Origin of the sequence: Portibacter lacus (genome assembly GCF_021533215.1) — a bacterium.
In the GTDB taxonomy this organism is placed as follows: domain Bacteria; phylum Bacteroidota; class Bacteroidia; order Chitinophagales; family Saprospiraceae; genus Portibacter; species Portibacter lacus.
In genome coordinates this window covers 1-57,671 of sequence record NZ_JAJNKA010000014.1, presented here as the reverse complement: position 1 = coordinate 57,671, position 57,671 = coordinate 1, and the positions used below count along the sequence as shown (strand labels likewise).

General features: G+C 36.4%; 50 protein-coding genes and 1 pseudogene (1 of these 51 running past the window's edge). 30 read left to right on the top strand and 21 right to left on the bottom strand.

Going from position 1 to position 57,671, the window contains the following annotated elements; all coding sequences use genetic code 11:
• From L2586_RS19940 to L2586_RS19875, 14 genes are all read right to left on the bottom strand, one after another.
• Window positions 1-186, bottom strand: the beginning of a protein-coding gene (locus L2586_RS19940) for a response regulator (protein ID WP_235294715.1). 459 nt of this gene lie to the left of the window's left edge; 186 of the gene's 645 nt are visible here — the first part of the coding sequence; it begins with the start codon at window positions 184-186; its stop codon lies beyond the left edge, outside the window.
• Between the two features lie 9 nt (window positions 187-195).
• Window positions 196-816: an outer membrane beta-barrel protein gene (locus L2586_RS19935; RefSeq protein WP_235294714.1), complete on the bottom strand. Its 621-nt coding sequence runs from the start codon at window positions 814-816 to the stop codon at window positions 196-198.
• A 9-nt stretch (window positions 817-825) separates the two neighbouring features.
• Window positions 826-2,625: a serine/threonine-protein kinase gene (locus L2586_RS19930; RefSeq protein ID WP_235294713.1), complete on the bottom strand. Its 1,800-nt coding sequence runs from the start codon at window positions 2,623-2,625 to the stop codon at window positions 826-828.
• Between the two features lie 2 nt (window positions 2,626-2,627).
• Window positions 2,628-3,479: a Stp1/IreP family PP2C-type Ser/Thr phosphatase gene (locus tag L2586_RS19925; protein WP_235294712.1), complete on the bottom strand. Its 852-nt coding sequence runs from the start codon at window positions 3,477-3,479 to the stop codon at window positions 2,628-2,630.
• A 23-nt stretch (window positions 3,480-3,502) separates the two neighbouring features.
• The gene (locus tag L2586_RS19920) at window positions 3,503-5,140 is read right to left on the bottom strand and encodes a trypsin-like peptidase domain-containing protein (RefSeq protein ID WP_235294711.1); all 1,638 of its coding nucleotides are present in this window, start codon (window positions 5,138-5,140) and stop codon (window positions 3,503-3,505) included.
• A 211-nt stretch (window positions 5,141-5,351) separates the two neighbouring features.
• A complete protein-coding gene (locus tag L2586_RS19915) occupies window positions 5,352-6,845 on the bottom strand; it encodes an SLC13 family permease (RefSeq protein WP_235294710.1) in 1,494 nt (497 codons plus the stop codon).
• A 9-nt stretch (window positions 6,846-6,854) separates the two neighbouring features.
• Window positions 6,855-8,546 carry a Na/Pi cotransporter family protein gene (locus tag L2586_RS19910; RefSeq protein WP_235294709.1) on the bottom strand — a complete coding sequence of 564 codons (1,692 nt, stop codon included), beginning with the start codon at window positions 8,544-8,546 and terminating at the stop codon, window positions 6,855-6,857.
• 126 nt (window positions 8,547-8,672) lie between these two features.
• Window positions 8,673-9,800: a chromate efflux transporter gene (gene chrA, locus L2586_RS19905; RefSeq protein WP_235294708.1), complete on the bottom strand. Its 1,128-nt coding sequence runs from the start codon at window positions 9,798-9,800 to the stop codon at window positions 8,673-8,675.
• A gap of 59 nt (window positions 9,801-9,859) precedes the next feature.
• A complete protein-coding gene (locus L2586_RS19900) occupies window positions 9,860-10,876 on the bottom strand; it encodes a hypothetical protein (protein ID WP_235294707.1) in 1,017 nt (338 codons plus the stop codon).
• 6 nt (window positions 10,877-10,882) lie between these two features.
• Complete coding sequence (locus L2586_RS19895; RefSeq protein ID WP_235294706.1) at window positions 10,883-11,434, bottom strand: hypothetical protein; 552 nt, start codon at window positions 11,432-11,434, stop codon at window positions 10,883-10,885.
• 31 nt (window positions 11,435-11,465) lie between these two features.
• Window positions 11,466-12,500: an NAD(P)H-dependent glycerol-3-phosphate dehydrogenase gene (locus L2586_RS19890; protein ID WP_235294705.1), complete on the bottom strand. Its 1,035-nt coding sequence runs from the start codon at window positions 12,498-12,500 to the stop codon at window positions 11,466-11,468.
• A gap of 7 nt (window positions 12,501-12,507) precedes the next feature.
• On the bottom strand, window positions 12,508-13,116 hold the full coding sequence (locus tag L2586_RS19885; protein WP_235294704.1) for a DUF6438 domain-containing protein: 609 nt from the start codon (window positions 13,114-13,116) through the stop codon (window positions 12,508-12,510).
• Window positions 13,116-15,002, bottom strand: a complete 1,887-nt coding sequence (yidC, locus tag L2586_RS19880; RefSeq protein WP_235294703.1) for a membrane protein insertase YidC — start codon at window positions 15,000-15,002, stop codon at window positions 13,116-13,118. The genes L2586_RS19885 and yidC overlap by 1 nt, the downstream gene beginning before the upstream one ends.
• Window positions 15,003-15,135: 133 nt before the next feature.
• Window positions 15,136-15,486, bottom strand: coding sequence for a gamma-glutamylcyclotransferase family protein (locus L2586_RS19875; protein WP_235294702.1), 351 nt, complete (start codon window positions 15,484-15,486; stop codon window positions 15,136-15,138).
• 623 nt (window positions 15,487-16,109) lie between these two features.
• On the opposite strand from L2586_RS19875, the gene kdsA reads away from it, so the two are divergent.
• The 3 genes from kdsA to L2586_RS19860 are packed head-to-tail and all read left to right on the top strand — an operon-like array spanning window position 16,110 to window position 18,935.
• Window positions 16,110-16,928: a 3-deoxy-8-phosphooctulonate synthase gene (gene kdsA / locus L2586_RS19870; protein WP_235294701.1), complete on the top strand. Its 819-nt coding sequence runs from the start codon at window positions 16,110-16,112 to the stop codon at window positions 16,926-16,928.
• The gene (locus L2586_RS19865; protein ID WP_235294700.1) at window positions 16,921-18,474 is read left to right on the top strand and encodes an NAD(P)/FAD-dependent oxidoreductase; all 1,554 of its coding nucleotides are present in this window, start codon (window positions 16,921-16,923) and stop codon (window positions 18,472-18,474) included. Before kdsA ends, L2586_RS19865 begins: the two co-directional genes overlap by 8 nt.
• Window positions 18,475-18,518: 44 nt before the next feature.
• The gene (locus L2586_RS19860; protein WP_235294699.1) at window positions 18,519-18,935 is read left to right on the top strand and encodes a DoxX family protein; all 417 of its coding nucleotides are present in this window, start codon (window positions 18,519-18,521) and stop codon (window positions 18,933-18,935) included.
• 207 nt (window positions 18,936-19,142) lie between these two features.
• Here the strand turns inward: L2586_RS19860 and L2586_RS19855 are convergent, their stop codons facing one another.
• A complete protein-coding gene (locus tag L2586_RS19855) occupies window positions 19,143-20,780 on the bottom strand; it encodes an ABC-F family ATP-binding cassette domain-containing protein (protein WP_235294698.1) in 1,638 nt (545 codons plus the stop codon).
• 255 nt (window positions 20,781-21,035) lie between these two features.
• On the opposite strand from L2586_RS19855, the gene L2586_RS19850 reads away from it, so the two are divergent.
• From L2586_RS19850 to L2586_RS19820, 7 genes are all read left to right on the top strand, one after another.
• Window positions 21,036-23,204 (top strand): tail fiber domain-containing protein, encoded by a 2,169-nt coding sequence (locus tag L2586_RS19850; RefSeq protein WP_235294697.1) that lies wholly within the window; start codon window positions 21,036-21,038, stop codon window positions 23,202-23,204.
• Window positions 23,205-23,335: 131 nt separating this feature from the next.
• Window positions 23,336-25,486 (top strand): sensor histidine kinase, encoded by a 2,151-nt coding sequence (locus L2586_RS19845; protein ID WP_235294696.1) that lies wholly within the window; start codon window positions 23,336-23,338, stop codon window positions 25,484-25,486.
• 3 nt (window positions 25,487-25,489) lie between these two features.
• Window positions 25,490-26,242: a LytR/AlgR family response regulator transcription factor gene (locus L2586_RS19840; RefSeq protein ID WP_235294695.1), complete on the top strand. Its 753-nt coding sequence runs from the start codon at window positions 25,490-25,492 to the stop codon at window positions 26,240-26,242.
• 300 nt (window positions 26,243-26,542) lie between these two features.
• Complete coding sequence (locus tag L2586_RS19835) at window positions 26,543-26,770, top strand: VF530 family DNA-binding protein (protein ID WP_235294694.1); 228 nt, start codon at window positions 26,543-26,545, stop codon at window positions 26,768-26,770.
• Between the two features lie 130 nt (window positions 26,771-26,900).
• On the top strand, window positions 26,901-27,635 hold the full coding sequence (gene fabG / locus L2586_RS19830) for a 3-oxoacyl-ACP reductase FabG (protein ID WP_235294693.1): 735 nt from the start codon (window positions 26,901-26,903) through the stop codon (window positions 27,633-27,635).
• Between the two features lie 18 nt (window positions 27,636-27,653).
• The gene (locus L2586_RS19825) at window positions 27,654-28,118 is read left to right on the top strand and encodes a MaoC family dehydratase (protein WP_235294692.1); all 465 of its coding nucleotides are present in this window, start codon (window positions 27,654-27,656) and stop codon (window positions 28,116-28,118) included.
• 151 nt (window positions 28,119-28,269) lie between these two features.
• Window positions 28,270-28,461, top strand: a complete 192-nt coding sequence (locus tag L2586_RS19820; protein WP_235294691.1) for a cold-shock protein — start codon at window positions 28,270-28,272, stop codon at window positions 28,459-28,461.
• Between the two features lie 208 nt (window positions 28,462-28,669).
• Here L2586_RS19820 and L2586_RS19815 read toward each other — a convergent pair whose 3' ends face one another.
• On the bottom strand, window positions 28,670-29,626 hold the full coding sequence (locus L2586_RS19815) for an NAD(P)-dependent alcohol dehydrogenase (protein ID WP_235294690.1): 957 nt from the start codon (window positions 29,624-29,626) through the stop codon (window positions 28,670-28,672).
• A 270-nt stretch (window positions 29,627-29,896) separates the two neighbouring features.
• On the opposite strand from L2586_RS19815, the gene L2586_RS19810 reads away from it, so the two are divergent.
• The 4 genes from L2586_RS19810 to L2586_RS19795 all read left to right on the top strand — a co-directional run bounded on the left by L2586_RS19810 (window position 29,897) and on the right by L2586_RS19795 (window position 32,654).
• A complete protein-coding gene (locus tag L2586_RS19810) occupies window positions 29,897-30,316 on the top strand; it encodes a DUF3010 family protein (protein WP_235294689.1) in 420 nt (139 codons plus the stop codon).
• A 215-nt stretch (window positions 30,317-30,531) separates the two neighbouring features.
• A complete protein-coding gene (locus L2586_RS19805) occupies window positions 30,532-30,978 on the top strand; it encodes an Hsp20/alpha crystallin family protein (RefSeq protein WP_235294688.1) in 447 nt (148 codons plus the stop codon).
• A gap of 57 nt (window positions 30,979-31,035) precedes the next feature.
• Complete coding sequence (locus L2586_RS19800) at window positions 31,036-32,493, top strand: Do family serine endopeptidase (RefSeq protein ID WP_235294687.1); 1,458 nt, start codon at window positions 31,036-31,038, stop codon at window positions 32,491-32,493.
• Window positions 32,494-32,510: 17 nt separating this feature from the next.
• On the top strand, window positions 32,511-32,654 hold the full coding sequence (locus L2586_RS19795; RefSeq protein ID WP_235294686.1) for a hypothetical protein: 144 nt from the start codon (window positions 32,511-32,513) through the stop codon (window positions 32,652-32,654).
• Window positions 32,655-32,750: 96 nt separating this feature from the next.
• Here the strand turns inward: L2586_RS19795 and L2586_RS19790 are convergent, their stop codons facing one another.
• The 5 genes from L2586_RS19790 to L2586_RS19770 form a co-directional block, all read right to left on the bottom strand.
• On the bottom strand, window positions 32,751-34,946 hold the full coding sequence (locus L2586_RS19790) for a PepSY domain-containing protein (protein ID WP_235294685.1): 2,196 nt from the start codon (window positions 34,944-34,946) through the stop codon (window positions 32,751-32,753).
• A 26-nt stretch (window positions 34,947-34,972) separates the two neighbouring features.
• Window positions 34,973-35,467 (bottom strand): DUF2271 domain-containing protein, encoded by a 495-nt coding sequence (locus L2586_RS19785; RefSeq protein WP_235294684.1) that lies wholly within the window; start codon window positions 35,465-35,467, stop codon window positions 34,973-34,975.
• 27 nt (window positions 35,468-35,494) lie between these two features.
• On the bottom strand, window positions 35,495-36,994 hold the full coding sequence (locus tag L2586_RS19780; protein WP_235294683.1) for an ankyrin repeat domain-containing protein: 1,500 nt from the start codon (window positions 36,992-36,994) through the stop codon (window positions 35,495-35,497).
• 136 nt (window positions 36,995-37,130) lie between these two features.
• The gene (locus tag L2586_RS19775) at window positions 37,131-38,441 is read right to left on the bottom strand and encodes a hypothetical protein (protein WP_235294682.1); all 1,311 of its coding nucleotides are present in this window, start codon (window positions 38,439-38,441) and stop codon (window positions 37,131-37,133) included.
• A gap of 53 nt (window positions 38,442-38,494) precedes the next feature.
• Window positions 38,495-40,900, bottom strand: coding sequence for a TonB-dependent receptor (locus L2586_RS19770; protein WP_235294681.1), 2,406 nt, complete (start codon window positions 40,898-40,900; stop codon window positions 38,495-38,497).
• A 294-nt stretch (window positions 40,901-41,194) separates the two neighbouring features.
• On the opposite strand from L2586_RS19770, the gene L2586_RS19765 reads away from it, so the two are divergent.
• From L2586_RS19765 to L2586_RS19695, 16 genes and pseudogenes are all read left to right on the top strand, one after another.
• Complete coding sequence (locus L2586_RS19765) at window positions 41,195-43,345, top strand: B12-binding domain-containing radical SAM protein (RefSeq protein ID WP_235294680.1); 2,151 nt, start codon at window positions 41,195-41,197, stop codon at window positions 43,343-43,345.
• A gap of 85 nt (window positions 43,346-43,430) precedes the next feature.
• Window positions 43,431-43,631: a DUF4177 domain-containing protein gene (locus L2586_RS19760; RefSeq protein ID WP_235294679.1), complete on the top strand. Its 201-nt coding sequence runs from the start codon at window positions 43,431-43,433 to the stop codon at window positions 43,629-43,631.
• Window positions 43,628-44,839 (top strand): BaiN/RdsA family NAD(P)/FAD-dependent oxidoreductase, encoded by a 1,212-nt coding sequence (locus L2586_RS19755; RefSeq protein WP_235294678.1) that lies wholly within the window; start codon window positions 43,628-43,630, stop codon window positions 44,837-44,839. Before L2586_RS19760 ends, L2586_RS19755 begins: the two co-directional genes overlap by 4 nt.
• 469 nt (window positions 44,840-45,308) lie before the next feature.
• Window positions 45,309-46,217: a 23S rRNA (adenine(1618)-N(6))-methyltransferase RlmF gene (gene rlmF / locus L2586_RS19750; protein ID WP_235294677.1), complete on the top strand. Its 909-nt coding sequence runs from the start codon at window positions 45,309-45,311 to the stop codon at window positions 46,215-46,217.
• A gap of 57 nt (window positions 46,218-46,274) precedes the next feature.
• Entirely contained in the window at window positions 46,275-46,961 is a 687-nt protein-coding gene (locus tag L2586_RS19745) for an NUDIX hydrolase (RefSeq protein ID WP_235294676.1), read from the top strand.
• Between the two features lie 69 nt (window positions 46,962-47,030).
• Window positions 47,031-47,858, top strand: a complete 828-nt coding sequence (prs, locus tag L2586_RS19740) for a ribose-phosphate diphosphokinase (RefSeq protein WP_235294675.1) — start codon at window positions 47,031-47,033, stop codon at window positions 47,856-47,858.
• 49 nt (window positions 47,859-47,907) lie between these two features.
• On the top strand, window positions 47,908-48,360 hold the full coding sequence (locus L2586_RS19735) for a nucleoside 2-deoxyribosyltransferase domain-containing protein (protein WP_235294674.1): 453 nt from the start codon (window positions 47,908-47,910) through the stop codon (window positions 48,358-48,360).
• 52 nt (window positions 48,361-48,412) lie between these two features.
• The gene (locus tag L2586_RS19730) at window positions 48,413-49,864 is read left to right on the top strand and encodes a nicotinate phosphoribosyltransferase (RefSeq protein WP_235294673.1); all 1,452 of its coding nucleotides are present in this window, start codon (window positions 48,413-48,415) and stop codon (window positions 49,862-49,864) included.
• A 61-nt stretch (window positions 49,865-49,925) separates the two neighbouring features.
• Window positions 49,926-50,210 (top strand): annotated as a pseudogene (locus tag L2586_RS24870) (helix-turn-helix domain-containing protein).
• Window positions 50,211-50,361: 151 nt separating this feature from the next.
• Window positions 50,362-51,357 carry a BtrH N-terminal domain-containing protein gene (locus L2586_RS19725; protein ID WP_348535536.1) on the top strand — a complete coding sequence of 332 codons (996 nt, stop codon included), beginning with the start codon at window positions 50,362-50,364 and terminating at the stop codon, window positions 51,355-51,357.
• A gap of 87 nt (window positions 51,358-51,444) precedes the next feature.
• Window positions 51,445-52,185: a hypothetical protein gene (locus L2586_RS19720; protein WP_235294671.1), complete on the top strand. Its 741-nt coding sequence runs from the start codon at window positions 51,445-51,447 to the stop codon at window positions 52,183-52,185.
• Window positions 52,186-52,275: 90 nt separating this feature from the next.
• A complete protein-coding gene (locus L2586_RS19715) occupies window positions 52,276-53,145 on the top strand; it encodes a hypothetical protein (protein WP_235294670.1) in 870 nt (289 codons plus the stop codon).
• 294 nt (window positions 53,146-53,439) lie between these two features.
• Window positions 53,440-54,744 (top strand): DUF2254 domain-containing protein, encoded by a 1,305-nt coding sequence (locus L2586_RS19710; RefSeq protein ID WP_235294669.1) that lies wholly within the window; start codon window positions 53,440-53,442, stop codon window positions 54,742-54,744.
• A gap of 84 nt (window positions 54,745-54,828) precedes the next feature.
• Window positions 54,829-55,560, top strand: coding sequence for a subclass B1 metallo-beta-lactamase (bla, locus tag L2586_RS19705; protein WP_235294668.1), 732 nt, complete (start codon window positions 54,829-54,831; stop codon window positions 55,558-55,560).
• 141 nt (window positions 55,561-55,701) lie between these two features.
• The gene (locus tag L2586_RS19700; protein WP_235294667.1) at window positions 55,702-56,622 is read left to right on the top strand and encodes a hypothetical protein; all 921 of its coding nucleotides are present in this window, start codon (window positions 55,702-55,704) and stop codon (window positions 56,620-56,622) included.
• Window positions 56,623-56,748: 126 nt separating this feature from the next.
• Entirely contained in the window at window positions 56,749-57,573 is an 825-nt protein-coding gene (locus L2586_RS19695; RefSeq protein WP_235294666.1) for a DUF3667 domain-containing protein, read from the top strand.
• The last annotated feature ends 98 nt before the right edge of the window (window positions 57,574-57,671 follow it).

Below are 57,671 nucleotides of genomic sequence, written 5' to 3'. Positions count from 1 at the left end.
GTCTAAGGAAGGCATGGAAAGATCCGTGATCAATACATCGATTTTTAATTCTTTGATTTCATCGATGACAAGTCTGGAATCATAACATGTTCCGACAATTTCAAAATTCTCGATCATGCCTAGCAACATACTGAGGCTATCTAAAATTATTTTATGATCATCTACTAGAAATATTCTTATGGGCATGGTTCAAATTTATTGTAAAAAGTAAGACATTCCTAGGCCGACATTAAAAAATGTATAATCTAGATTTTCATCAAATTCATTTCTCTGGCCTGAAATTTCTGCACTACTGAAATTACCAAAAGCAAATGCGATATTCAAATGAGCAGCCAAATTTGGAGTAATAAAGTAATTGATGCCACCTCCTGGAGCAATTCCTATTCCGCTTAGGTCTAATTCATAAGGACCTTCTATATCTATATAAATCGGATCCATTAAAAATTTATTATTGGTAATGCCTACCTCAATATAAGGTCTCATTCGTTTCAACGTCGCTCCAAAATGTAGTCTAGCTCCTACTTTAATGTTGTTATTAATAAAGCGATCCCATTCATCACTAATATTGTAATTCATAGTGGTGTAAGCTGCAAAAACTTCGATCCGCTCTCGAAATCCATATCCGATTTTAAATTGTAATCCACCTCCGATTGGCTCCAATTCTGCTAAGTTCCCAAGGAAAAAGCTAGAAGTATGCCATTCACCATAGGAAAGGTCAAGTTCTGCTGAAAAGCCAGAAACACTAGACCTTACATCTTGGGCTTGCAGATTAATAGATATTGTAATAAATAATAATATGTAAAATGCTGATTTCATGTTTTATATTTAAATATTTATGTTTAGTCTCGATGATTGGACCGTGACATTATTAACGATCCTGCCTTTTTCGAAGATGACTTCATCTTTCTGAATGTCTGTATATTCTGGATATTTAAGTGTGATCCATTTGCCATTAACGGCTTGGACTTCCTTGAATACAATTCCGAATTTTACCTTCCCATTATTACCAGCTCTCTTCTTTCTCACCACAGCTTTAACAGGTGCATTTTTAGCAATGACAATATGACCATCGATAATGATATTTTCATTCGTTTGTAGCATACAGATCTGACCGAGTTCTGAAGATTTACTGCTGATAGACTGATTAAAAAGTAAGCTGATTTTTTGCTCACGGAGCATAACTGAAACGGATTCTGTTTTGCTTTTTTCAACTCTTTCTTTAGGTTGGGAAGGTGAAGGTTCTGGAGGACTAAGCTTTTCAGTTTTTTCTTCTATTTCTGGTGTTGCTGGAACTGTAGTTCTTTTGATTTCTTCTTCAGGCTGTTTATCGGCGTCTGGGGAATTTGTTGGTTTCTTTACTGGTTCTACAGATTCTGTGACCACTTTTTTGGTCTCTAATTCTGAATCTTTTGTTTTTTTAGATTTACTCGGGGAAAGATTGTTTTTTTCAATTTCTAAGTCATTCTTATGAGAAGGATCAGGATCTAAATACACGATTGGTTCAGGTTCATAGATATTCTGTTGTACACTATTATTTGGGTAAAGCGACACTCCTGAATCCACTTCTAATTTAGAGATTTGTTTAGAAGGTTTTGGTTTAGAAAAGGAAGCAATTAAAATGATCACTGTACTAAGAAGAAGACAAGCGATGAGTAGACGTTTGTTTACAAATTTGAATAAGTCAAATTTGGGAGCAGGATTATTAGATATTTTAACAACGTTATCTAATTTGAGGAAGTTAGTTTTAGATCTAAGCTTGTTTTTTATTCTGAGAAATACAGGGTTAAGATCTGGAAGTTTAATAGGGCTAACCACTGGGTCTTTTGCTAGCTTTTTTTCTAGGTCAATAATTACATCACTTGTGTGTTCATAACGTTTTTTAATATTCTTGTGGACTAGTTTACTCACGACAGATTCAAGACTTTTCTTAGCTGGCTTGAGGTCTATTTTTGGGTTGTTATGCAGGATTTGATACATTAATGATGCTTCACTATCTGCCTGAAACAATGATTTACCAGTTAACATTTCGAATAACATAATGCCTACTGCATAGAGATCAGAGCCGGTGGTCGGTAAAGATCCTGAGAATAATTCTGGCGCCATGTATTCTATGGTTCCGATGACCTTATTTTGAGTAGTTAGCCTAGTCGTATTCTCCATTAGCGCTATGCCGAAGTCCATAATTTTTACAAAGCCATGTTTGTCGATCATGATGTTAGCAGGCTTCAAGTCTCGATGAAGGATGTTTAAGCGGTGTGCAGCTGAAAGTCCTTTTAAAATCTGGATGGTGATATCCACGCATTGTTTTTTATTAAGTGCACCTTTTTCATCTAGTAAAGCTTCCAGTGTCTTTCCATCTACATATTCCATGATAATGTAGGCTTTATTATCTGCTTCTATAAAATTAAAGAGCGTGGCTACATTAGGGTGATTCATCTGAGCAGATATTTCTGCCTCATTTTTGAATCGCTTGTAATTGTTATCCTTTTTTAAGAGGTTTTGATTTAGAACTTTCACGGCTACGAATCTCTTCAGATTAATATCACGAGCTTTATACACCGTTCCCATTCCGCCTGATCCAAGTTCTTCTACAATTTGAAAATTTGCTATTCTACTGCCAATCATGACTATTTCATTTCTTGAGTTACGCTTAATAAATTTTCGTTTTCAGGTGCTGATTGCTTTATGATTAGAACACTTATGTTATCATGACCGCCTCTGGTTTTAGCTACTTGAATCATTTGTTCAGCTGCATCAAAAATGGAGTTATTGAGTACATATTCTTGGATTTCAGGTTCTTTGATGTATTCATATAAACCGTCAGAGCATAGAAAAATGAGATCGTCTTCATGAAGGATATTTTCAAATTTTAAAATATCTGGAATAAGAGTTTTCTGAGTGCCCATGGATTTTGTGATTACATTTCTTTCTGGATGATTACTCATTTGGGATTCATTGATAACACCGTTATCAAGAAGGAATTGCACGTAAGTATGATCTGTAGAAAGTTTTTTCACACTATTTTTATTGACTAAATATGCTCGGCTATCACCTGCATGTGCGAGGTATAAATCCCTTTGGTGAAGGACTACAGCAGTGCATGTTGTTCCCATACCTTTTTGATTTTCATTCTTAGCAGCTTTCTTAAATATCTTCTGATTAGCGGAAATAAAGGACATTTCTAGCGCTTCTAATATTTCTAATTTCGATTGATAGTATTGCTTAGAAATTACATCTACAGCAATCTGCGATGCGATCTCTCCGCAATTATGACCACCCATTCCATCGGCAACAATTCCTAACATCCCTTTTTGCTGTAGCACATCTTTGTCGTAGGGTTTGATAAAGAGCACTTTATCCTCATTGTTTTCTCTAACTGATCCAACGTCTGAAGAAGCGACAGCCGAATATGATACTGGATTACAATTGGTGTTTTGGGCGTTATGAGTGTTGTTTTTCCGAAAGAATGAGAAGATCATAATAGATGATTTGATGAAGTATATTATTTAATGACTTTGCGATTACCCATTAATTCGAGCCCGTATTTGATCGGAATTGCAAAGGTGATTTTGGTGCCTTGGTAATCCATCATCATCGAAGAGAAGATACCTACGACTTGGCCATCTTTGTTAAATACTGGTCCACCACTATTTCCAGCACCTGTTTCAGAAATGTTAAGTTGATAATGTTCTCCATAGAAGCTGTAATAGTCTTTAGAATCTAAGCTTGCATTATCTGCATTTCTGATAACCTTACTAACTAAACCATCTGTTAATGTTGGATCAGGAACCATCGATACTCTGTTTTCATACATCGGATTATCAGACTGAGAAACAATAACCCCATTCGGCGAAAGTCCTGGGTATCCCATAACTGCTACCTTTTGGCCTAAGACTAATTCTTCACTTGACGAAGGTAGAAGGACTTTTTCTAGATCACCGATCATGTCTACTTTTAGTAATGCCACATCATGTACTTCACTGACTCTAGATATCTTAGCAGGGGTTCTCTGCTCAGACTTTGCAAACGTGACGTCTAGATATGAATGTTCTCCGGTTAATAATTTACCACTCACTGGCTTGCGACCAAAGAAAGTAGTGTTAGCAGGAATCCATCTTTGTGGCGCTCGAACTTCTCTGGTAAGTTGCCATTCATTGTCCACGAATTCGATTAACATCCCAGTCTGAGCTTCTTGTGGGAAAGTATAAGTTGACGTCCAAGGTGCTGCTACATGCTTATTCGTCATAATGAATCCATCTTCATCTACCACAAAACCTGAACCTGAAATTCCTGCTTGAGCAATAGGGGCGCCTATTGGAGTATTTTTCTTAAGTCCTAGAAGTGGTTCTAACTCTCCCTGATTATTCTGTATGTAGACTGCAACTGTTGAAACTTGTTTTGTTTTCGGGTCCTCTATCTGCATATATTGGTGATAAACCATATCAGAAGTTCCCGTATGTATTAAGTTGTAACCTAATTCTATGAACATAACCTTGTCCATATTATTAGCTGCGATGACATCAGGCCTCCACTCTTCTTTTTCTATAATATTAGTGGTAGTTGTGTGTTCAGTCTTGAATATTTTATCCTTAAATGTGAACCCAAGAATAGCACATAAACATACTAATACGACCATGGAATTAACCAGTGTTTTTGTTGATTTCTTTCTTTCAGTAGTGATGGCTCTTTCGAAAGTTTCTTTACCGATCCCTACTTTTTGAACTGGTTCGTGAGCAGGAGCAACTTCATAGGCTTCTGTGGCTGCTGGAACGGACATCAATTCTGTTGCTTTCTGATATACAGGTCTGGGATTTAGATCAAATACAAATTTAGGACCCTTGAAACCCAGTTGAATGATGTCATCAACAAAGATTTCTTGCTTACCGCTTATCTTAACTCCATTGACAATAACCCCGTTAAGACTGTTAAGGTCTTCTATGAAAAATTGTCCGTCTGTACTTCCTTTGCTAATGACTGCATGATTTCTGCTTACACCGCCTTCTTCATCATTAGCAAATTTTAATTGGGCATCGTCTGCTCGCCCTATCTTTATTTCTTTAGTTGAGTTATAATCGAATGATTCATTTTGATTAGCTCTTGAGCCAGAGGTATGTTTTAAAATTATTTGTGATGTTTTCATAATATAATTATTTGTTTTTTGATATCACAAATATGGAGGGATGGCAGGCAATATTAAATAGATATAAACCTGTAATCTTGAAAAGAAAACTGATATTTCACTCTATAGGTTTACCTATAGAAAAGGGTAGGGAAGTGGTGAGGGAAGTGAGTGGGACCGTTAAGTACTAGAGCTTAATCGTGAAGAGATAGGAAGGCGAATAGTAATGATTTTAGTTTTTTATCCAGTCTAAAGGAAAGACTAATGGATCAAAATCCCAAAGCACTGGAAGTAAGAAATAGGTAACGATTGTTATGATTAAAATAGAAATGATATTCATCAAGAATCCAGCCTTAAGCATATCGATGATTTTGATATAACCAGAGCCAAATACAACAGCATTTGGCGGTGTAGCGACTGGAAGCATAAATGCACAGGAAGCAGCTAAGGTCGTTCCGATCATTAGAATATAAGGATGCACATTTAGTCCAAGTGCTAAAGGAGCTAGAATAGGTAGCATCATTGCCGTAGTTGCTAAATTTGAAGTAATCTCCGTTAAGAAATTAATAGCTGCTATTAAAATAATAAGCAAAAAGATAAGAGAGAAACCTTCTAATAGCGTTAGTTGAGCACCGATCCATTCTGCTAAGCCAGTTTCTTTGAAACCAGTTGCAATAGCTAGGCCGCCACCGAATAATAGCAGAATACCCCACGGAATCCGAACTGCTTCTTCCCAGAGCAAGATCCGTCGATTTTTTACCTTTGAAGCAGGTAGGATGAAAAGAACAATCGCTGCAGCAATGGCAATGATGGTGTCGTCTATTCCTGGAATAAATTTCTGAAGGAGAAAAGATCTCGATATCCATGCGAATGCGGTTGAGGCGAAAACAATTAGAACCATTTTTTCTTCGTAGGTAATTTTCCCTAGTGTACTAATCTGTCGTTGTATTTCACTTTTGCCACCAGGAAACTCTTTCTTGTTTATTTTAAATGCAAACTCTGTTAAATATTTCCAACAGATCATTAATAAGATAATTGATATTGGTAAGCCAATAATAATCCACTGTGTAAAAGTTATTTCGATGCCATATAAGTTGTCTAGAATTCCAGCCAGCACTAAGTTTGGTGGTGTGCCAATTAACGTAGAAATTCCGCCGATGGAGGCGCTGTAGGCAATAGAGAGCATCAGTGCTTTACCAAAGATTAAATTTTCATTGGCAATGGTGTTAGGATTATCTTTGAGTTGAGTAATGATGGCCAGCCCGATAGGCAGCATCATAATAGAAGTAGCAGTGTTACTGATCCACATGGATAAGAATGCCGTTGCGACCATAAATCCGAGGATAATGAGTTTTACATTTGTACCTATAAATTTGATGATGGTTAAGGCAATTCTCTTATGCAGATTCCACTTTTCGATGGCAATCGCTAGAATGAATCCACCGATATAAAGGAAGACATATTTATGTCCATAGCTTTGCGTGGTTTCAGCAATAGTAACAGCATTTGTAAGTGGAAACAAAATAATAGGAAGCAAAGAAGTAACGGCTATAGGCAATGCTTCCGTAATCCACCATATGGCAATCCAGGCTGTACTCGCTAGAACGGCTACACCGCTTGAACTCAGTCCTTCTGGTTTTACAAATAGCAATATGCATATAAAAGAAAGTGGACCTAAAATAATTCCAATAGTCTTTCCGAGTGCTATCTTTTTAATGCTTACCATTTATATGAGCTATACTTCTCCTATGATCGATTCATTGATTCCCATGATATGATCACCAATTTTCTCTAACGAAGAGAAAATATTGTTATAAATCATAGCAGCTTCGACCGTATATCCTATGGTTCCTAAATTAGACTGATTTTCCTTTCTTAGTTTATTTCTAAACTTATTGATATCCTTTTCGATCTGAGTAGCACCTGAAATATCCACCTTATCAAAGTGATCGTTATTAAGGTTTTTATTCATTTCTTCGAAGGCAGTGTCCACTAAATCTATCATCTGATTTAATTTATTCCGTTGCTCTGGGAGGAAGTAATTCTTATTCTCGTTTTTCAGTTCGATCGTCTTAGATATCTGGTAGTAGATGTCTCCGATTCTTTCTAGATCATTACAAACATTTAATATACTTCGCAATTTCTGACCTGTTCGAGGTGTAATTTCTTGATTGGTTAATTTAGTAATGTATTCCGTAATTTCAATTTCCATGCGATCCGTAATCTTTTCATATTTACGGAGTTTTTTATATAATTTTTTCTGGACACTCGCCTCTGTGGTATTGATTAATTCTTTCGTGAATGTAGACATTCTACTCGTCACCTCTCCAAAGTGAACCGTTTCTTTCTGCAATTCCACTATAGCAAGTTCAGGCGTTCTGATCCCTGCACTGATAAATTTCAATCGGTATTCTCCATCTTCTTCATCCTTGTCTGGTACGCTCCAGATAGCCACGCGGACGAGCGTATTAACAAATCCAACCATAACAATCACATTAATTAAGTTAAAGGCAGTGTGAAATGCAGAGAGTCCCACAGGCATATCGCTTGCATTAGTATATGGATCAGAAATCCCTAAATAAGTCTGAGCTAAGTTAGATAACACAGGTAAGAAATAGGGGAGTAAAATGACCATCCAAGTGACACCTATTATATTAAACATAGAGTGAATTCTTGCCGATCGTTTTGCATTTGTATTCCCAACTAATGAGGCAACTTCGGCCGTAATGGTGGTTCCAATGTTTTCTCCTAATATCATGGCGGCGGCTACTTCGAATGGAAGCCAGCCCTGTGCACACATGGTCAAAGTTATGGCCATTGCTGCTGATGAAGATTGCACAACAACGGTAACCAATGTTCCGATGGCTACAAATAATATTCTGGATAAGATACCCCAATTAGTGAAATTTGCAAGGAAATCAAGCACTTCGGGATTCCCTTTTAGATCAGGTACAGCTTCTTTTAAGTAACTTAAACCAAGAAACAATATCGCAAACCCTATTAAAAATTCTCCCCAATATTTGAGCTTGGTTCTTCCCGAAAATAACATTGGAACGCCTAGTGCGAATAGGGGAATAGAGTAAGCACTTAGCTTTATTTTAAATCCTAATATAGAAACAATCCATCCTGTAATCGTCGTACCGATATTAGCACCCATCATAATTCCTGCGGATTCGGTAAGTGTAAGTAATCCTGCATTGACAAAGGAAACAGTCATGACTGTTGTGGCAGAAGAAGACTGAACAAGCGCGGTCGTAAGGAAACCAGTTCCTACACCTAGGAATCTGTTTTTGGTCATCGTTCGAAGAATATTCCTTAATTGAGAACCTGCTGCTCTCTGGATACCGTCGCTCATCATTTTCATCCCATACACAAAAAAGCAGAGCGCTCCGACCACTTGTAAAATACCCCAAAATCCAAAATCCATTAAAATCGCTTTACGAAGATTAAAATAAGTTAGCCATGACCTAGCTCTCTCTTATCCTTAACAAGTAGAAATACTAGGTTTCCTGCAAATGTAATTTATTTAATTTTAACTCGTTAACCTTCATTGCTAAATCTGTGTTAACAAATAACCTAAGATTGAACCTCCTAAAACTAGAAAAATAACGTTCACTTTTTTCAGACCAAAAACAAGGATGAAACTCAATGTTCCTATTATTAAAGTTCTCCAGTCTGAAATGGATTCTAAGCCCATTTTATAAAGTACAGAACACATTATTCCTACGGCTGCCACATTGACCACGTCTAGGAAATAACTTAAGAGTTTAGACTGCCTCATTTTGGGAACATAAGGATTGAGAATCCAGACAAGTATAAACGATGGAAGAAAAATACCTAACGTTGCCAATACTGCTCCAGAGAAACCTCCTAATTGATATCCAATAAAGGTAGCAGTAGATAACACAGGACCAGGAGTGAATTGGCCTATGGCAATCGCATCGATGAGTTCTGATCTGCTAAGAAAACCATTCAGTACTAATTCGGAATCTAAGTAGGCAAATAACACGTAACCACTTCCGTAGAGAATAGCGCCGATTTTTAAAAAAGTAAAGAATATTTTACTGGTTGAGATTAAACCCGAAGCTGATTTAAACAAGAAAACGGGAATGAAGATAGAGTTAAGTGTTTGATTTTTAAGTCTATCTTTAACCATGAAATAGATGGTTCCAAAGACACCAATAGCTAATAATGCGAGCACTTCGCTAATCCCTGCAAGACTAATTCCGATGGTTAATAATCCTAAAATGGCAAGAGTCGTATTTTTTATGGCTTTCTTGCCTAACTTGAAAATTGCTCCTGCTATAATGGCTAGTACAGCAGGTTTAATTCCATAAATAAAAGGCTGAATTTCAGGAAGTGTACCATATTCTACATAGAAGTGAGCTAAGATTCCGGTAAGGATAACTGCTGGTAGAATAAAACAAGCTCCAGCTATAAAAAGACCCGCAATACCGCCTCTCTCATGACCACAATGCATGGTCATTTCAGTACTATTAGGTCCTGGTATCAAATTAGTTGCACCGATAAGATCTAAGAAGTGTTCTGGCGTAATCCACTTCCTTTTTTCTACAATTTCTGCTTCCATCATTGCGATGTGAGCAGCTGGGCCACCGAAAGCCACGAGTCCTAACTTCAGGAAGACAAGTGCAATTTCTTTTAAATTTGATGCTTTTTTCATGAAATAAAAAAAGCTACTGTTATTTAAAACAGTAGCCTATATCTATATTTTATATTATTTTAGTCAAAGAGGCCTTCATAATCAGAATTTGAACTACCAGCTCTGTATTGTTCTTCAGGAATTCCTAAATCTAATACATCGTCATCTAGCTGCTCATTTCCTCCCATTAAAAGTAGAGAACTTTGCTTTTCATACTCCTCTAACATTTTCAGTCCGTTATCTTCGAAAACTCCGTTCTGAAGGTCTACTGAATCCATGAAAGTAGAAGACATCTCCATGAATCTTTCCATTTCACCTACTTTATTAGCTACATCATCAGCGATGTGTTCCATTGCTTGATCGAACATTGCTCTTTTATCTGAATCCCCAGAAATGATGCTCATTGCAGATTTCATTGCACCGTGAGATGCTCTAATAGCCTTTCTTTCTTGCTCTTTCATCTTAACCTGATCCTTGGTATCTTCGAGAAGGATCTCAGAATTAGCATACATCTTAGTGAGCACTCTATGTAGAATGGTCATTTTGGAGTGTAATGCACCATATTTTTGGTTAGATTCTTTAAGTCTTGCTGCTTTTCTTGCAGATAAGGTAAGCTGCTGCTGATTTCCAACTTCTTTAGCCTTTCTTGCAAGTGCCATGTTTTGCTCGATTTCCTTTGAATTGTCTTGCATCAAAGTTTTTATCTTTCTCATCTGACCACGAAGACCTCCGATCTGCTTGCTCATCTTGCTTAAGTTGTCTTGCAAGTCGTCTACATAGTTCTTAAGTATTCCGATAGGATCAATTGTTACAAACATGCCAGTAATTTTTCTCATGACACTTTTATACATATAACCTACTAAAGCTCTCATCTTAGGATCTAATACCATATAGATGATAGCTCCTAGAACTAATAAGGTTACTACAAGTCCTAAAACAGTAGAAACGAAAGCCATTATTGCTGATAAATTCGTGGCAAGAATAAAACCGATACCAGCAATTGCGGCGATTAAAAATAACGCACCCGTTACGCCTTCAGGTTTTTTCCAGAATCCTTTTGGCTTTCCGGAATTTTCAAATGGATTAGTTGTCGCCATATTTTCTTAAAGTAAGTTATTTATTGAATCAATATCGTGATCTAATACTTCCGCAAAATGCTCAAAAGAGCTCACGAAATTATTTTTAATGGTTTCTATTTTTTCTTTTTCTTTTTCAATTGCACTATCAGCTCCAGCAATTTTTTTCTGATAAATGGCAATTTCCTTATTCATCTGCTTCATCTTCTCCTCATATTCGAGAATCTTGTTTTTCAGAATTTCTACTTCTTCTAGTTTTCCTGAAATCTTCTCACTCCTCTGATTTTTCAATGCATCAGCAAAATGTTCTCGTTCTTTATTTAGAACAATTTTGTAATGATTAGCAGTCTTCAGCAACTTCTCTTTTGTTAACCCTATCGTCTGTGCTGTAGCAAATGCGGACTTGTAGCTGGTATCAACATCCATATTCATCTCCTGCATAGATTTCACAGAGTGCATAAATTTTAAATAATCAAATTCTTTAATAGCATTGTTTTTTATCGCTCTTAGCAATGCATCAACGAATTTTTTATCTAGTTCGCTTGAAGTATTGAAAATTTTATTTAAATCTATGTTCATTTAACAAATATAATTAATCATAATAAAGTTCCTATAAAAAATCAACATCTGGTGCGTTTGGATAACGCATTAGGTGTGAAATTGCCTTGTCAATATTTAAATCTTTGAAAACTATTTCATAAATCAACTCGCATATTGGTGCATGAAGATTGTACTTAGTCAGTATATATTTAACAATTTTCAATGTCCGAACTCCTTCTGCAACTTCATCTTCAGAAGCTCTAATTTGTTCTATCGTATCACCCTCTGCTAATCTTCTTCCGAAATTATAATTTCTAGAAGTTTCACTCGTCGCCGTCGCAATTAAGTCTCCTAGTCCCGCTGTTCCTAAAAACGCTTTTCCTTCTGCTCCTAAAGCGATTCCTATATGAATTATTTCTCTTAACCCTCTTGTTATTAATAAGGCTTGCATGTTTTTTCCTAAATGCTTTCCTCCGATTATACCAGATCCGATTGCAATGATGTTCTTAAAGGCTCCAGCTAACTCTGCAGTTAGCAATTGGTGCGAACCAAAAACAAAAAATCTTGAACTACTGAGCGCAATCTGACCTTGGTCGATTACTTCTTGGAATTCACTTGCAATCACAGCGGCTGTAGGGTAGGATAAATTTATTTCCTTTGATAAATTAGGCCCAGATATACAACCGACCCTTAAGGTACTACATTCTTCTGTAATGACTTGACTCATGGTCCTTATGATATCTTTGTCGAAGGTCTTATTTCCTAAGTCTTCGATATCAGCTTCGACGATGTCTAACCCTTTCGTTGCATGAATTATAATATGCAAGGGCGTAATATAAGGAGCAATTTGCTTAATCACTTTTCGGAATGCACCCGCTGGAATAACTGGAAATATCAAGTTACACGATTCCGCTAAATATTTTAAATCGCCTGTAGCAGTCACATTTTTAGCAAAAGTTATCCCTTTGTGCTCTTTTCCTTGGTTGATGTTGTCTATTTCAAATTGATTTCGCGAGTAAATCAATACACTTTTATTCTCCGATATCAGAGAAGCAATAGTACTTCCAAAACTTCCAGCTCCGATAACACCTACCGGTTTTTCCATGTTTTATCTATATTTGAACCCAACTTAAATCCTTTATAAGTTGGTTTAAATATACTTCAATATTTGTTAATTCCTGAGGCTGATCATAACTAATCACAGTTGGAAATTTAAGAACTCCATCTGACAAAACCATTTTGGTAATAGCTACATCTTTGCTCATAGTAATTCCACGAGGGTATTTACTATACATTCGAGGTAAGTCTATGGCATCAATTAAACTTCTAGCCTTCTCTTGCTGCTCTTTCTTTAATTTACTTTCGTAAATTCCAACTAAGTCAACATTCTTAACGCCTTCATACTTAACAATTCCATTGTTGAATATCGTTATTCTGAAAACTGGACATTTGCCTAAACAAGCGCCTTTCTGCATATAGAGCATCGTATCTTTTGCAATTTTTTCTGCAAATTTCTGATCTGATGACTTCAAACTTTCATAGTAATCAGGCACCAGTCGATCATACGAACTATTTACATTCTCAACGTGAACTTTTTTAATTCCAAAGTCGTATGACTCCATCACTTGCTTAACAGCTTTCGTCGTCCCACAAGATGTTAGGATTAAAACAGAACCAATTAAAAGTGTCCATTTCGATATGAATGAATTCAGTATACCCATTATTTTTTCTTCTTTTTACGCTCTTCTTGTAAAGCCTGAGATTGCTTCATTGCTGATTGCATTCTCTCTTGAAATTTATTTGTTTTCTTAGGCTTGTCTTTGTTCTTCAATAATTCTGCTCGAATTTTATCTTCATTGAAAACGAACTTCTTAGTGACTACAGTTTGTCCTACATTAAATAAATTACTAAAAAACATATAGCAAGTTAATCCTGAAGCATAACTATTAAAGAAGAATAAGAACATTAGCGGCATGAAATACTGTACATACTTCATTGCTGGATTCGCACTCATGTCCATATGCTTCGTATTATAGTACGTGTATGCTATCGTACTAATAGCCCAAAGAATAGTGAACAAACTAATGTGTGCTCCATATGCAGGAATTTCGAACGGAAGATATGCGATAACATCATATGATGATAAGTCATTCGCCCACAAGAAACTTTCTTGTCTAAAATCTATAGAAGCGGGGAAGAACCTGAATAGCGCATACCATATCGGCATTTGTATAACCATCGGCATACAACCACCAAGCGGACTCACACCGTATTCCCGATAGAGCTTCATGTTCTCCATCTGGGCGGCCTGTGGATCATCCTTGTTTTTATCTTTTATCTTATTGATCTCTGGTTTTAATGCTCCCATTCTCGCTTGAGACTTCAGCATCTTGTAATTCAATGGGTATAAAATCATTTTAACCAAAAAGATCATTATGATGATGGCAATTCCTTTATTCCCAATGATATTGTCTAAGAAGTGGAAAAACGGTCTAATAACCCATCGGTTAATCGTTCCGAATATACTTCTACCATATGGAATAATCTCTTCAAGTCCAATGTCGTACGATTTTAAAATGTTAAAATCATTCGGTCCTAGATATATAGACATATCGAAAGAGTAATCAGATCCTCCTGAATATGGTATTTCTATATTAGAAGAAAGTAGTTTTAGATCTTCACTATCATCTTCCTGCATTTCTGTTTCCATAACAGCACCTGCGAAGGGTGTGGACTTAGCAACTAGGGTAGAATTGAAAAACTGATTTGAATTAGAAACCCAGTGAAGTGGCTTCCCCTCGAAATCTTCTTCATCATCTTTTCTACAATTACAGTAGTCAGAATCTTCACCTACTTCTTTGAAATAAATAGTTGAGTAGAATTTCTCAAACTTGAAATTCTGTTCTAATTTATCGATATGATTAACCCAATTAAGGTTAATTTCTTTCTTTCCTGACGCAATCTGTCTGTCTAAACCAACCAGTGAAATAGAGTAATCCAAGTCATATTTTCCAGGCTGTATAGTATAACGCTGTTCAAAATAAGATCCATTTCCAGCGGGTGCTCTAAATACAACAGTATTTCCATCTTTTGTACCTTGATAGGTAAGTTCATCAGTTCGTACTATTTCACCAGGTACTCCCGAAATAGGTAGTTCGTAACTGAATTTGTTCTTACTATTCTTTAAGAGATAAAGTGGAACTTGCTTGTCTGAATTGTCTTCTTGTCTTTCTAGTTTGTAATGGTTTTTCACTAAAACATCTTTAATGAATCCACCTTTATTACTTAGATTGACTTGAATTAGATCATTTTCAAGGGTTAGAACTTCTTCTTCACCACCTATTGCACTAGCAAATCCTCCATATTGGTACGCTAATTTAGCGTTAGCCAAAGAGTCATTAGCAATAGGTACAGGTATATTAGTAGTAGAAGTTGTATTGGTAATATTAGCTGTGGTTTCTTCTGGAGCAGGTTGATTCGCTAGTGCTATAGAATCTTGAATCCGCTGTTCTGCTTCGATCTCTGCTCTACTTTTGCCATTCATTAGTGACCAAGTATAAAATAGACCGAAAATAAGAAGTAAACCTATTAATTGTTTCTTATCCATTAATTGTCATCGTTAAAATAAGCCGCAAAGGTAACATTTTGTTTTTGCTGTTCTAAGAACTCAATTAATATTAATTACATTTCGTTCCATGGAATTGGTTTTTAGATCAATTTATTCTACCAATTAAAAAGATTTATCGATGGGAATTCTCATAAGGCAACCATTCCTCAGAACTTATTAATTCAGTATTCCCTACAAATAGATAGGTATCAATGCTATAATCATCAACTTTCATCGTTATCCTTTCGAATTCCTCTCCTTCGTATTCGTCTAACCTAATGAGGTCATCTAATTCGATGTCTAGATAGAGTAATCCTTTAACTTGATGACCTTCTTCTCGCAGAATGCCGGGGTATTCTTTCCCAATCAATTTTTTTCTAGAAAAATTGTACAAGGTAAATGGCTTAGACTTGTAATCTTTAGCTACAATTGAATTCCAAACTTTAGAATTCATTAGTGTTCCATAAGTAAAAAGATGCTTCATAATCTCAATTAAAAACGGTTGTTACCTTTTTTTGCAAATATTTTCTTTCAGTGTAAGCTCTTTTAGTTTAAAATTGTTTAGCAAAATTTCAAAATAGAAGGATCAAATACATCTCAATCTTTCATGAATTGATTATTGTATAGTGCATAAGTTTTATAGTAGGCCTTCATTAGAGGCGAATGCAGTATACTCAAATTTTCTTACTACTCACGCTCCTGATGAAATATACACTACTAAATTATAAAATTCGTTCTCATTTCGGGCAAAATATGCAAATCAATTCTTGATATTCAGGATTATAATTATTCAGGTACTTGACCATAAATTGTAATATGTTTAAGATTAGGATTGTGTGGGTGAATGCTCATCAAGTGGTAGGTGCAAAAATCATTGATGGAACATTTATTTTGCTTTCTAAATAAAAAGAATTCGGAAGCCGAAATGTCGTCTTTTTTGCATTTGTATTTTATTTTGATGATTAATAAAAGATTCAAAACTTTTAGTTGATTGTAAATTAACCCCGAGAATACATCACTCTAAGTACATTTAATTCTAAGAAGGGTAGCGGAATTTCAAAAGACCATAAATCTTAACTACTTTTACCGCTTAATCTAATAACGAAAATGGCAATTAAAGTAGAATCACTATTGAATCAAACGCCAGATAACTTTTTCTTGATTGCTGGTCCTTGTGTAGTTGAATCAGAAGATCTTTGCATGGAGGTTGCAACGAAAGTAAAAGCGCTTTGTGAAGATTTTAAAATACCATATGTTTTTAAAGCATCTTACAGAAAAGCTAATAGAAGTAGAAGAGATTCATTTACTGGAATAGGAGATGAAACGGCCTTGAATATTATAAAAAAAGTAGGAAAGCAATTAAATTTGCCGACTACCACAGATATACACACGGATGAAGAAGCTGGATTGGCAGCGCAATACGTCGATATTCTTCAGATTCCGGCATTCTTATGTCGACAAACTTCCTTATTAGAGGCAGCGGCAGATACAGGTAAGATAGTCAATATTAAAAAAGGACAATTCTTAAATCATGCTTCCATAAGGCATGCGATGAATAAAGTAATCGAGGCTGGAAATCCAAATGTTATTTTGACAGAAAGAGGAAATAGTTTCGGATATCAAGATCTGGTCGTGGATTTTATGGGCGTGAAAGAAATGCAATCCATATGTGACGCAGTTGTAGTGGACTGCACGCACTCGCTCCAGCGACCGAACCAAGGCTCTGGAGTTACAGGAGGAAAGCCTGAATATATTGGTACGATGGCTAGTTGTGCAATTGCAGCTGGAGCCAATGGACTATTTATAGAAACACACCCAGATCCTTCTAAGGCATTGTCTGATGGAGCGAATATGTTAGCACTTGATAAACTGGAAAGTTTATTAGAGAAACTTGTAAGAATTAGAAGAGCGGTAATTAATGATTAAACAAATAGAAATAAAAATACTTCCCGAAGAGATTCAAGAAGAGGATAAACTTTACAAAATAGTAGCATCTAAAGTAAAGGTTGAATTTTCAAGAATACAAGCGATTGTGTTGGATCGAAAATCCATAGATGCGAGGGGAAGAAGACCTAAGTATGTGCTGAGGTACAATGTTTTCATCGATGAAAAACCACCAGAAGAAACTTCATTTTTAGGTTCATTAGGAAGTGTGAAGTCTAAGAAGACGGCCATCATTGTAGGTGCTGGTCCTGCTGGATATTTTGCAGCATTGGAAATGATTGCTTTAGGTATTAAGCCTATTGTGATAGAACGTGGAAAAGATGCACAAGCAAGAAGGAGAGATCTGAAAGCCATTCAGCAAGATGGTATTGTTAATCCCGATTCTAATTATTGTTTCGGTGAGGGTGGGGCAGGAACCTATTCAGATGGGAAACTGTATACCAGATCATTGAAAAGAGGGAATTATTTTAATGTCCTCAAAATTTTAGTGGAACATGGAGCAAGTCCAGAAATTCTACTCGATGCTCATCCACACATAGGATCTAATAAATTACCAAGGATCGTTGCAGAGTTAAGAGAAACGATAGAAACTTTTGGTGGAGAAATTCTCTTCGAAACTAAAGTCGTTGATTTTATCATCAAGGATGGCAAGATGAAAGGAGTGGTAGATCACAACGGCAAAGAATATGAAGCCAATGCAACAGTACTTGCAACTGGTCATTCCGCTCGTGATATTTACTATCTACTTCATCAGAAAGGTGTAAAAATTGAACCTAAAGATTATGCGATAGGTGTAAGGATAGAGCATCCTCAGGAACTAATAGATGAAATCCAATATGGATCTAAAGTTAGGCATGAAAACTTGCCAGCTTCTTCTTATAAGTTAGTTTGCCAAATTAAGGAGAAAGGTGTTTTCTCATTCTGCATGTGTCCAGGTGGATTAATTGTGCCAGCATCCACGGCTCCCGGCGAATTAGTGGTTAATGGGATGTCTCTTTCTAGAAGAGATTCGCCATTTGCAAATTCTGGATTTGTTACCTCAGTAACTAAAGATGATTTCTTTGACAAAACGGATAATGTATTCGCAGGCCTGGAGTTTCAACAGCAGATAGAAAAGACCTTTTTTAATGCAGGTGATGGAAGTCAGAAAGCTCCAGCTCAGCGGATGACAGATTTTGTAAATAGAAGAGAATCCATTGACCTAAATCCAACTTCTTATATTCCAGGAATTTATAGCGCTTCACTTCATAAGTTGCTACCAATTCATATATACGATCGACTTGCACAAGCTATCGAAGTATTCAAGTATAAACTTAATGGTTATTATACTGCAGAGGCTAATCTGGTAGGATTAGAATCGCGAACCAGTTCTCCGATTAGGATTCCAAGAAATAGAGAAACCTATATGCATGAGACTACTGAAGGCTTATTTCCATGTGGTGAAGGTGCTGGCTATGCAGGCGGTATACTTTCTGCAGCAATGGATGGTCAAAATGTAGCTCGAAAAATAGCTGAATATTATCAATAATTGTTTTATTTGCAACAATAACCTGCCACGTAAAAAAAGGAAATATGAAAGATGTCGCTGATTTAATCGGAAGAATATTCCTGTCCATGATCTTCTTTTTCGAAGCTTATGATTCTATAGCATTTTTTAAGCAAACAAAAAATACAATGACCGCGTATGGTCTAACATGGAATCAAGACATGTTGTTGTATGCTGTTATTTTTGTACTCGTTTTAGGCGCAACATTAGTCCTTATAGGTTATTACGCAAACTTGGGAGCCATACTGATTCTGCTGTATTGGATACCGATAACCTTTATTATTTTCTCTTTTTGGAATGATCCAGTAGAAGTGAGACGGATTCAGTCGATCATGTTTATGAAAAACATTGCAATCGTAGGAGGGTTGCTCTTACTCATTGTCAATGGGTCTGGAAAGTACAGTGTGAAACGATTAATATATCGACTGAAACTGCCTAAGTGATTTCATTGGAAGTCAGGAGTCTGAAGTCAGGAGTCTGAAGTCATTAGTCTGGAGTCAGGAGTCTGAAGTCATTAGTTTGGAGTCTATAATCTGTAGCTTGAAGTCTGGAGTCTGAAGTCATTAGTCAGGAGTCATTAGTCTCTAGTCTCAGGACTTAGGACTTAGGACTTAGAACACACGACCCAAGACTCACGACTCACGACTAAACTAAGCCATTAGGTCAATTTGTTTTAAGTTCTCAATTCTGTTCCTTGCCAAGAAATCATCGATTGTTTCAAAGTGTTCGATCACTCTTTTTTCTTTAAATTCGAATACCTTCTCAGATAATCCGGTTAAGAAATCCCGATCATGAGAAACCAAGATCAATGTGCCATCAAATTCTTTCAACGCCTCTTTAAGGATGTCTTTTGATTTGATATCCAGGTGGTTAGTCGGCTCATCGAGAATAAGGACATTAACAGGTTCAAGTAAAAGTTTAACCATGGCGAGTCTGGTTTTCTCTCCTCCAGATAGCACACTTACTTTTTTGTCAATGTCTTCCCCACTAAACATGAATCGACCTAGAATATTTTTAATTTGAGTTCTGATATCTCCCTTAGCCACCTCATCCACAGTCTGAAAAACCGTTAAATCAGGGTCTAACAATGAAGCTTGATTCTGTGCAAAGTATCCTACTTCCGCATTATGACCTAGCCCACATTCTCCTTCGAATTCTATTTCGCCCATTATGGCTTTGATCATGGTAGATTTTCCTTCACCATTTCTTCCTACAAATGAAACTTTTTGGCCTCTTTCGATGGACATATTAGCATCTTTAAATACCACGTGGTCACCGTATGATTTGGTAAGTCCTTTAGCTATAACTGGATAATCACCAGATCTTCGGGACGGCGGGAATCTCAATTTTAAAGAGCTATTATCAACTTCGTCTACTTCTATGATTTCAAGTTTTTCTAACATTCGCTCGACGGAAGATACTTGATTGGTTTTCGAATAGGTGCCTTTGAATCGTTCTACAAACCTTTCTTGTTCCGCAATAAATTTCTGCTGTTCTTTGAAAGCTTTAAGTTGATGCTGTCGGCGATCTTCTCTTAATTGTAAGTAATGTGAATAATTAGCCTTGTAATCGTAGATCTTACCCATCGTCACTTCGATGGTTCTGTTCGTAATATTATCAACGAAAGCTCTATCATGCGAAATCACAACCACCGCTTTTGCTTTATTAATCAAGAAATCCTCTAACCAGATTACGGATTCTATGTCAATGTGGTTCGTCGGCTCATCGAGTAAGATCAGGTCAGGTTTCTGAAGCAGAATTTTCGCTAGCTCTATTCTCATTCTCCATCCTCCACTGAATTCACTGGTCTGTCTGGTGAAATCAGTTCGCTTGAATCCAAGTCCCAGAAGTGCTTTTTCCACTTCTTTATCGTAGTTTACTTCTTCCATGGAATAGAACTTTTCTCCCAGGTCAGAAGCTTTCTCAATGATTTTCATGTAGTCTTCAGAGTCATAATCAGTTCTTGTAGACAATTGCTGATTTAGCGCTTCTAGCTCTGTTTTCATAGAGAAATAACCTCTGAAAGCCTTCATGGTTTCTTCGAAAACAGTACAGTCATCTTCCGTTAGTAGGTGTTGCGGAAGATAAGCGATGACGGCATCTTTAGGTGCATTGATTCTTCCACGAGTTGGTTTTTGTTCGCCAGCGATGATCTTCATCATCGTTGATTTTCCTGCACCATTTTTACCCATTAAAGCAATCTTGTCATTTTCGTTAATGACGAAAGCGACGTCACTAAAAAGTACTTGACCACTAAATTCGACTGCTATATTATCTACTGAAATCATATTGAAATATTTGAAGGTGCAAAAGTAGGAATTCTATTAGTTTATTCAACTTAAATAGGTTGATAAGTTTTGCTTGTCACTTTCTTAGTTCTAAGGAGTGTATTCATCTAAATGGTGAAATATGTTATGTTTTTAGAGAGCGTTTTTGATAGGAAAATCATTCAAAGCAATGAATTATCTTCTATAGGGCATTGAATACTCACTGGCTATATCATTTGAATCAAATGACGATTACATTTGCGCAAAATAATAAGGATGTGCAGGAATATATTTTTAGGCGTCATTTTACTTTTTTCCATTTTTAAATTAGGAGCTCAAAGTGTAGGAATCGGAATTGTTAACCCAGATGAGTCAGCAGCACTTCATATAAGTTCTGAAAACAAAGGGATTTTAATTCCCACCATGACTACAGCAGAAATGGATGAAATTGAATTCCCAGCAGATGGATTGTTAATATATAACACTACTACTTTATCATTTTGGTATAAGAGGAGTTTTATTGGATGGAAAGAAGTGAATCCAGTTTATGAAGATCACTTAGTTGATGATGATTTCGATACCGCAATTTCAGTAGATAGCAGTGGAGCAGATACAGATGTAATCAAGTTTAGACTAAGTAATAAAAATATAAATATTCGAAAGAATGTTTCAAATTTTTTGTCGTTGGAGTGGGAAGGGAATAATGAAAATATATTAATTGGTAAAAGTGCTGGTTCAGGTATTAATTTTGGTATTTCGAATGTGTATATAGGATCTAAAGTTGCATCCCGAAACTCAAGTGGAAGCCGAAATGTGATAATTGGTAATTTTGCAGGAGTTTCAGGATGGACAAATTATAATAATGTCATGGTAGGGGATTCTGCTGGACATGTTAATGAAGGAAACTACAATACATTTATTGGAAGATCATCAGGGATTAAAAATAGATCTGGTCTGTACAATACATTTTTAGGAAATCAAACAGGAATTAACAATGTAAATGGCGATAATAATGTATTTCTAGGATCCAGGGCTGGTTTCAGTAATGCTACTTCTGGAAATGTTTTTATTGGCACTGATTCTGGAAATAGAAATACAACTGGGAAAAAAAATATAAGCATTGGTACGAGTGCAGGTTATAGCAACCTGACGGGATATAACAATGTGATGTTAGGAGACTCGGCAGGATATCAAAACACAAGTTACAACAACACATATATAGGTGCAAATGCGGGTAAAAATTCAGCAAGTGGTTTCGGAAATACCATGGTTGGGTCCCTTGCTGGTGAGAAAAATGAGGAAGGCATATACAATACTGCTCTAGGACTTCATGCCTCTAATAAAAATCAATTTGGAAATAGAAACACAAATATTGGAGCTTTTGCAGGAGAATTTAATGAAACTGGACATTCGAATGTAAATGTAGGATACAATGCTGGTGTCCAAAATTCAGGAATAGGTCTAAATACTAATGTAGGAGCTTATTCTGGAAGATTTAATACTGATGGAGATAAAAATGTAAACATTGGTTATGAATCTGGAAGAGATAATTTAATTGGCTCTACAAATACAAATTTAGGTTACAGATCTGGAATGGAAAATCACGGCTCCACTAATGTATTCATAGGAGGAAATTCAGGACGTGATAATAATGGTGGAAGCGATAATGTTTTTATAGGATATGGGTCAGGATTCAATACTAAAGGCTCTAGGAATATCTTAATAGGTTTTGAAGCTGGAAAAAATGAACAAGGTTCAAATAAACTAATTATTGATAATTCAGATACTGCTACACCCTTAATCTATGGAGATTTTGATAGTAATGTCGTAGAACTAAATGTCAATGATAGCGATGGTGTAACTGGTGGTTTCCAAATTAAAAGCTCGAATCAAACCATGTTGTTTGATGGAAATGAAATTGATGTTGCAGAAGCCAACCTTCTTATGAATATGAATGTAGCCCATCATATTGTCACGGTGCAAGGTGGTGGGAATTTTGGCATCGGCAGAACACCAAGTACCAACAGGCTTGAAGTACATGGTAATGCTTCTAAAAGTTCTGCTGGCGACTGGCTTGCGAACTCAGATGCGAGACTTAAGAAAAACATACATTATTTAGAAAGTCAATCCATGTTACAGCAATTGCTATTAATGAAAGGTGTGACTTATGAGTGGAATGACACCAGATCGGATCAAGACCGACCCAAAGGAAAACAATATGGATTTATTGCTCAAGACCTTCAGCAAGTATGGCCGGAAAATGTTTCGGAGGACAGCGAAGGCTATCTGCAGACGGCCTATGGCACTTATGATCACCTCTATGTAGAATCAATAAAAGCATTAAACCAAAAGATAATAAACCAAGAAAACCAATTGAAGCATCAGGAGCAATTGCTCCAGGAATTAAAAGCGGAGATAGCCGATATTAAAAGAAATTTGGAGTAAAATCAAATTTGCTTAGATATGTCAGATATATCTTATATCTTTTTATCAAAGTAGTCGTTGAAATCACTTCAAATAGTTAGCTATTTAAGTGTTTTTGCCTCAGCTTTTTAAAGTTATAAAGAGATTTAAAATTGACATCAAAATACATATTTAAATTAGATTGTAGTTGGAGAAACACCCTTTCCATTTTACTTCTATCTTTCATTCTTAATATTGGCTTCTCCCAAATTCCTGAAAAATTAGATATGGAATGGTTTCCAACTGAAAATGCACCGGTTTTTCAGTATGTAACCGCTGTTGATAATGATGTCGATGGAAATCTTTGGTTTTCTTCCCTACGCGGCCTTTTCAAATTTGATGGTTATCAATTTAATCTATATGTGAATGATCCCAATGATCCTCACTCATTGGTTAATAATCGGGTTTTTAATACACATGTATCACCGGATAGCACTTTGTGGATTGCAGCATCTTATGGCGTTCAAGTGTATGATCCTCAGAAAAATATATTTGTTTCAAAATTGAATAAATATTCGAGTTCTCGGTCAGATATATATGACGTTGCATTCTTCGATATTGCAGATTTAGACGCAGAAAATCTATTGATAGCAACTAAGAAAGGAGTATTGGTTTACGATAAATTGCTGGACGAAGTAGAAGTCGTGGATAGTTTGCTGATGGAGAGTTTTAGAGACAATAGAGCATATTCGACCCACGTCTTTCGTATAGAGCCTGATAATGTAGATCAGGATATTTTGTGGTTGTTGACAAGGAGTGGGTTGTTTAAATATCATAAGAAAGAGCGAAAAGCGGAGCAAATAGAGGGCCCATATGATAGTAGGTTTTTTAATAATTCAGAAAGAGGATATTCGATGCAAATGTTAGGGAATGAAGTACTGCTGCATTCTTTACATAAGGAAGTTTATTCTTTTAATAAAGTTGATAAAACATGGAGGAATATACTACCTGGGAATGAAAGGTATATTCGAAATGTGTTAGCCATAAATAATGAATACGCCTTAATTATCTACTTAAATTACCCGCCGGAGATTATTGAGAATGAACAAAGTGAACTGGGCATTTTAGAGACTCGTTTCGATTCGGATTTACAAGAAAATCACTATAGCAAGTCGGGTCTTGATGCTAACGGTTACTTGATCAGCATTAATGGGACTAAAAAACTGATGAAAAGCAAGATGCCATTGGTTCCAAGCAATCGAGCGTTGAAATTAGAAAGTAAGCATTTAGCGGTGAATGGAGTGCACCAACAAACTTTCGATGAAAATTTAAAAAATTATGAAAGAGCACTTGATTTTCTGGTAAATCTAAATTACCCTAATCCGGCTGATTCCTTTCAGTATTATTACGCTTTGAATAACAAAGAAAAGTGGGTTAAGTTAGATGAAAGTCGAAAGGTAGCACTTGACCAACTCACTGCAGGTCAGTACGAGGTTTTTGCAAAAGCAATTTCCGCTGATATGGCAATCGAATCGAGGATCCTCACCTTCCGGATCGCACCTTATTTTTATGAGTCATGGTTTTTTCGAACTTTGGGTCTTGCTGGTTTAGGGATCATAGGCTTTTGTTTTTACTGGCAAATTAGGAAGCGTAAGAAGGATAAGGAAGATTTTGAAAACCAATTATTAGGCTTGCAGTTGAATGCTCTACGCTCGCAAATGAATCCACACTTTTTATTTAATTCTCTAAATTCAATTAAGAATTATGTAGTGAATAAAGGACCTGATGAGGCTGCTGATTATATTACCAGATTCTCTTTATTGATGAGGAAAATATTGGAGAATTCGAGGAAGGATATTTTGAGTTTGGAGCAAGAGATAGAAACATTGAAGTTGTATGTAGAGATGGAACAAATGCGGTTTAATTTCCAATTTGATTATGAATTTAACATTGACCCAGAAATCGATCTTAGTAATTTTAAAGTAGCGCCGATGTTACTGCAGCCATACATCGAGAATGCGATATGGCACGGGTTATTGAATAAAAAGGGGAAATGCAATCTGCAAATCGATTTCCTCGCACTTGATCAACATGTAAAATGTATCATTACAGATAATGGGGTAGGGAGGAAATCCGCGATAGACGCTAGAAAGCACAAGGGAAGTACTCGGGAATCCCTAGGGATGAAAATAACGGAAGACCGAATTCATAGTATTAATGCGTTGTACCATATAAAAGCTACTGCTGAAATAGAAGATTTGGTGGATTCACAAGATCAACCGATGGGAACAAGGGTCACTGTTTTTCTTCCTGAAATAAACTAACTTATGTTAAATGCGATAATTATAGATGATGAATTAAATTGTACGGAAGTGCTACAGTATGAATTGAATAGACTATCTGATACTGTTCACATTTTAGCCATGTACAATGATCCTGAAATTGCTTTGGTGAAATTACCAGCATTTGATGTAGATATTGTTTTCTTAGATATAGAAATGCCGGGCCTTAATGCCTTTCAATTATTAGACAGATTAGAATCGATAGATTTTCAGATCATATTTACAACAGCTTATGATCATTATGCATTAAAAGCATTTCGATATTATGCGGTAGATTATTTGCTTAAGCCTATAGATAAGGATGAGTTGAGCTCTGCAGTAGATAGAGTTGCCCATCAGAAAAGAGTGTGGGAGAAACGAATGCTTTCTGAGATACACAGCAAAATCAATGCTCCTAATACGATTTTTACTAAAATCACTTTGCCGACGCAGACAGGATATGTATTTGCAGAAATTTCTGAGATTGTTAGGTGTGAGGCTAATAGTAATTATGCGACTATATTTCTTGATGGAGAATCGAAAATTATTATTTCGAAACCATTGAAACATGTTCAAGAGCTTTTACAAGGGCATGGTTTTTTTCGTTGTCACCAGTCTCATTTAGTCAATTTGAATTTTATAAAGAAGTATGAAAAGAATCAAGGAGGATATATTGTGATGAAAAATGGGGATAAAATTGGGGTGTCACAAGGTAAGAAGTCAGCATTTGAGGCATTGCTTAAATCTGGATTACGGTAGGAAGTCTCGCGCTGAAGCACGAGGTCCATTGACATTCATAGTTCCAAATAGAAATGATATAAGGAGTATTAAAAGGAGCTCGGATTTTAATCCGAGAAGGAAAGAACGAGATCGAAGATCAAGAGAATTTCCAATAAAAACATCAGGAAGTCTCGCGCTGAAGCACGAGGTCCTTTAGAAATAGTAATTACAATGGGCAACTTGACAATGTTGTTAACAATGGCTCTCGGACTTTAACCCCGGAAATTCCCTCAATTTCAAATTATATCATACTTTTATGAATTCATCATTTAGACAAAAATGGAACCAGTAGAACAACCAAACAATCCACTTCACGGCGTGAAATTGCTCGATATGCTAGAATATCTTGTCGCAGAACATGGTTGGGAGAAGTTGCATAAGATGACATCCATTAACGTTTTTGGTTCACGCCCCACGATTAAGTCAGGGCTAAAAATGCTTCGTAAAAATACTTGGGCTAGAGAGAAGATAGAAGAGTTGTATGCAGAATCGTTTCGGAAGAAGTGATTAAATATCTAGCATTGACCTGCTAAAGACACTAAACTCCAATCTTCATTTCATTTAAAACTGATTGCAAACACCAGCCGCTGCTGTGAAAGCAAAAGTAAATCCTTACCTTTCTAGAAATACTTAATACATGTTTAATTTAAAAAATCAAGTTGCCATCGTAACTGGTGGAGCACGTGGAATAGGTGCAGGAATTGCGAAAGTGTTTATTGATGCAGGTGCCAATGTTATCCTTTGGGATGTTTTGGATTCTGGCCAACAAACAGCAGACGATCTGGGAGACAAAGCGACCTTCAGAAAAGTGGATGTGACGAATTCCGACTCAGTAGAAGAAGCCGTTAATGAAGCCATCGAAGACCATGGAAAAATTGACATCCTTATTAATAATGCAGGAATTATAAGAGATAAAAGTTTTTCGAAAATGACTTTCGAGGAATGGAATGCAGTGATTAATGTTAATTTAAACAGCCTTTTTATCGTCACAAAACTGGTCTTACCACATATGAAAGCTGCAAAGTATGGTCGGATTATCAGCGCTTCATCCGTAAATGGAAGTGCTGGAGCTTTCGGACAGACGAATTATGCAGCAACTAAAGCTGGAGTTCAAGGTTTTACGCGTTCACTGTGCAAGGAAGTTGGAAAATATGGAATAACGGCTAATTGCGTAGCACCTGGGTTTATAGCCTCTGATATGACAGCAAGCATGCCACAAGATGTGATCGACCAGGGCATTAAGCAAATTCCTGTGGGTAGAATTGGTACGCCGGAAGATATGGGTTACGCTTATTTGTTTCTTGCATCTAAAGAGGCAAGCTTTATTAATGGGATTACTTTACATGCTAATGGTGGCTCCTATGCCATTTAATAAATCAAGAATTAAAAGATGATTACGACAAAATTCGAAAGCTTATCAGAGATGAAAAACTTCCTAGGAAAGGAAATTGGGGTCTCAGATTGGTTTCAAATTACCCAAAAACAGATCAATGCTTTCGGAAAAGTGACATTTGACGAGCAATGGATTCATACAAATCCAGAAAAAGCGAAAAAAAATTCTCCCTATGGTGAACCGATCGCTCATGGCTTTCTAATTTTAAGTTTGATCCCTAAGTTTTTGACAGAAACGATATCTTTTGCAAATGTAAAAATGGGTATTAATTACGGTATGGATAAGGTGCGATTTATGAATGCAACTCCTGTCAATGCTAGAATAAGAGCAAGAATTACATTAGCTGAAGTGTCCGAAATTAGTGGAGGGGTTAAGTATAAAACAGAGGTCGTATTAGAGTTGGAAAATGTAGAAAAACCAGCGTGTTATGCCGAAATGATAGCCATTATGCTTGTTGAATAAAGACAATAATAGAAAGAAATAAAATTAATTTAAAATAAAAAGCAATAATGGGAACTAGAATATCATTATATTTGTCTTAGTAAGTGTAGTGGACGGTGATCTACGTTTGAACATCGGTAGACTACAATAATAATTTATAATATATATACAAATGAGTAACGGTACAGTTAAATTTTTCAACGAATCAAAAGGATTCGGTTTTATTACTCCAGATGGTGGAGGTAAAGATGTTTTTGTTCATGTTAATGGACTTACAGATTCTATTAACGAAGGTGACAAAGTCAGCTATGATGTAGAAGAAGGAAGAAAAGGACCTAATGCAGTTAATGTTACAGTAGTGTAATTTTGCATTCTGTCTTTTAAGACATATAGGCCTGTCAACTTAGTTGACGGGCTTTTTTTTGCCCTTTCCTTTTTTTAGGTCAATGTGATCTCGCTGGAAACAAGCAAGCACTTTGCAGATTGATCTAACATTTACCTAGAAAATAATTCTTTTCCATTGGAGCAAGCCTTGTATTTCTTAAAGCGGCCTACTTTCAATCGAAAAATCATTAGTTTACTTCACCAATATTAATAACTACGTTTCCCGTTTTTTGACCTGAAGCAACATATTGATAAGCATCCATTATATTTTCTAATGGATACCTTCTGTCAATGATAGGTTTATATTTCCCTTCAGATAGTAAGTTCTTCATAATTTCTAGAGTTTTAAGCTTGTTTTTTGGAATAGGAAAAGAAACACGTTTATTTGTCAATGCTAGCCATAAGTTGATACTGTTATTCCCTAGTTCACTGGAAATGTAGCGTCCATCCGAAGCAAGAATTGATTTGCAACTTTTAAACGAACTTTTGCCTACTGCATCGAGAATATATTTGTATTCGATTTGCTGCTGAGTGAAATCTTCTTTTAAGTAATCTATGATTTCATCTACACCGTAAGAATTGATCAAAGGAATGTTTTTCGTATTGATGACGGCAGTGACATGGGCTCCTTTATTTTTTAGAAGTTGTATTAATGCAGAACCTATTCCTCCAGTTGCGCCATTCACTAGGACTTTATCGCCGGGCTTTACATCGATATAAGAAAGCATATTAATGGCATAATGTGGACCTTCGCAACTTGCCGCGGCAGTTTCGAAACTTACATTTTCTGGTTTGAAAGTAATTTTCCCATCTTCTTTTAATAGTAAATATTCAGCTTGGGAGCTTATGATCGAGTCATCGAATCCAAAAACGTGATCACCAATTTTAAATCTGGAAACTTCTGGTCCTATTTCTACTACGATTCCTGAGAAGTCAGTTCCAGGAGTCTTTTTCTTTGGATTTGGAAATCCAGCAACCATTCTATTAATGTAGGGCTTTCCAGTAGTCATGGCAACATCTGTCCGATTCACCGTTGTACAGATGACTTTGATGAGGATTTTTTTCTTACTGGGCTTTGGTTTTGGAAGCTCTACTACAGAAATAATTTCTGAACTTCCGTATTTAGAATGGTAGGTAGCCTTCATAGTTTTAATTTAAGTAAAAGATAAACTAGTTTATGGTATTTGTAGAGTGATTTATACGAATGATTCGAATTTATATATTAACGAATTAGGTCTTCTAGGGTGGCTTATCGTGTGTATGAGTCGTGAAGTTTTTATAATCAACCTAGATCGCTATGCAAGTTCTTTTGCTTTTAGCCTTCTCACATAGTTAGACTAAAAATGACTGATCTAGAGGCTTCGTAAAAACTCATATTCTATTTTTTTGCATCTTGTGTTCTCAATTCTATTAATATGAAAGTTTGCGGTATAGATTTAAAAGGCAATGATGCAGTTCTAGTTTGCTTAGAAGGTAACATTGATGACCATCATTTGATTATAGAAGAAGTCAGGAAAATCAAACTTGGCGATGCTCTAGACCAAAAATCTGTCATTGAATTTTCCGAGAATATAAAATCCTTTCTGGAAGAAAATGAATTTGATGCAGTAGGAATAAAAGCTCGTGCTACCAAAGGAAGATTTGCAGGTGGATCTGTTTCATTTAAAATGGAAGGCATTATTCAGACATCTTCTGCGGCGGTGGAAGTGATTCATGCAGCAACCATTAAGGCTGCTCTAAAATCATTAGACACATCAGCAATCTCTAGTCAAATCAAAGCCTACCAAAGTGATGCTTATTTAGCTGCAGCATATTTGCTTAAGCCTAAGAAGTAAATTCCTGGTTAATTTAAATTCTTGTGTTTAGAGGACTTCATCTAAAGTTTTATGTCCACAATTTTATGTGTCAACTGAAATTTTGACAGCTTAAAAGTAAAATTGACATATATTTTATTAACAAATATTTAATACTGTCAGGTTTAAACAAGTGGAACAGAAATTGCGTTTTTATAAGTGATATTATTATTTATTTAACCAATAAATTTTGAGTTATGTTACCAGTAAAAAGGAATTTATTTCCGACCGTCTCAAGATTTTTTGACGATGATTGGAAAAACTTATTTGAATGGTCTAATAGCGACCTTGCATCTAGAAATCTTAGTATGCCAGCAGTCAATATTCATGAAAGAGAAGATGAATTTTGCGTAGAAATGGCAGCTCCTGGATTATTAAAAGAGAACTTTAAGGTCTCTTTAGATAAGAATTATTTAACCATCAGTTATCAGGAAGAGTCCGATTCCGAGGAAGGAAATGAAAATGGTCAATACCTGAAAAAGGAATACAATTATGCATCATTTAGTCGTTCATTTCACTTGAACAAGGATGTTGTGGATGATAACAATATCGATGCAAAATATGAAAATGGAATTCTAAAAATATCCATTCCAAAAAGGGAAGAAGCTAAGTCCCATCCTCCAAAAACGATAGAGATTTCTTAAGAAATTATCTGGGCAGTGAAATGCTGCCCTTTTTCAAAACATATAAATTAATAAGAAATGAGTAAAAATATTCTGTATTCAGGCCTTATTGCCATGCTCGTTAGTATAATGACGATTGGAACATTTAAGGTCTTGGATAAAAGTGAGAATGGTATCACCATTGAACACGTTAACAAAACACCTTCATCAAGTGCTGTATATACGCTTGATGAAAATGATAAAATCGTCCCTTTGGATTTTACAAAGACTGCTGAAAAGGTCATTGATGCAGTGGTTCATATTAAGTCAACCCAGTTGAGTAGCGCTTCTCAGCAATATGGCTTCCAAGAGCAACAAATTCCAGAGCCTTTCAGGCATTTTTTTAGAATGCCACAGAATGGGACTCCGCTTCAGCCACAAGCACGTGTGGGAACTGGTTCTGGTGTGATCGTTGGGTCGGATGGATATATTATGACGAACAATCACGTTATTGATAATGCGCAAGATATAGAAGTTGCACTCCATGATAATAGAACTTATAAGGCAGTCCTAATCGGCACTGATCCGACGACGGACTTGGCACTTTTAAGAATCAAAGAAGAAAATTTGCCAACTATTCCATTTATTAATTCTGATGAAATAAAGATCGGTGAATGGGTCATGGCAGTAGGAAATCCATATAGCCTTAATTCTACGATTACGGCTGGTATCGTGAGTGCAAAAGGTAGAAATATTAATATTCTAAAGGAGAAATATGCGGTTGAAGATTTCATTCAGACAGATGCAGCTATTAATCCTGGAAATAGTGGTGGCGCACTGGTCAATCTGGATGGCGGCTTAGTCGGTATTAATACAGCGATAGCGAGTCCGACAGGTTCATACAGTGGTTATGGATTCGCAGTTCCGGCTAATATTGTAATAAAAGTGATGGAAGATTTAATGAGGTATGGTGCGGTGCAGCGAGGCGTTCTAGGTGTAATGATTAGGGATCTGGATGGAAATTTGGCCAAAGAAAAGCAAATCGACTTGCTTAAAGGTGTCTACATCGATACGCTCATGGAGAATAGTGCCGCAGAAGAAGCTGGATTGAAACCAGGAGACGTCATTGTTAAAGTAGATAATACTGAAATCAATTCATCTCCAGAACTTCAAGGCATGATTGCAAGACATCGCCCTGGTGAAAAAGTAAGAGTGACCGTGAATAGAAAAGGAAGTGAGAAAGAGTTTGATGTTTTATTAAGAGATAGCAAAGGTGGAACAGAGATCGTTTCGAAGGAAAATGTTGAAGTGCTGAAGGTATTAGGAATTGATCTTAAAGAAGTAGATGAGGGGATTAAAGTTGAAAAAATCTATCCAGGGAAGATTGGTAGAGAAACACAAATGAGAGATGGTTTCATCATCCAAGAAGTCGATGGCAAGAAAATTAAATCTAAGAAAGAACTGATTAAGATATTTGAATCTAAGAAGGGAGGAGTCATGCTTTCTGGGATTTACAAAGATATTCCTGGAGAATATTTTTATGCTTTTGGATTGTAAAAATAATAACGAAGATTATGGAAAATATTAGAAATTATCCTGACGGAATGGAAATAGAGGAGGTAGAAGAGAGGGACGGAAAGTATTTAATGAAGTTTCCATTTTTGGAAGTACCGGTAGAAGTAGGACAGAATTTCTACAAGACTTTTTTCGAAAATTAAGTGATTTTTGATTTGTTTTACTAGAGGTCTGCAAGTTTTGCAGGCCTTTTTTATGCTATCATTTTATTGCTTGTTGTATAATGGTGGATGAGGTTGCTAATAGCAGTCTGTAAGAATCTGATGATTAGCTTGATAGTATTCAATATTATGCTTGTTAGCATTTTTACATGCATCAGCTATCAGTTTAAGAACATCATTTTGCATATTAATCGCACCGCATATCATGATGACACCACCGTTGTTCAAGGTTTCAACAAGATATTCAAGTTCTGGCTTGATCAAATCTTGTACATATTTAAGCTCACCATTTTCTCTTGAATATGCTAATTCGAATCTAGATAGCTTATCAGTATCCATCGCATCTTGTACCCAAGCTTGGTATATGCTAAATGAATCTTCCGTTCGGCCTCCCCAAAATAAGGTGGTCTTCACTTTCTTTGTATTGTGTTGGAGCATTCCGATGAAAGGTGCGATGCCCGTACCATTAGAAAGCAGAATGACCTCAGATGCTGTGCTTGGGAAGTGAAAGTCTTTATTTTTCTTGATGAAACCTTCGAATTGTTCACCGATGCTTAAGTCATTTAGATAATTAGAGCACAGCCCTAATTCGTGCCTTTTGATACTCAACAATATTTTGCGGGGAGCTGTTTTTGCAATGGAGTACCAACGAATAGCTGAATCTTGCGAAGGTTGCAATCCAAGTAAATCACCTGATTGGAAGTTGTTGAATTTAGCTTCTACGTGTAAGGTGAATGTGTCATTATATTCATCTTGGACGCTATTCTTTTCTAGGATCTTAAATGGGCTTAGTTTTTCTTTTTTACCACCGAGGGATTCGGGGAGTTGTAGGTTTAGGTCTTTAGTTTTTGCCCAGTTTGTTGCCCAGATATTAAACTCAGCATAGTCCTGATTGTGAATGAAGGAGATCGGAAGGGTAGGGCTGTAATTTTGATACTTAGTTAAAGCTTTATCGATGTCTTTTGCAAATTGGCAGAAGTTGTCATATGCATGAGAACCAAATCCTACGATGGAATAATCAATATGTTGTGAATGATTTATTTCTTTCAGTAATTCCAGAAATCGGTCAGCATTCGAAGGAGGATCTCCTTCTCCATAAGTAGACGTTAAGATAATCAGGCTCTTCATGCTTCGATATTCCCGATAATTATTTAACTCGTCTAAGTATACTTTCTTTTTTAGCTTTAAAAGTGCTTGCTGAAGGAGTATTCCTTTTCTTTTCGTTCCTCCATTTTCTGAACCAATTAAGATAATGACTGAAGCTTCTTCTGGAGAGTATTTATTTTTGATAGATGTTCGTAGTCGTTTAAAGCTAATGACAGCTCCAGAGTATAAAAAGAAAAGAATGTTTAACGATGCAATTCCGAGAATTATTGACCACAAAATACTTCCATTTCCAGTGTGCAAATTGAAACTTAGTTTCTGTAAAGTTTCTGAAAATGGATATTCGATTTCCTCAATGATTGCCCCAGAATACTGATGTACTTTTACCGATTTCGAGTGTAGGTCAAGGATGTAGTAATCCTCTTCATCTGAAGAAAATGGGAATTCTAGTTTACTTATTTCTTGTAAAGTCAGCTGGTTAAAAAGATCGATTTTGGTATTTTCTAGATCTATTTCTTGGGTGCTTTCGAAAATCCTAGATTCTAATGTTTTTTCAGGAATAAGTTCGAAGCGATATAATGAGAGATAAACTCCAGTCAAGCTAATAATGATGATCGGAATTAAGGAAAGTCTTCCAAAAATTACATGATAATATTGGTAGAAATCATCTTTAACAATTTTAGCAAACAACTTTTTGAAGCCCTTTTGTCTTTTGATCAAGAGGATTGTTCCTGTAATGGAAATCAGAAATAAGAAGAAGGAAGCGATGCCGATGAAAATTCGACCAGGTGTCTTTAGAAATAAGGATCTGTGAAAGTTGGTCGTCCACTCGAATAGCGGCTTCTTCTTTGGAATATCACCTATCTTATCACCATTGAAAGGGTTTATATAGAATTCTCCACTGAGCTCATCTTCCATGCTGAAAACGGAAGCTTTTACAAAATGGTTTTTATTGATTTCAATGTCGATGACCTCTTCATAATTATTCTTAAGGCTATCGATTAATTGAGATAGTGGAAGGTCTTCCATACCAGCTACCTTGAATGGCTGCAGCTCAGTACTTATTGGTTCGAATGCCAGAATTACTCCAGTGATAGATGCGATAATGATAAAAAGAGAAGAAGATATAGCCAACCCAAAGTGGCTATATCTCCAGATATTTTTTAGCATTCTATTTGATTTTCTTTAGACTGCAATTATTTATTAGCTATCAACCTTACATATCGAATGTAGCCCTTCCCTTCGAATTTCCCACTTAAGGTTTCGGTGGTCAATGGTAATTGCAGGTCTTCTTCATGGTAATCTTGATGCTCTACAGAGGTTTCAAATCTTAAGAAATTTCCTGAATCAACTAACGAATTATCGATTTCTAGTGGGAAAATAGATCTTTCTCCTCCTGCTATTGTTGCACCAGTGATGCCATCTATCGGTGTCTGACGGTCAGAACTATGGAATTGCCACCATGCTGGAATGTCTGGATACCACTCCTTATCGTCACCGAGGACATGTAATGTTTTAAGGTAGTTTTTATCTTTGTCTAATACAGAAACCACTATATATGCGCCTTCACCAGTATAATTGGTTAACTGGATCATACACTTGTATTTTTGACTATCACCTGCTGGATTGATCATCACAAATGAAGAAAAAATCAAGATGCTTAGTATAGGTATTATATATTTCTTTAACATGTTAATATTTGATATTCAGTTATCTAATTATTTTGATTTCAGGAAGTTTAAGTCCATTCCATTTTTAGAAAGCGCTTCATTTTCATTTGCTAAGTCATAGGCACTTTCTTCGAATTCAGTGAGAATGTTTTTATCTGCACCTTTATCTAAAAGTAGATTTAGTAGTGCTTGATCATGAGCTTTCATGGCTGCAAGGTGCAATGCTGTCAGTCCGTTATCATTCTGTGCATTGATATCAGCTCCACTTATCAGTGCTTTCTCTAATAAAAATTTGCTACCCTTGTCCACTGCTATATGAATCAAAGTATTTCCACCTTCGAACTGATCAGAGAAGGAAAGTCCATTTGATTTAAAAGTTTGATAGAATCCCTCAAAATCATCTTGGTTTCTAGGATTATAAGATTGAAATAAATGATAGACTAAATTGTTACTTTTATTATCCATCACCTTAAGATCAGCACCATTTTTAACAAGCAGATCATACATTTCTTTTGACCCACGAATCACAGCATATACTAAAGCTGAATTTCCTTCCTTATTTACCTGGTTGACATTTTTCACGAAAGGCATAAACTTATTCACTGCAACTAAGTTACCTGCTTCTGCAGCATTAAGAAAGGCAGTGTTTCCAGATTGATCTATTTGATTTACGTTCACACCATTAGTAATGAAGTAATCTAATACGGCTTCATCTTTAGCAGTTTTGGCAACATTATGAAGTGGAGTTTTTCCTTCCCAGTTCACGATATCAACCTCCATTCCTAGTGATGCCAAATATTTGTACGTTTCAACAGTATTGCTAAAGCCTCTTCCTCCTTCCGTTGCAAACATCAGTGCATTTTCACCCTTGTCATTTAAAGAAAGATATTCTAATTTATCGTCAATTAGGATTTTCATTAACTCCGAGTTTCCCTTCTTAGCAGCATAATTAAAAATCCCATTTCCGAAGGAATCCTTAGAGTGAATATCTACCCCTTTATTTTGGAAGTATTTGATTAAAGACTTGTCTTTAACTGAACCTGCTAATATATGCAGAACGTTCGCTCCAGACCGATTCGTTGATTTCGCAGATATACCTTTACTGATGAGCATGTCATATAGTCCTGTATCTGTCTGACCTGCCGCAGCGGCAAATGTTAATGCATTGTATCCATGTGAATCAACCACTTTCGGATCTCCACCTTTTTCAAGTAAATATTTAACCAGTTCTTTGTTTCCTGTTCTAGCTGCCCAGATCAAGTAGTTCCTGCTATCATGAGTTTTCTTGTTGATGTCATTACCAGGAATGTCCAATAAAAACTGAATGATATCCATAGAAGCGCCAGTGTTAATCGCGTTGGTAACTGCATCGAATGCATTATCATTCAAAGCAACAGGATCATTTCCAGCAGCTATTTTTTCTTTAACAGACGCAAGCGTAGGGGCATTGCTCCAGAAAGATCTTTCATGCAAGACGTTTTCGCCCTGCGCACTTATGTTAGAAGCAAATAATGCTATACAGAAAAGATTAAAAATTACTTTTTTCATTATTTTGAATTTCTGAAAAAATGGAAGCCCACCTGGACCTTGACCTGCTCTTAATTAGGGTGCTTAAAAGTGTGTTATAGTCAGGATCTTAAACAGTAAGCTTCCAATTTATGTGTTTGAAAATTTGTTTCGTTAATTAATATATTCCGATATAAGTAGCATCTGCTAATGACTGCAAGGTGCTACCAATTGTGAATCCATCAGGGCTTGTAGATTTTGTATCAAAAATATAGACATAGCCTTCTTCGCCTAGAGGAGTGATTGCCATGTAAAATTTATCGCCATCTACGACACCATTTTGGTATTGTTGTAGCCATAGATTTTCAGGTAAGTTTATCTTTACTGCGGTATTATTTCTGAGATCGATTCGCGCTAGTGACCATACATTATCTCCTAATCCGCCTTCATCAGATCTTGCATATGGAACATATCCGATTCCATCTCCAACGTAAAACCAACCATTTGCCATAGTATTTTCTCCTAGCAATTCAGATAAGTTGAAGTCAAAGCTCTCATCGTAAGCTCCATCTTTAATTTTTAAAATGTGTGTATCATAAGTGTTATCAGGAACAGTGATAATTTGATAAATATCTCCTTCTTCATCTAGGTGGGCAACTGGAGTTCTGTAACCATTTGTAGCTCCTTTCGCACCTCCTACATTCGTAGAGATAATCTTAGGATTTGTCAATGCTGGGTAGTCTACTACGATTGTTTCTACATTTTTATAAGAAGCATTGATCCTTTCTGTTGGATCTAAAGGATTGTATCCTCTTTTCGCAAGACCATAATAAGCTTTGTCACCTGCGATGATCGGTGCATCTACTCGGAACACATAATCAAATGTTCCTTCATCCACACCACTTACTGGAATGGTGAATTGCTCCACTGTTCCAATCTCAAGGTTTTCTAAATTAACAGACATGATTCTTAAGGTTACATCTGTTCTGATATAATTATCTAAAGAATCATATACTCGGACAGCATTTCCGCCGTCAGCATATTGGATAGACGCATAATTTTCACTCGCTTTCGTCCATCTAGGGAATGCAGTTCCCATAGCAAACTCTACATTTTTTTCTGCTAGTTGAGTGAAATCTTGACCACCATCTACTGAAAATTTGTAAATTCTACCTCCACCATAGTCTAGATTGTAAAGGAATTTTCCATCCTCAGATGTGAAAATTCTTGCTGTTCTAGTAGATGGAATTTCATATCCAAAGCCATTGAAATTAATATCGATATCACTCAATTGATCGAAGGTCTGGGTATAAACTTTTGCAGGATTACTTCCAGAACCAACAGAAATAGCAACGGTTAAGTTTCTATCTTCTGAGCCTGGATTTTCAGTCTCATCTATGATTGGGTCAACTTTGTCGCACGAGATTGTTGTGATGCTAATCAACAATACGGCGGCTAAAATTTTGGTAATATTATTTAATAGGTTCATTTCTGAATAAATTTTTATGTTGTTTGAATTGTTTTAAAATTTGAATTAGAGCATTAAATGATTTTATAAAACATCTTCACATAGAATGCTCTTCCAGGCCTCTGAAGCGCATAATTGTCGAATACTTGTTCATTGAAAATATTTTTCACATCAAAACTCATTGTTATTTTATCTTTTGGGAAAGTGTAACTTATTCCGATATCATTAACCAATTGGGAAGGAATGATGTCTTTTCCCTCTCCTCCTAGACTTGACCAATCTCTGTAAAAGGCGTGGACATATCCGATATTGTAATTAATGGTCGTCTTCGAATCCGACTGCAAGAAATTTGAAAAATAATACCTTGTATTTAAGTTTGCTGTGAAGAAAGGGGCATTTCTTTCTCTATTCTTATACCATTGATAGGGAACACCATTCTCGTCAAATTCTGTATTAAATCTGGAATTGAATATAGAAGTACCTAGAGAGGTGCATAATTTTTCTTGATGCGTATATTTAACTTCTACATCTACTCCAGAACTGAAATAGCTGTCATCATTGATATAGCTTGATACTTCTGCAGTCTGGTCAGTTGTTACATCAAGTTTGATCTTGTCTTTTGTGTCTCGGATAAAGAAATTGGTATTAACTTTTAAGGTGTTTTGACTAAAGTTAAAGGTTCCAAAATTGAAACCTAAATTTAGATTTTTGCTTCGCTCAGGCTTAAGAATATAACTTTCTTCTACATTTTCAATATCATTTCCAAACAGCTCATGTGTTTCCGGAAGGCGCAATGCATTCTCTGCTGAAACCATGATTTGAATAGTGGGCGTTAACTGATAGGATAATGCAATTCCGTAACCCGTTTCGTTGACTAATTTGTCAAATCGATTAATGATCGGATCTAATTCTCCTTGTACTAATTCTGGTTTAGCAATTTCGATGTCTTGGTTGAAATATTTAAGGAAAAGAGAAGATTGAAACTTGTTATCAAAAGCTGTGATTTCGTATGCAGCACCGAAAATCTGCTTGGTCAAAAACCTAGTGTCCATTAATTTTCTGAGGTTTTCTTCTAATAATGGATCCTGAGTGTTACGCTTGAAGCCAGACAACGTATAGTTTCCTACTATTCTATGGTAAGGATTTATTCGATACGTTAAATTTCCTCTGGCAGAAACCACATTTTCATACGTAGATGACAAAGAAGGTCTGTTGCCCTCAGCACCCGTAATGTGCTCCAGCCATTCACCATCTGTCAAGTCCCAATAGTCTGGCGTTAATTCCCCTTTCCAGTTATACTTTAAGGGTATCGTGTCTATAATATTTCTTTCCAACTTCGAAAATGAACCATATAAATTGATGTCCAGATTCTTCACAAGGAAACCTTTCTTTTTATAAGTTGAATTGACTTGAACAGTATTTTGAGTGGCTCTTCTGCTACCGTAAACGGATTCCATCGTAGCACCATGTTGGATGGCGCGATCTAAATCTGATGCAATAACGCCGACATGAAATTGATCTGCCCAAGACTTATTGGTGATGCCGATTTCAGCTTTTAGTCCTCGTGAAAGATAGTCGTCATGGAAGCGCTTAGCCTTAATGTATTCAATGTTTCCAGTCTTGATATCCGTAATATAAACTTGGTCTCCCCAGACTTTATAGCTATTGTCGGTGGAATTCAGAAATCCTGAAGCGGTAAGTGTAATACCTGTCGAAGGATCACGGTAACTACCATTAATGCTTGCTTGGTGCGTATTAAATGATCCAAAAGAGTAAGAAGCAGCAAGGCTATTTTTAGCATTTGTGTTCAAGATAATGTTGATTGCTCCGCCGAGCGCATCATCTCCGAGATCAGCTGGTACAACTCCTTTATATACTTCTATTCGTTTAATCATACTAGCAGGAATGCTGCTTAGGGAGAATGAAGGGCCATAATTACTAGCAGGAATGCCATCTATAAATATTCGAACGGCATGACCTGAAAGACCATTTATATTATAGTTAATACGAGAACCCATACCTCCACTTTGTCTAATTCGGACGCCAGCAGTTCTATCTAATACTTCTGTTGCTTGAATAGATTGTACTTCTAAGTCTCTGAAATCTAGAGCATTCACTGCGAATCCCTTGGTTTCGATTCTTGCTTTATCTGTTTTTTCTGTGATGTAGACCGTTTCAAGCTCCTTAGAGTTCTCTTGCAGACTAAAGTTTAACTCAACATGAGAAGCATTATTAATCTCTATGGTCTTAGATTGAGATAGAAAACCTAGATATGTTGCCGTTAAGGTATAAGTACCGTTTTTCAGCTTACTGAATTCATACTTTCCATTAATGTCAGAAAAGGTACCATCAGATGAGGCATTGATAATGATGGTTGCTCCCACTAATTCTTCTTTGTTAGAAGAAGTAATATGCCCGGAGATCGTACTAGGTGCCTGCGCGTTTAACCCAATATAAAGTAGGTTAAATGTAAAAACCAAGATGTATATGTTGCGGTGGCGCATAAAACGTGGTAATTGTTTTGTTTTTTTAAGATTTCCTTATCTAAGCTTATTTAGACTAAATCTAATTTAAGAACAAATATAAGAATGATATCGACTTCTGATTAATGTTGAGGAAATAAATTTTTGTCTTTTTTTTATGACAATATATTTGTTGTGAATTTTTGAATTATTTGTTTTATAGGTCAATGTTTTATCCTTCTTAACAACCTTCGATACTTTTTTAGTGATCAATCTACGAGCCTCTAAAAGATAAAGAATTACATTTGTCTTATGGCAGATATCCTTTTAATCACTCCTCCGTTTACACAACTGAATACACCGTATCCAGCAACGGCTTACATAAAAGGGTTTTTGAAAACCAAGGACATCAATGCTTTTCAGATGGATCTAGGAATCGAAGTCATTCTGAAGTTGTTTTCAGCAAATGGATTAAAGAAAATCTTTGCACAAGCGATTCCTGAGTCGGAAAATGCTAGAAGAATATACGCTCTAAGGGCAGAATATATCAAGAAAGTGGAACCCGTTGTTCATTTTCTTCAAGGCCAGCGTCCAAGTCTTGCAAGACAGATTGCCTCTCATAATCATCTCCCTCAAGCAGGGCGGTTCGCTCAACTCGATGATATGGAATGGGCATTTGGGAACATGGGTATTCAGGATAAGGCGAAGCACCTGGGGACAATGTTTCTAGAAGATCTAAGTGATTTTATAAAGGAGTGTGTCGATGAGAATTTTGGGTTTAGTAGGTATGCAGAGCGACTAGGGATGAGTGCTAATTCATTCGATGAGATATATGACACTTTACAAGAACCACTTTCCTTCGTCGATGGATTTACCATTGAGATTCTCGAGGAACGGTTAAAAGAAGTGAAACCCAAGCTTGTCTGTCTTTCTGTTCCATTTCCTGGGAATCTTTACAGTGCATTCCGTTGTGGTCAATGGATAAAAAATAACAACCCAGAAATCAAAATTGCGATGGGTGGAGGATTCGCCAATACAGAGCTAAGAGAGTTAGCAGATCCACGTGTTTTTGAATTTTTCGATTATATCAGTCTCGATGATGGAGAACTTCCACTTGAATTAATTATAAGTAATGTTTTGAATCCGAGTGAATCAAATCCTAACTATAATTTTCTAAAAAGGACGTTTATAATTGATGGAGAGGAGATTATATATAACAATTTTTCATTAAGGAAAGACTATGCTCAGGCAGAATTAGGAACTCCGGATTATTCAGATTTGTTGTTAGATCAATATATTTCTGTGATTGAAATTGCTAATCCGATGCATTCGCTTTGGAGTGATGGAAGATGGAATAAATTGACTATGGCGCATGGATGTTACTGGGGGAATTGTACATTTTGTGACGTGTCTCTAGATTATATTAAGAATTATGAGCCAGTGGCTGGAAAGTTGTTGGTAGATCGGATGGAAGAAATCATTGCCCAAACTGGAGAAACGGGTTTTCATTTTGTGGATGAGGCTGCACCACCTGCGCTAATGCGAGAATTGGCCATGGAAATTATTGAGCGAGGCTTGATTGTTTCATGGTGGACGAATATTCGCTTCGAGAAGAATTTCACATATGATTTGTGTCGGTTGTTAAAAGCTTCTGGATGTATTGCCGTTTCCGGTGGCTTAGAAGTTGCCTCAGATCGATTATTAAAGTTGATAGATAAAGGCGTTACCGTTGAACAAGTGGCCAAGGTGAACCGTAATTTTACGGAAGCGGGGATTATGGTCCATAGTTATCTAATGTACGGTTATCCCACACAGACGGTTCAGGAAACCATCGACAGTTTAGAAATGGTAAGGCAAATGTTTGAGCTTGGCATTTTGCAATCTGGTTTCTGGCACCAATTTGCATTAACTACCCACAGTCCAGTTGGGATGAAGCCAGAAGCATATGGTGTGATTCCTGAATTGAAGCCAATTGAGTTTGCAAACAATGATGTTCAATTCAAGGATTCGACAGGAATAGATCATAGTAAATTTAGCTTCGGCTTAAAGAAATCATTGTTTAATTTTATGCATGGCGTTGGTTTTGATTTTGAACTCAAAGAGTGGTTTGATTTTAAAGTGCCACCAACTTCTATTGGCGAAACTTATATCCTAGATTGTTTAGAAGATGTGCTTTATCCAGTAACTAAAAAAAGTGCACTCATCATGTGGTTAGGTTCGCCACCTATCCTGATCTCAAAAGGCAAAAAAGTAGAGCTTAAGCTTTATAGAAATGAAGATGAAGATAGCGTAATGTGCTCTAAAGAAAATGGAGAATGGTTGATGAAATTTGCGAATTCTAATACTCCTCAGAGATACATTGACCTAAAAAAAGACTATGAATTAAAGTATAAGAACTTTGATACATGGTGGTATTCTTCAGAAATGGATGTTGTGAAAGAGATGAATTTATTGATTCTGTGATTTTAGCAGACGTAAATTTGTGAGCAGCTAAAGTATTCTATATCGGCATCAAATAACTAAAAACTTACCTATCTTTGCTTTTAATATGAAAAAGTATGAATACAAAGCAATCTTAATAAAGATTGATATGGTTTGGTCCGGAAGAGCGGAGTCGGATTATTTAGAAGCGCTTAATGAAAACGGAAAAGAAGGATGGGAGTTTGTTGAATTTATTCCTAAGGTATTGCAACCAAAAGGCGTGAAAGGACAAGAAATATTGTTGAAAAGAGAATTACCAGAATATTGAAAGTTGCCATTATAGGAGGCGGTGCAGCTGGGTTCTTTGCTGCATTATCAGTAGCAGAGCATCATCCGAAAGCATCCATTTCCATTCTAGAGAAATCGCCGAAGTTGCTGTCTAAGGTTAAAGTTTCTGGCGGTGGACGCTGCAATGTGACCAATGGAACAGAATCTATAAAAGATCTATGGAAAGCATATCCTAGAGGTGGAAGAGCACTCAAAAAGTTGTTCCCTATCTTCAATACAAAGCATACCTATGAGTGGTTCGAGTCAAGAGGTGTCCCTTTGATGATTCAAGAGGACAACTGTGTATTTCCAGTTAGCCAGGATTCACAAAGTATCATTGATTGCTTTTTAGATCAGGCGAAAAAGTCTAAGATTGATATCAGAACGAGGTGCGGCGTAGAGCGTATTCGTGAGGTGGAGAATTTTCAAATCGCTCTTAGTATTTCTAAAGGAGAAGAAGAGATTTTCGATAAAGTTATTATTGCAACTGGAGGTTCTCCTAAGCGGAAAGGCTTAGAATGGTTGGAAGAATTGGGGCATAAGATTGAAAATCCAGTTCCGTCATTGTTTACATTTAACATGCCATCAGAATCTATTCGATCCTTAATGGGTGTTGTTGTGGAAGAAACCATTACCACTATTCAAGGCACTGCACTCAAGTCTGATGGTCCTTTGTTGATAACACACTGGGGAATGAGTGGACCGTCGATTCTTAAGTTGTCTGCATTCGGCGCGCGGATGCTTTCAGAAATGAATTATGAATTCAATGTTCAGGTGAATTGGGTAAACGAGGTGAACAATGAAGTGGTCAAGCAGGAGTTGCAGTCGGTATTGAAAGATCATGGTAAGAAATTATTAACAAATTATAGACCTTACGGATTGCCAGATAGATTATGGCAGTATTTGTTGGTGAAGTCCGAATTGCCAGCTGATAGAATTTGGTCAGATATTGGTAAAAAAGGGATGAATAAGTTGGTGACTTTGTTGACGAATGATGTTTATGAAGTGAAGGGTAAGACTACTTTCAAGGAAGAATTTGTGACTTGTGGAGGCGTGAGTTTGGAATCTATCAATATGAAAACGATGGAGAGTAAAGTCGTGAAGAATTTATATTTCTCAGGTGAAGTGATGGATATAGATGCTATTACTGGGGGATATAATTTTCAAGGTGCTTGGACGACGGGCTACGTTGCAGGTATGCTGAAGTAAGCATAATCTGATGTTATCGCTTCCCGCGATGACATCAATACTTCGGAGCCAAATCTAACATTGCTTAGAGCGCTGTCAGATTGATAAAAGTGAATTATAAAAAGCATAATCTGATGTTATCGCTTCCCGCGATGACATCAATACTTCGAAGCCAAATCTAACATCGCTTAGAGCGCTGGTAGATTGATAAAAATGAATTATAAAAAGCATAATCTGATGTTATCGGTTCTCGCGATGACATCAATACTTCGAAGCCAAATCTAACATCGCTTAAAGCACTGTCAGATTGATAGAAATGAATTTTACTAAGCATGATCTGATATTATCACTTCCCGCGATGACATCAATATTACGAAGTCAAATCTAACATCGCTTAGAGCGCTGGTAGATTGACATCAATTTTAATGTTACATTTGCATTTCTTATTTTTCTGAGCAATCACAATGAAAAATAAAGTAAAATCTATCTTATGAAATCAAAGCTGCATCCAAGAAATAAACACAGAGATCAATACGATCTAGAAGTCCTAACTTCTAAGAACGAAGCACTGAAGCCATTCGTTTTTGTAAATGAATTTGGTACAAGTACAATTGACTTCTTCGATGACCAAGCTGTAATTGAGTTAAATAAGTCTCTATTAATGGAGTACTACGGAATTGAATTTTGGGAAATTCCAGAAGGTTTTTTGTGTCCTCCAGTTCCAGGAAGAGCGGATTACATTCACCACCTTAGTGATTTGTTAAATGGAAAGAAAGGCTTAAGAGGTCTTGATATTGGGACGGGAGCGAATTTGATTTACCCGATTTTAGGATCGCATGAGTACGATTGGACTTTCGTTGCATCAGATGCCGACAAAGATGCTTATGGATCAGCATCTCAGATCGTTGCTAAAAACAAATCGTTAAAAGATAAAGTAGAAGTTAGATTTCAACCTAATTCCAATTGTTTCTTTCAAGGAATCATCAACAAGGATGAAATATTTGATTTTTCCATGTGTAATCCACCGTTTCACTCTTCAGCTCGGGAAGCAAAAGCGGCCAATAAAAAGAAACTAAGAAGCATCAATCCCAAATCTACAAGAAGCAAAAACCTGAATTTCGGAGGTCAATCCAATGAACTTTGGACTGCAGGCGGTGAAGAGAAATTCATTCATGATATGGTTCATGAAAGTCGTAATTATAAAAATTCAGTCTATTGGTTTTCAACCTTAGTTTCTAAAGAAGACTTGCTTCAACCTATTTTCAAAGCTTTCAGAAGAGCTAAAGTGACAGAGTATAAAACGGTCGAAATGGCACAAGGGAACAAGAAGAGCCGTTTCGTGGCTTGGACTTATCTAGATGAAAAGCAAAGAAAGATTTGGGAATCCACCAGATTTTAAACTTGTTATTGATTCAGAGTTTTATTTCCTTTACTTTTGTGTATATATTACGCAATAATGAATTTTGAATCCAATATTTCTCTTGCTGTCGATGCAATAGTATTTGCCTATGCAAATAGTAAATTGCAAGTTCTCCTTATACAGCCTAAATCAGGCCCTTTCCAAAACAACTGGGCACTTCCAGGTGGTTTTGTGAAAACAAACGAAGGTCTTAAGGACGCTGTTCGGAGAGAACTTCAGGAAGAAACAGGAATACAAGTAGACTATCTTGAGCAATTGTACACATTTGGAGATCAAGTCGATCGAGATCCAAGGACTAGGGTAGTATCCGTAGCTTATTTTGCATTGGTGAATCCTAAGAAACTGGTACTGAAAGCTGACACAGATGCTGCCAAAGCAGAATGGTTTCCATTAGATGAATTACCTCAACTTGCTTATGATCATAATATCATTATTAAAGTAGCCATAGATCGACTCAAGTCTAAGATTCAATATCAGCCAATTGGCTTTGACCTGCTCAACAAAGAGTTTGTATTTTCAGAATTAGAACAATTGTACATGACGATTTTAGGGCATGACATTGACCGTAGAAATTTCCGAAAAAAGGTTTTGGGATTCGGGATTCTAACAGAAACAGGCAAGTTTAGAAGTGAAGGTAGCGGACGACCTGCAAAGTTGTACCGCTTTAACGTCAGTAAATACAGGGCTTTAGAGTCGAAAGGCTTCCATTTTGAAATTAAATAGCGTAAAATATACGCAAATACTTGCACCGTATTACTAATGCGGTTATATTTGTGTAAAATATACGCAAATATGAAACTCAACTTAGATCCAAACTTTAATCCCTTCCCAGGAGCACATACGATAGAATTCGAAGCATTTACTTTTCACGGTGGTGAACCTCACATTAAAATTAAATCAGACCTGACCAAGGTTGAGGCGGTCACCATTTCTCATCGTATCCAATCATTTAATGATATGGGGCTTTTCTTAGTTGCCGTCGATGCACTTAGAAGAATGGGTGTGAAAAACATCTCTGCCTATATTCCATACTTTCCAGCAGCTAGACAAGATCGGGTAATGATTCCTGGTGAAGCATTATCTGTAAAGGTTTATGCTGATTTATTTAATGCCGTTAAGCTAAATGAAATAACAGTCTTTGATCCACATTCAGAGGTGACTCCAGCAGTTTTAGATCATTGTAATGCAATAGATAATCATTCATTTATAAAAGAAGTCCTCACAGATTTGAGTGATGATGTGATTCTCATTTCTCCGGACGGAGGTGCCTTAAAAAAGATTTACAAATTGGCTGCTAAGCTCCAAGATTATGATGTGGTGGAATGTTCTAAATCAAGAGATGTCAAAACAGGAAAATTGTCTGGTTTTCAAGTTTATCATGAGGACCTAGAGGGTCGAGACTGCCTAATTGTAGATGATATTTGTGATGGAGGAGGAACATTTATGGGCCTCGCCGGAGCATTAAAAGAGAAAAATGCAGGGAAGCTATATTTAGCAGTGAGTCATGGCATTTTTAGCAAAGGAACGGAAAAGCTAAACGAGGTCTTTGACGGAATTTACTGTACTAATTCATTTAGAACCATAGCAGAATCAGAAAAGGTTAAGCAGATCGCTATTTAGATCGCTCTAGCTTGTAAATAAGTTGTTTATAAATCATAAAAAAAATAATATGTCCATTTATAAAGCGCCGGATTCGATAGAAAACATTGACCGAGAGAAGGAAAGTATTTTCCTTGCGGGATCGATAGAAATGGACAGAGCGATCAACTGGCAAGCGAAATGTGAAGAATTTTTAGGGCAACGATTTAATGTTTTTAATCCTCGAAGAGCAGCATGGGACTCAAGTTGGGAGCAGACCATGGAGAACGAGCAGTTTAGAGCACAAGTTGACTGGGAATTAGAAGCTTTAGAAAAGGCAGATCACATTATCATGTTTTTTGCTGCAATGACAAAATCACCCATTTCTCTTCTAGAATTTGGACTGTATGCTCAGTCAGGAAAAATGCAGGTTGTCTGTGAAGATGGATTTTGGAGGAAGGGGAACGTAGACATCGTGTGTCATAAATATGGAATAAAGCAACATTTATCATTAGACTACCTTTTAAAAAACAGCTTTAAGTAAGCAACATCATCGAAGCATAGTTAACATTTTTAAAACTTTAAAATCAAAATCAATGAATCCATTATTATATACTGACGGGTATAAACTCGATCATAGACGCCAATATCCAGAAGGAACAACACTCGTTTACTCTAACTGGACACCGAGAAAAAGTAGAATAGAAGGCGTGGAAGAAGTGGTCTTCTTTGGACTTCAGTATTTTATCAAAAAATACATCATTCGGGATTTCCAGCAAAACTTCTTCGATCAACCAAAAGAAGTCGTTTGTGCAAGATATTCTAGACGAGTTAATAATTACTTAGGACCTAACCAAGTGGGAATCAAACATATAGAAGATCTGCATGATCTAGGGTATATTCCGATGGTTTTCAAGGCACTTCCTGAAGGTGTTTCTGTTCCAATTCGGGTACCGATGTTCACCATGTATAATACGCTCTCTGAATTCTTCTGGTTGACAAACTACTTCGAAACATTACTTTCTGCGGAGGTTTGGTTGCCGTGTAATTCCGCGACAATTGCTAAGCAATACCGCAAAATTCTAGATCATTATGCAGCGGAAACTTCTTCTGTTCCTGAATTTGTGGACTGGCAAGGACATGACTTTTCGATGAGGGGCATGGCAGGATTAGAGGCAAGTTTAATTAGTAGTGCTGCACACTTGTTGAGTTTTACAGGCTCAGATACGATTCCAGCGATAGATTTTCTAGAAGAGTATTATGGAGCCAATTCAGATGAGGAATTAGTAGGAGGTTCAGTTGCTGCAACAGAGCATTCCGTAATGAGTATGGGAACATTGAATGCTGAGGAAGAGACTTTCCGGAGATTGATCACAGAAGTATATCCTGGCGGCATCGTGTCCATCGTTTCAGATACTTGGGATTTGTGGAAAGTACTGACTGAATATCTCCCGAAATTAAAAGAGGAAGTATTAGCAAGAGATGGCAGAGTGGTCGTAAGACCAGATAGTGGAGATCCTGTAGATATTATCTGCGGAGACCCGGACAGTTATAATGAGAATGTGCGAAAAGGAGTCATTCAGTTATTATGGGATACTTTTGGTGGCACTGTAAATGATAAAGGATATAAAGAATTAGATCCGCATATTGGTGCGATTTACGGTGATAGCATAACTTTACAACGAGCGATGAATATTTGCGAACGCTTGAAAAAGAATGGATTCGCTTCTACGAATGTCGTTTTAGGAATCGGTTCATTTACCTACCAGTACAATACCAGAGATACTTTTGGATTTGCGATGAAGGCTACTTATGGCGAGGTAAATGGTGAAGGCAGAGAAATTTTCAAAGACCCGATTACCGATGATGGAACGAAGAAATCTGCGAAAGGATTAATCAAAATAGAAGAGCAAGACGGAGGATATGTCTTAGTTGACCAAGTGAATTGGGAAGAAGAGGCTAGGGGAGCACTCGTAGAGGTTTATAGAGATGGAAATCTGTTAGTAGACCAGAAGCTGAGTGAAATCCGAGAAAGAGTTAAGGCCTAGATTTAGTCGGGTTTAGGTCAATGTTGAAGCAATGTTAGATGAAAGAGTGTGGTTTAGATAGGTGTTAAACCGAACCACAAAGCACCTTTCCAAACAATATGGAGAAATTGGAACATCTAAAAGGGATAAATTTGAAGCTAAAGCCAAAGCATTTACAATTGGTGCATTATTAAAAGATGAACGGCTATAAGCTAATTTGACGCAAGAAGAACTTGCCAACAAAATAGGAGCTAAGAAAAGCTATATTTCTAGAGTTGAAAACGGGAAAACAGATATCCAATTGTCCACATTGTATAAAATCATTGAAGTAGGTCTTAGCAAAGAAATAACCATATCAATAGCGTAGCAATTCTTGATAGCATGCGGCGAAGAATGAAAAGCTCCTTTGTCGCTATTCCGCTTATCCCTGAGGAATAATCCAATCTTTCTATAACAGGGTTGCCATAAGGTTGTCACTCTCATGCCTAATTTTGCGATCGTAAAAAATGGAATTTCAGATGATCATCAAAGACTTTAAAACATTTAACGGGCAGCATTGTGAAACAACAGCTACAGGTAGCTTGCTTTATCAATTAGGTATAGAACTTAGTGAGCCGATGCTTTTTGGAATAGGCGAAGGCTTAGGCTATGTTTTCTGGAATATGAAAATTATGGACTTTCCTTTTATTGGCGGTCGAATAAAAACAGATTTATTAACGGAAAATATTTGCAAAAACCTCAACCTCAATCTGGAAGTACGAGAAACTTCATCGGTGAGAAAGGCTTGGGAGAATGTGAAGTCTAACATTGACCTAGGAAAAGCGGTAGGCCTTAAACTAGATTGCTATCACTTAGCATATTTCACAAGCAAGATTCATTTCGCTGGACATTATGCTTCGATATATGGATATGATGAAGCACTGGCTTATCTGAATGATACCAATCAGCAAGGAAGAGATGCGAAAACTTCATTGGAGAGTTTGGCGCTGGCTAGAAATGAGAGAGGACCGATGTCTTCGCGAAATCGCTCATTTACCATAAGTAAGAATGGAATATCGCCTGACTTGACTGCAGTCATTAAAAAAGCAATCTGTCATAATGCTCACGACTTTCTTAATCCACCTATTAAAAACTTAGGATACCTTGGCATTCATAAAACCAGCTCAGAAATCATAAAATGGTTCGAAACAAGTACTGACATTAAGAAAGATTTCCAGACCTCAGCTTCCATCATGGAACGTGGCGGAACGGGTGGTTCGTTGTTCAGAAATATTTACCGTGATTTCCTGAGAGAAAGTGGTGAATTGATTAGAGACAACGTTTTGATTCAAGAAAGCGCGACTTACGCTGCGATTGCCAAATTATGGAAGGAAGTATCGGACTTATTTATGGAGATTGGGGAGACAAAGTCGAAGAAAAAGGTAATGGAAGCATCTGCTCTTTTTATTAAATTGTCTGAAATGGAACGAACTTCCATGCTGCGACTGAAGGAGCATTTAGATAGGTTAAGCTAAGAAAAGAAAGCTTATTCTCTGCTCGGTAAATGGAGATTTAATGGTAAATTGCTATGGATTAGTTAACAAAGCAGATTAAAATTTTCTATGCAAACCAACATTCTTGGACCGAAAAATGCACCCTATGTCAATACGCTAACTGATTTAGATGAGCTCACCAAAAAAGAAACAGCAATACTGCTAGCATGCGTCCAAGATTATTACGAAGAAACCATACACCGGTTTGCTCTAGCATTAAGCGAACCCCACGGTGAAGATGAGTTAGCTTTCCTCGCTTGTGTGCTTACCCAATTTTACCATAAAGTAGAAATTGACCTACCAGAAATATTGCTAAAAGTTGCCAATATGGAGATAGAGATTGTAGAGGAAACGACCGGCCTAATAAGATTATTCCTTCTGCAAATAGATAAAGGATTTAGAGGCATCGAAACAGAGAGCATTCCCGAAGAAGTCCAATTACTTTCTGATAAACGGAAAGCCCAGGCAAGAAAAGAAATAGATTCTTTAAATGTTCAGGATTTAGAAAAGTTAAGATATGCCATATTAGCGGATGAGTTATGCAATCATACAGCGTATACTAAAGCATTGGCCCTATTTAAGTTAGCAGAAGAAATTCAATCAGATCATGATTTTATTGATGCGGGTAAAAGGCGAACTGCTGAAATTTTTGCTGAAGCTTATCACGTAGGCGCTTTATTAAAAGAGATAAGCAAAGAACTTCCTGAAACAGAAAGAGAACTTCTAGATCTAATGCATAAAGTGATTCCTCTACGTATTCTGGAAAGTCAAGCTCGACGAAGAAAAGAAAGAGCAGAAAAAGGGAAGTGATATTCGGATAAATAGCTGAATTGAGTGTAACCTGAGTATCCATCTATTGACTGATAAATAAGTATTTTTAATCCTGAAAATTGAATAATTATGTCGTGGTTTAAAGAAGATAAAACAGATTTTGTAAATGTAAATATTCTAGATAATTTCTATCAGACATCTTCATTTTATCCGATGCCAGTTGTTCTGTGTTCCACTGTTTCTGAGAATGGTTTGACAAATATCGGTTCCTACTCACTTTGTTTTCCATTTGGGATTTCTAAAGATCATTATATGATGTTGATCAGCAGAGGCACATCCAATACTGCGGCAAATATTAGGAAGAATAAAACGATTGCGCTCAATTTCATACCATTCGATAAGGCCTATTTGAAAAATGCCGTTGAATTAGGATTTCCAGGAGAAACAACAGAAGAAAAATTAAAAGAAAGCATATTCACCTTAATACCTTCTTCTAGAAGTGAAGAAGAGAAAGTGGAGGGTGTTAGGTATCCAGAAATAATCAAAGAGTCCGTTCAGATTTTTGAATGTACGGTGGATGAGTCTGGTATTTTCAAATATGATGGTCCTGAAATAGAGGCTCATTTCCTGTTGAGAATAGATAAGATCATTATGCAGGAAAGATATGCAGATTATCTTAAGGAAGGAGAAGGCTTTCCAACGCTGCCCGTTGATTTTGGTTATCGAGATAGCAAGCAATTCTGGTTTAGTAAGCATACTCATCCATATGCAGAACCGATTCCGAAATCCAAAGGAGTAGATACGGATTCTGTTAAATATCAAGTAGACCGGATGGAAGGAAACGTTAAGTGGCATCCAGATTCTTATAAGAAGTTGGTTAAAGTTCCGAGGGTATTTCTGAAAATGGTGATTTCTAAGGTTAATGAGGCTGCAGAACAAGAAGGGGTAGAATTGATAACGCCTGAATTCCTTGATAAAGTGAATGAAAAAAGAAGGTGATTCGCTAGAATAGATAGAAAGTCGGTATAGGAAATGATCTAAAAATAGATGTCTAATTAACCTCTAAAGTTGCTATGTGATCCACCTCAAACTTCTTAATCTTATGGTTTTAGAACAATTGGCCCACTTCCTTAGTTTTTATTATTGTTCATTGTAATGTTCTCTATGGTATAGATTGATTGGTAAATTGCAATGTCTAAAATTGGATGTTCCAATGTTCTGAAATACGAATGAAGTATCTAGAATTGAGAAAAAAGTGGAAGATCTAATCATTCGAATTGCAAGCTAAGTCAAATGAAAAAAATACTGTTTTCTTTTAATGAGTTAAAGGCCACGTTCTGGTTCGTGCCTGTGCTTATTATTGTTTTATCTATTCTCCTAGCAACCGGAACAGTTATTCTAGATGAGTTTGTCAGTTTGCCACAGGATGGACTAGGACGTTTCTTTTTTGTGAACAGCGCAGCATCGGCAAGAAGTATATTAACGACGATTTCTGGAGCAATGATCGGTGTTGCGGGTACCGTGTTTTCGGTCACCTTAGTTGCATTGACATTGGCATCCTCGCAATTCGGGCCTAGACTGATTAAGAACTTTATGTATGTGAGATTAAACCAAGTTGTCCTTGGATCTTATGTTGCTACCTATTTATATTGTCTGCTGGTTCTAAATGCGATAAAAGGATCAGATTCCTTTACCTTTATCCCTTCGATCTCTATCTTACTAGCTATTGCTGCAGCATTTGTCAATATTATTTTGCTGATTGTTTTCATTCATAATATAGCGATTAGCATACAAGCAGATAAGGTGATTTCTGATGTATCAGATATTATGTCTAATCAAATTAAGAGGCTTTTCCCAACTGAAATAGGTGACGAAACGAATAAGGATTTTTCTGGTTCTGTTGATCAGTTGAAAGAAAATTGCTCTTTTGTATCTCCTATTCTATCACCTAAGAATGGATACTTACAATACATCGATACTGAAACTCTACTTGAAATTGTATCTTCGCACAACGGTCTTTTCGAATTAAATTTTAGACCAGGAGATCATTTGGTAGAAGATATTGAAGTTGGAAAATTGTATTCTATTGAAGAAATAGACGAAAAAGTATTAGAACGACTACAGCGTCAGTTTGTGGTTGGAAAAACGAAGAATGCTCAGCAAGATATCGAATTTTCGATCCATCAAATGGTTGAAATAGCTGCCAGAGCCTTATCTCCTGGTGTGAACGATCCATATACAGCGATCGCGTGCATAGATAATTTAAAAGCCATGTTGTGCAAATTAACCCAAGTTAATTTCCCATCTAAATATAGAGTTGATGAAGAAAAAAACTTGAGAATCATCGCGGAAACATTCGATTTTAATGGATTGTTAAGTGCGTCTTTTAATCAGATTCGTCAATTTTCAGCTGGAAGCCCTGCAGTAATTATACGGTTGATGGAGGCATTGATCACGATAAATAAATTTACCGAAAAAGAAGACTATAAAAGAAATATAGCACACCATGCTCAGATGGTCCTGAATGTCGGAAAAGACACGATAAAGGAGGCTAGCGATTTAAATGATTTACTAGAAAGATCTAAGAGTATTCTCTAATATGATGTTGCGTCAGTTTGTCTATAAATTTCATTCTAATTTATAGATAATAACTACTTTTAGCATTCATTATAAATTCTATCTATGAAGGGTACTGCGTTCATGTTTTTCATACTCACTCTTTCGTTCATAAGTTGCAAAACAAAAAATATTCCTCTTTATAAAAGTGAGCAAATTACAATAGAACCTTTAACCGCTAACACTTATAGACACATTTCTTACTTGTCCACGGATGATTTTGGTAAGGTGAGTTGTAATGGGATGATTGTGGTCGATCAGGGGGAAGCGATTGTAATGGATACACCTACTAATGATGAGGACTCAAAAGAACTTATTGACTGGATAGAAAACACCTTAAAGGCGAAGGTAGTCGGAGTCGTTGTTACTCATTTTCACGCGGATTGTCTGGGTGGATTGAATGAGTTTCATAAGAGGAGCGTTCCTTCGTACGCATCTTTTAGAACGATTGAACTGGCAAAAAATGAAGAGAAAGCAATTCCACAAGTAGGTTTCGAAACGAGTCTAGCAATCGAAGTTGGATATAAAAAAGTGCACAATGAGTTTTTTGGGGAAGGACATACGCAAGACAATATCATTTGCTATTTCCCATCTGAAGAAGTCATTTTTGGTGGTTGTTTGATCAAGACACTGGATGCGAGCAAAGGATATTTAGGTGATGCTAATGTTGATGAGTGGTCGAACACGGTAGAAGCGATTAAATCCAAATATAGAAACGTTAAAGTGATTGTTCCAGGTCATGGAGATCCAGGAAACACAGACTTGCTGGATTACACGATTGCCTTATTTAGATCTTAGAATATGGAGACTTGTATGGTCAGATTGAATAGATAGCAGTCCTAAGATTCAGTTCCCAACTTGCATTTACGGACAGTTTGTACTTCTTATTCGTTTTATGATATATTTGCCTATTGTATACATTAATCAGAAAGGAATAAAATGAAAAGAACTTTACTACTTGCCATACTTTTTTTCATTGTCAATTTCAAAGCTTATTCCGCAGCGGATGCTATACAATATACGCCAGTGAACGATACAATTAAGTTTACACTTTCAGAGCATAATAATATATTAGTTGAAGCCACCTTGAATACTACAACTCTTTTGAAGTTGATGTTTCATACCGCTATTGGTTCTGTTTCCTTGACTCCAGAGATGACCGCGAAACTGAAAACCGAAAATCAGAAATCTAGTAATTCTAAAAGTTGGACTGGAGCTAAAGAAGTGAATTACATTGAAAATAATTCACTGACTATTGCTAATCTGAGCTGGGATAGTTTAGCTGTGTGGTTAGACATGTTGTCTGGTCCTGGATCTGATGGTAAATTTGGTCCTAATCTATTCGGAAATAAAATCATTGAAATCAATAACGATGAACAGATTATCGTCCTGCATGATCCGGAAAAATTCAATCCAGATGAAGATCAGATTCAGAAATTCAAATTGACAACTGATGAGCATAATTCTATATTCATCTCGGGTGAAGTAGAAGTCAATGGTCAGCATATTGCACATCAATTTTTGCTTCATTCTGGCTATGGAGGAACCGTCATCTTGGATGATTCATTTTGCAAAGAAAATCCTGTTTTTAGTGAATTAGAAACGATAGAAGTTAAGGAGTTGAAAGATTCTTTTGGGAATATTATAAAGACTAAGAAAGTCATGGTGGATAATTTCAAGGTTGGAAATACAAGTTTTCCTAAAATGCCTTTGAGTTATTTCGATAGTGAGATAGAGATACAGAACACTAGTGTCATGGGAGGCGAGATTCTGAAAAGATTCAATATTTATCTTGACTTCGAAAAATTTGATATTTACTTGAGTCGAAACAAGGGGACAGAAGCAGTTTTTAAATCATGAATGGCTATAGATTGCGAATGATCGAAGTTACAGGTTTAGTCAAAGTGATGTTGTGGAATTAAGTTGTTTGACATAAAGTTGTTTATTTTACTACTCTAATATTTAAGGTCATTATTGATTTGCGAAATGAATATTTGTAAAAATTGTCAACATGAATTTGAAGGAAGCTTTTGCAACGCTTGCGGTGAAAAAGTTATACATGAAAAGGATTTTAGAATAAATAATATCATCAGTCAGGCATTCGGCACCTTAACCAACTTTGATTCTAAAATTTTTCAGACACTCAAATTGCTATTTTTCTTTCCTGGCAAGCTGACAATCAAGTTTGTAGAAGGCATTAGAGTGCCTTACATGAAACCCTTTCAACTCTTCGTCATTTCGAATATTGTATTTTTTATTTTTCTTTCTGAGTTGGACTTATTTAGAAATCCATCACAATGGTATTTTTCGGAGTATTTCGATGGGGTAAGGGTAATGGATAAAGTGAGGAGTATCTCAGAAAAAAAAGGATTAGAAATTTCAGAAATTGCAGTAGCATATGATAAAAGATCATCTTCCTTAGCAAAAGGATTAATCATAGTTTATATTCCTTTTATAGCATTAATTGGTTATTTATTTAATATAAAAATGGGGATAGCTTTTGGGAAACATATCATATTTGCAACGCATTTTTTCTCCTTTTTTCTATTTTATCTGGTGATTATAAGTGGTGTAAATTACTTAATCGATGATAAATTCAATAAGTGGTTTTTTGTCATCCCTACCATTTTAATAATACCTGTGTACTATGCGATAGGGTTTAAAACCTTTTATAGAAGTTCTTGGCTCGCAGCATTGTGGAAAGGTATTTTAGCAGTATTTTTGATTTTAATCCTTACACAGTTTTATAGAATAGGGATCAATTTTTTGTCATTGTACACACTGCTTATTCCTATGTGTTTGACCCCCTAGTTCTTGAGGTTTGACCCCCTATGTGGATAACTCGCTATTTCAAATTTACAATTATATTTTAGATCTGTTTCTGAGGCTTTCCCCTTTGAGATCAATTC

Excerpts from the sequence above, each read along its gene's own strand:
- L2586_RS19935 (WP_235294714.1), bottom strand. The coding sequence starts at position 816 with ATGAAATCAGCATTTTACATATTATTATTTATTACAATATCTATTAAT.
- L2586_RS19930 (WP_235294713.1), bottom strand. The coding sequence starts at position 2,625 with ATGATTGGCAGTAGAATAGCAAATTTTCAAATTGTAGAAGAACTTGGA.
- L2586_RS19925 (WP_235294712.1), bottom strand. The coding sequence starts at position 3,479 with ATGATCTTCTCATTCTTTCGGAAAAACAACACTCATAACGCCCAAAAC.
- L2586_RS19920 (WP_235294711.1), bottom strand. The coding sequence starts at position 5,140 with ATGAAAACATCACAAATAATTTTAAAACATACCTCTGGCTCAAGAGCT.
- L2586_RS19915 (WP_235294710.1), bottom strand. The coding sequence starts at position 6,845 with ATGGTAAGCATTAAAAAGATAGCACTCGGAAAGACTATTGGAATTATT.
- L2586_RS19910 (WP_235294709.1), bottom strand. The coding sequence starts at position 8,546 with ATGGATTTTGGATTTTGGGGTATTTTACAAGTGGTCGGAGCGCTCTGC.
- chrA (WP_235294708.1), bottom strand. The coding sequence starts at position 9,800 with ATGAAAAAAGCATCAAATTTAAAAGAAATTGCACTTGTCTTCCTGAAG.
- L2586_RS19900 (WP_235294707.1), bottom strand. The coding sequence starts at position 10,876 with ATGGCGACAACTAATCCATTTGAAAATTCCGGAAAGCCAAAAGGATTC.
- L2586_RS19895 (WP_235294706.1), bottom strand. The coding sequence starts at position 11,434 with ATGAACATAGATTTAAATAAAATTTTCAATACTTCAAGCGAACTAGAT.
- L2586_RS19890 (WP_235294705.1), bottom strand. The coding sequence starts at position 12,500 with ATGGAAAAACCGGTAGGTGTTATCGGAGCTGGAAGTTTTGGAAGTACT.
- L2586_RS19885 (WP_235294704.1), bottom strand. The coding sequence starts at position 13,116 with ATGGGTATACTGAATTCATTCATATCGAAATGGACACTTTTAATTGGT.
- yidC (WP_235294703.1), bottom strand. The coding sequence starts at position 15,002 with ATGGATAAGAAACAATTAATAGGTTTACTTCTTATTTTCGGTCTATTT.
- L2586_RS19875 (WP_235294702.1), bottom strand. The coding sequence starts at position 15,486 with ATGAAGCATCTTTTTACTTATGGAACACTAATGAATTCTAAAGTTTGG.
- kdsA (WP_235294701.1), top strand. The coding sequence starts at position 16,110 with ATGGCAATTAAAGTAGAATCACTATTGAATCAAACGCCAGATAACTTT.
- L2586_RS19865 (WP_235294700.1), top strand. The coding sequence starts at position 16,921 with ATGATTAAACAAATAGAAATAAAAATACTTCCCGAAGAGATTCAAGAA.
- L2586_RS19860 (WP_235294699.1), top strand. The coding sequence starts at position 18,519 with ATGAAAGATGTCGCTGATTTAATCGGAAGAATATTCCTGTCCATGATC.
- L2586_RS19855 (WP_235294698.1), bottom strand. The coding sequence starts at position 20,780 with ATGATTTCAGTAGATAATATAGCAGTCGAATTTAGTGGTCAAGTACTT.
- L2586_RS19850 (WP_235294697.1), top strand. The coding sequence starts at position 21,036 with ATGTGCAGGAATATATTTTTAGGCGTCATTTTACTTTTTTCCATTTTT.
- L2586_RS19840 (WP_235294695.1), top strand. The coding sequence starts at position 25,490 with ATGTTAAATGCGATAATTATAGATGATGAATTAAATTGTACGGAAGTG.
- L2586_RS19835 (WP_235294694.1), top strand. The coding sequence starts at position 26,543 with ATGGAACCAGTAGAACAACCAAACAATCCACTTCACGGCGTGAAATTG.
- fabG (WP_235294693.1), top strand. The coding sequence starts at position 26,901 with ATGTTTAATTTAAAAAATCAAGTTGCCATCGTAACTGGTGGAGCACGT.
- L2586_RS19825 (WP_235294692.1), top strand. The coding sequence starts at position 27,654 with ATGATTACGACAAAATTCGAAAGCTTATCAGAGATGAAAAACTTCCTA.
- L2586_RS19820 (WP_235294691.1), top strand. The coding sequence starts at position 28,270 with ATGAGTAACGGTACAGTTAAATTTTTCAACGAATCAAAAGGATTCGGT.
- L2586_RS19815 (WP_235294690.1), bottom strand. The coding sequence starts at position 29,626 with ATGAAGGCTACCTACCATTCTAAATACGGAAGTTCAGAAATTATTTCT.
- L2586_RS19810 (WP_235294689.1), top strand. The coding sequence starts at position 29,897 with ATGAAAGTTTGCGGTATAGATTTAAAAGGCAATGATGCAGTTCTAGTT.
- L2586_RS19805 (WP_235294688.1), top strand. The coding sequence starts at position 30,532 with ATGTTACCAGTAAAAAGGAATTTATTTCCGACCGTCTCAAGATTTTTT.
- L2586_RS19800 (WP_235294687.1), top strand. The coding sequence starts at position 31,036 with ATGAGTAAAAATATTCTGTATTCAGGCCTTATTGCCATGCTCGTTAGT.
- L2586_RS19795 (WP_235294686.1), top strand. The coding sequence starts at position 32,511 with ATGGAAAATATTAGAAATTATCCTGACGGAATGGAAATAGAGGAGGTA.
- L2586_RS19790 (WP_235294685.1), bottom strand. The coding sequence starts at position 34,946 with ATGCTAAAAAATATCTGGAGATATAGCCACTTTGGGTTGGCTATATCT.
- L2586_RS19785 (WP_235294684.1), bottom strand. The coding sequence starts at position 35,467 with ATGTTAAAGAAATATATAATACCTATACTAAGCATCTTGATTTTTTCT.
- L2586_RS19780 (WP_235294683.1), bottom strand. The coding sequence starts at position 36,994 with ATGAAAAAAGTAATTTTTAATCTTTTCTGTATAGCATTATTTGCTTCT.
- L2586_RS19775 (WP_235294682.1), bottom strand. The coding sequence starts at position 38,441 with ATGAACCTATTAAATAATATTACCAAAATTTTAGCCGCCGTATTGTTG.
- L2586_RS19765 (WP_235294680.1), top strand. The coding sequence starts at position 41,195 with ATGGCAGATATCCTTTTAATCACTCCTCCGTTTACACAACTGAATACA.
- L2586_RS19760 (WP_235294679.1), top strand. The coding sequence starts at position 43,431 with ATGAAAAAGTATGAATACAAAGCAATCTTAATAAAGATTGATATGGTT.
- rlmF (WP_235294677.1), top strand. The coding sequence starts at position 45,309 with ATGAAATCAAAGCTGCATCCAAGAAATAAACACAGAGATCAATACGAT.
- L2586_RS19745 (WP_235294676.1), top strand. The coding sequence starts at position 46,275 with ATGAATTTTGAATCCAATATTTCTCTTGCTGTCGATGCAATAGTATTT.
- prs (WP_235294675.1), top strand. The coding sequence starts at position 47,031 with ATGAAACTCAACTTAGATCCAAACTTTAATCCCTTCCCAGGAGCACAT.
- L2586_RS19735 (WP_235294674.1), top strand. The coding sequence starts at position 47,908 with ATGTCCATTTATAAAGCGCCGGATTCGATAGAAAACATTGACCGAGAG.
- L2586_RS19730 (WP_235294673.1), top strand. The coding sequence starts at position 48,413 with ATGAATCCATTATTATATACTGACGGGTATAAACTCGATCATAGACGC.
- L2586_RS19725 (WP_348535536.1), top strand. The coding sequence starts at position 50,362 with ATGATCATCAAAGACTTTAAAACATTTAACGGGCAGCATTGTGAAACA.
- L2586_RS19720 (WP_235294671.1), top strand. The coding sequence starts at position 51,445 with ATGCAAACCAACATTCTTGGACCGAAAAATGCACCCTATGTCAATACG.
- L2586_RS19715 (WP_235294670.1), top strand. The coding sequence starts at position 52,276 with ATGTCGTGGTTTAAAGAAGATAAAACAGATTTTGTAAATGTAAATATT.
- L2586_RS19710 (WP_235294669.1), top strand. The coding sequence starts at position 53,440 with ATGAAAAAAATACTGTTTTCTTTTAATGAGTTAAAGGCCACGTTCTGG.
- bla (WP_235294668.1), top strand. The coding sequence starts at position 54,829 with ATGAAGGGTACTGCGTTCATGTTTTTCATACTCACTCTTTCGTTCATA.
- L2586_RS19700 (WP_235294667.1), top strand. The coding sequence starts at position 55,702 with ATGAAAAGAACTTTACTACTTGCCATACTTTTTTTCATTGTCAATTTC.
- L2586_RS19695 (WP_235294666.1), top strand. The coding sequence starts at position 56,749 with ATGAATATTTGTAAAAATTGTCAACATGAATTTGAAGGAAGCTTTTGC.